Origin of the sequence: Streptomyces sp. NPDC006235 (genome assembly GCF_040613735.1) — a bacterium.
Classification (GTDB): domain Bacteria; phylum Actinomycetota; class Actinomycetes; order Streptomycetales; family Streptomycetaceae; genus Streptomyces.
The window spans coordinates 286,131-340,893 of the sequence record NZ_JBEXSR010000005.1 but is presented as its reverse complement, the minus strand read 5'-3'; the positions used below and the strand labels follow the sequence as shown (position 1 = coordinate 340,893).

The following is a 54,763-nucleotide window of genomic DNA, read 5'->3' as shown; positions in this document are numbered from 1 at the left end:
CTTCTCCCGGCTCGGCCTCGACACCGCGCTGACCGAGGTCGACATACGGATGCAGCTGCCCGCGACCGAGGAGAAGCTGACCCAGCAGGCCGAGTGGTACCGGGACGTGACCGAGGCCTGCCTGGCGGTGCGCCGCTGCGTCGGTGTCACCCTCTGGGACTACACGGACAAGTACTCGTGGATCCCGGCGTTCTTCCCGGGCGAGGGCGCGGCCCTGCCGTGGGACGAGCAACTGGCCCCGAAGCCGGCGTACTTCGCACTGCGTGAGGCGCTCGGGGGGAGGTAGGGGGTGGGTGGCGCCCCGTTGTGGGGGCGGGGCGCCATTTCCTGACTGTGCCGGGGAGCCGACTTGCTTGAGGGCGGGGCCACAGCGTGTGCTTCGGCGGCTGTGGGGGTGGCGGGCGGCGTGTGGGGGCAGGCGGTGTGTGGCGGGAGACGGTGTGCGGCAGGGCGTGGCCGCCTCGGGTGAGGCCTGGCGTGGAGGCGCGGTCGGCTCGGGTGAGGCCTGGCCGGGAAGCCGCGGTCGCCTCGGGTTACGGCTGGTGGGCCGCGGCTGCGCTCGTGCCGGGCAGTGGTTGAGGCAACGCGCCGCGTAGAGGGGGCCGGCGCCGTGGGGGGGGGCGTCGGGTCGGCAGAGCTGGCCGCGGCCGCACCCGAGGCGCGAGGGGCGGTTCAGCCACGCCCCGCCGTGCCTCGTCGGCCCGGCCGGGCTTCTTCGGCTGGGCCGGCGCGCCCTGTCCGGCCCGGCACCGCTTCTTCCCCGTGCCTGTCGCCCCTGCCGGCTCTGTCCCGCTTCTTCGGTGTGGCCCGCCGTATCTCGTCGGCCTCCGCCCGGTCGGGCGGGTTCGTCAGGTGCGGCCGGCCGTCAGGCCCGCGCTGCCGGAGGTGCCGTGCTCGACCGCACCACCAGGTCCGTTCCCAGTTCGACTCGCGGTGAGGCCGGGTGTTCGTCGCGGGTCAGGCGGAGCACCGTGCGGACGGCCAGTTTGCCCATGTCGGCCAGGGGCTGGCGAACCGTGGTCAGGGGCGGAGCCGACCAGCGGACTTCCGGAAGGTCGTCGAAACCGACCACGCTCATGTCCTGCGGCACCCGCAGCCCGCGTCGGCGCAGGGCCTCGATCGCGCCGAGTGCCATCTGGTCGCTGGCCGCGAACACGGCGGTCGGCGGCTCGGGCAGGGCGAGCAGGGCCTCGCAGGCGGTGAAGCCCGACTCGGGGCGGAAGTCGCCGGGGACGACGAGGGTCTCGTCCATCGCGATGCCCGCGCCTTCCAGGGCCGCGCGGTAGCCGTCCAGCCGGGCCCGGGAACACAGCAGCCGCGGTGGCCCCGCGATCAGGCCGATCCGGCGGTGGCCCAGGGAGAGCAGGTGCGCGGTGGCCGCCCTGCCGCCCGACCAGTTGGCGGCACCGATGGTGGGAGCCTCCAGGGCGGGCGAGCCCGCCGGGTCGACGACGACCAGCGGGACGCCGAGGATGCGCAGTTCCTCGTGGAGCGTCGGTTCCAGGGCCGAGGTGACGAGGATGACGCCGTCCGAGGCCCGGGCCCGGAGGTTGCGCATCCACTCGCGGGCATCGCCCGAACGCCCGTGGATGGCCGACACCACCGTGCCGACCCCGGCCGCGTGCGCGACTTCCTCGACCCCGCGGATGATCTCCACGGCCCAGGGGCTGTCGAGGTTGTTGAAGACCAGGTCGAGCAGGCCGGCCCGGGTGCCCGGGGCCGCGGGGCGCTTGCGGTAGCCGTGCCGGAGCAGCAGGTCCTCGACGCGGGCCCGGGTCTGCGGCGCCACGTCGGACCGGCCGTTGACGACGCGGGACACGGTCGGTACGGACACGCCGGCCTCTCGGGCGATCTCCGTGATCGTGACCCTTCCCCCGGCCCCGGCCTCATGTGCTGCCACTTGCCCCACCTCCGTCGACGGGCGACCCCGAAACTTCCAGGAGTCTTCCGGAGAACGGGCATCCGTGGGAAGGCGTACCGTCCCGTTCATGGCCGTGACGGGGAGTGACGGCACCCGGACACGCGTCGGGGCCGGTTCGCAGGGTCTCCTGCGGCCGGCCCCTCATGTCTGCGGGCGGGAGGTCACGCCGCCCGGCGGCCTCAGGCGGCCGTCATGACCTGGCTGGAGGCCAGCGGACGGTGCGGGGCGATGACCCGGCCGTCCGGCAGGAGCTCGCCGGTGTCCTCGAAGAGCAGCACGCCGTTGCACAGCAGGCTCCAACCCTGCTCCGGGTGGTGCGCCACGAGACGGGCGGATTCCCGGTCGGCGGAGTCGGCTGACGGGCACGGAGTCTGGTGCTGGCACATGGGTGGGTTCTCTCGCTGTGTCGTGGTGGATGGGATCGCTGAGTCGGCTGTCGTGTCTGTTCCGCGGCTAGAAGTATCGTTCATGGCCGCCCCCCGTTGTGATAAGTCGTCGGAACCCAGTGTTGCCCCACGGGCGTCGATCCGCAGGGATTTCGCGGCACCGCTTCTCACAGGTTCATGACGCATCACCCGCGCGGACGGTTCATCCCAACTGGACTGTCACTTCGGATGGTTCGTGGTGGCCGAATAGGGCTAGTCCGGTCGGACAGGTGATCCATTCCGGCTCGTACGAGCTATTGAGCGCTCGTACGAGCGAATAGGGGGGCGGAACGAAAAAGCGCGACCCCGTCGCCGGAATTCGACGACGGGGCGCGGAGAGCTTCGGAGCGCGGTGCTTCAGGCGGGTGAGCCGAGCAGCCGCGTGGGAGTCACCCGGTGGGTCAGGACCGGGAGCAGTTCGGCGACGCGGTGCGGGCGGTGCGCCGCGATGCCGGGGGGCGCGGGGGCCAGCGGGACCAGCAGGTCGGTGGCGGCGGGGTGGCCGGCGGCACCGTCGGCGGTGCAGTCCTCGTGCAGCCAGAGCGTCAGCATGTACAGGCCGGGCACGGACAGCAGGCGGGGCTGGTACGGCTGCGCCATCGTCTCGGCCTGGCGCAGGGCGCGCTCGGTGGAGGCGATGTACGGGCCCTCGAAGAAGCGCGAGAAGGCCCAGCCGTCGGGAGTGAGCATGGTCTCCGCCGCGGCCACCGCACGGTCGCCGCAGCGGATCAGGAAGCGCCACCCGGCCAGCCGGGTGGCCGACACCCCCTCGGCCGTGACGCGGTCGAGGACGTGGACGGGCAGGGGGAGCTCGGGAGTGGCGGGTCCCTGTGCGCGGAGCAGGGAGGGAGTTCGGGCCTCGCGGACCACGGTGGGAGAGGAGAGCGCAGTCAGGACGGAACGGAGTGCGGGCGCGGGAGCCGGGGGGACATGCAGCGGCATGGTGGGTCGCCTCTCAGTTCAAAGGCACGGTGGCACGAGGGCGGGGGCGGACGGCGCTGTCAGCTCACGGGGTTCAGACAGGCAGGGGCCGGGGTCTCAAGAACGAGAGGGGGGTGGGTCCGCCGAACATCGCCTCGACGGCATGACCCATCGACCGTGGGCGCCAACCTTCTGCCTTGTTCGCGGAGTTTATACGACACGGGTTGAGACTATGTTTCGTCTAGCCGTTTCCGGTGAGTAGAACAAGGGTACATTCGGTCGGCGATACGTGAGAATTATCCCGATTTCACGTGGGGCTGCGCGGCGATGACCTCGGCGAATGCTCCCGCGGCGGTCGGCCTATTCTCGTCGGCGTTTTTCACGAGTTCGCGCAACCCCGAAACCCGGGCCGCTGCGTCATGCCGAGTGAATGTGCCACCGGTCATCCATGACCAGCGTAGCGGCCGACGGGCCCGTCCGGGACGTTATCGATCGCTTTCGCTGGGCATCCTCCACCTGACCGGGACCCCGGCGGCCGGATCTTCGGCCCGCATCATCCGAGGAGGGACGCTTCGATGGGGGAGAAGGTCGTGGCAGGCGGGTTCGACCTGTCCGATCGCCAGCGCTACCGCGACAAGCTCCGTCGGTGCCTGACGGGCTTGGAGCGACTCCTGGCGGAGAAGCGGTTCGATCGCCCCAAGAACCTGATGGGGCTGGAGATCGAGTTGAATCTCGCGGGCACCGACGGCATGCCGAAAATGTTGAACGCGCAAGTCCTGGAACGCATCGCGAGCCGCGATTTCCAAACAGAACTCGCCATGTTCAACCTGGAAGTCAACATTCCCCCACACCGTCTGGGTGGCCGGGTATTCGATCGTCTCGCGGAGGAACTCCGTACGTCACTGGCATATGCCGACCGGAAAGCCGGGGAAGTCGACGCCGGAATCGTGATGATCGGTATTCTGCCGACCCTCGACCGGGACGACCTGGTGTCGTCGAACCTCTCCGACGTCGACCGCTACACCCTCCTCAACGACCAGATCGTGGCCGCCCGCGGCGAGGAGTTCACCCTCGACATCGCGGGCGTCGAGCACCTGCGCTGCACCTCCAAGTCCATCGCGCCGGAGGCCGCCTGCACCTCCGTGCAACTGCACCTCCAGGTCACCCCGGCCCGCTTCGCCGACGTGTGGAACGCGGCTCAGGCGGTCGCCGCCGCGCAGATCGCTGTCGGCGCCAACTCGCCGTTCCTCTTCGGCCGTGAGCTGTGGCGTGAGTCGCGGCCCCCGCTGTTCCAGCAGTCCACCGACACCCGCCCGCCCGAACTCCAGGCTCAGGGCGTCCGGCCGCGCACCTGGTTCGGGGAGCGCTGGATCACCTCGGCGTACGACCTGTTCGAGGAGAACCTGCGCTACTACCCGGCGCTGCTGCCGATCTGCGACGACGAGGACCCGCTGGAGGTGCTCGACCAGGGCGGCGCGCCGTCCCTCGCCGAGCTCGTCCTGCACAACGGCACCATCTACCGCTGGAACCGCCCGGTCTACGGCGTCGCCGACGGCGTCCCCCACCTGCGCGTGGAGAACCGCGTCCTGCCCGCCGGGCCCACCGTCATCGACGTCGTCGCCAACGCCGCGTTCTACTACGGCCTCATCCGGGCCCTCGCCGAGGAGGCCCGGCCGGTGTGGACCCGGCTGCCGTTCGAGGCCGCCGCCGCCAACTTCGACGCCGCGTGCAAGGACGGCATCGACGCCCGTTTCACCTGGCCCCGGCGCGGCCGCTACGGCGGCACCGGGCAGGTCGACGCGGTGAGCCTGGTCCGCGACGAACTGCTGCCGCTCGCCGAGGCCGGGCTGGACGCGTGGGGTGTGGAGCCGGCCGACCGCGATCTGTACCTGGGTGTGATCGAGGAGCGGTGCCGGCGCCGGATGAACGGGGCGAGCTGGCAGGCCGCGACCTTCCACAAGGCACTGGACGCGGGACACCCGAGGGACGCCGCGCTGGCCGCCACGACCCGGCGCTATCGCGAGCTGATGCACAAGGGCGACCCGGTGCACACCTGGCCGGTGGGGTCGCCGGAGCCGGTGCTGTTGGGCTGATGCGCCGCCGGGCCGATCTCCCGCTGCCCTCATACTGATCCGACAGGTCGGTGAAGTGGAGGCAGGTGTGCAGGCGGAGACGAGCCCGGGGGCCGACGATTCCATTCCCCAGCAGCGGCTCTCGCGGCGGATGCTCCGCAACGAGACGCTCCTCGTGCTGGCGCTCTCGCTGGGGGCGAGCGGAGTCTCCGCCCTGATCAGCTTCATCGGCTCCGTCACCAAGCCCGGCGGGCTGAAGGACCAGGCGGCCACGATGAACGCCTCGGCCGCGCCCGGCCGTCCCTGGCTCGACCTGGCCTGGCAGCTCGTCGGGATCACCACCGCGCTCGTGCCCGTCGTGCTCGTCGCGCACTTCCTGCTGCGTGAGGGCGCGGGCCTGCGCACCATCGGATTCGACCGCACCCGCCCCTGGCCCGACCTCGGCCGCGGGGCGGCGATCGCGGCGGTCATCGGCAGCACAGGGATAGCCTTCTACCTGGCCGCCCGCGGCCTCGGCTTCAACCTCACGGTGGTGCCCGAGGCGCTGCCGGACGTGTGGTGGAAGTACCCGGTGCTGATCCTCTCGGCGATCCAGAACGCGGTGCTGGAGGAAGTGATCGTCGTCGGCTACCTGCTGCGCCGCCTCGGCCAGCTGGGCTGGACACCGGTGGCCGCGCTGGTGGGCAGCTCGGTCCTGCGCGGCTCGTACCACCTCTACCAGGGCATCGGCGGCTTCATCGGCAACATGGTCATGGGCGTGGTGTTCGTCTACCTGTACCGGCGCTGGGGCCGGGTGGGCCCGCTGGTGGTGGCCCACTCGCTGCTCGACATCGGTGCCTTCGTGGGCTACGCCCTGCTGGCGGGCAAGGTCGGCTGGCTGCCGACGGCGTAAGAGACCGGGGGCCTTGCCTCAGGCCAGCAACTCGCCCTCGATGACGGTGACCGCCCTGCCGGACAGCAGGGTGCGATCGCCGCGCAGCTCCGTGCGGACGCGGCCGGAGCGGGGCGAGGCCTGGAGGCCGGTGAGGCGCGATCTGCCGAGGCGCTCGGACCAGAACGGGGCGAGCGCGGTGTGGGCGCTGCCGGTCACCGGGTCCTCGTCGATGCCGACGTTCGGGAAGAAGCAGCGCGAGAGGAAGTCGTAGCCCTGGTCGGGATCGTCCGCGCGCGCCGTGGCGATGACGCCGCGCTCGGACTGGGCGGCGATGGCCTTGAGGTCGGGGGCGAGGCCGCGCACCGTCTTCTCGTCGGCGACCTCGACCAGCAGGTCACCGATGTTCCGGCCGGTGTCGAAGACCGTGAGCGGCTCGGTGCCCAGGGACTCGGCGAGGCCGTCCGGCGGGTCGATCCGGGTGAGCGGAGCGGTCGGGAAGTCGAGCGTGATGGAACCGTCCTCGGCGGGCGTGGCGACGAGGACGCCGCTGCGGGTGACGAACCGTACCGGGCCCTCGTGGGTGCCGGTGGTGTGCAGGACGTGGGCGGTCGCCAGGGTCGCGTGGCCGCACATCGCGACCTCGGTGGCCGGGGTGAACCAGCGCAGCGCCCAGTCGGCCTCGCCGCCCGCGGGGAGGGGACGGGCGAAGGCCGTCTCGGCATGGTTGACCTCCAGGGCGACGTTCTGGAGCCAGGTGTCGTCCGGGAAGGCGTCCGCGTCGTTCAGGAGAACGACCCCGGCCGGGTTGCCGGAGAAGGGGCGATCGGTGAAGGCGTCGACGATTCGAATCCGCATGCCCCGACGCTAGAGGCTCGCCGCAGCAGCGGACCAAGGCCAATCGGCGAGCCCTGGACCGATTCACTCGCGAGCCTCTCCTCTCGCCGGGCGCTCCCCGAGGCCGATGCGGAGCAGTCGCCTGTCGGGGGTCAACGGCTCCGGCATGCCCACGGTGCCGGGACGGCGGCGGTCGGCGGGTTTCTGCCCGGCCCGCACGCCGAGCTCGCGGGCCCTTCCGGGAATGGCTCGGCGCCCGGCCCTGATGCGGTTGCTCAGCCCTCCCGGGGGCCGTCGAGCTGGAAGTGCCAGACGACCGCGATCGGGGAGTCGTCCAGGGCCGCGGTCGACGCTTCCGGGCACCAGTGCAGCAAGTCCCAGGACACATGGGCCGGGAGCGGGTCCGGGGCGGTGGTGGGGTCGAGGGAGTGGCGCGGGCGGCGGGGTTCCTCGCAGTGCCGGACCTGGAAGCCCAGGGGGAGGGCCGCGGCGAGGTAGGCGCTGAGCGGGCGGTGGTGCTCGGTGAGGAGGGACGGGCGGCCGTCCGGGCCGGGACGGCGGGCCAGGGTCGGCCGGAGATAGGACACCAGCAGGTGCGCGTCCGAGATCACGAGGTTCGCGTCGGGGCGCAGGACACGCGCGAACTCCGCCAGTACGGGGGCGAGATCGGGGACGTGGGTGAGGGCGAGCGCGCACACGACGGTGTCGACCGCGTTGTCGGGGAGCGGCAGCCGGTGCAGGTCGGCCTCGTGGAAGTCGACATCCGGCAGGCGCTTGCGGGCCTGGGCGAGCATGTCCGGTGAGGCGTCGACGCCGATCACATGGTGGCCGAGTTCCCGCAGGTAGGCGGTGTGACGGCCGGTGCCGCAGGCCGCGTCCAGGGCCGTGCCGACGGGCAGGCCGTCCAGGATGCGTCGGACCACGGGCTGCTCGATGTCGATCATCTGGTTGCCCGGGGCGTCGTAGTGCGGCGCCCAGGCCTGGTAGACGTCGGCGGTGCTGATCGTGCCCGCACTCGCCGTGACCTCCTCGGCATGGGTGAGGGCGGGCGTGTCCAACAGGGTGCGGATCTCGGCGATCCGGGCCCCGACGAACGCCTGGTCGGCGCTCCCCTCCCTGAAACCGCGCAGCAAAGCGGCACCCTCGATGCCCAGGAGATACCCCAGGGGGCTCAGATACGTCACCCCACGGACGGTACGGACACGTCCTCCGAGGGCTCCACAGGTTTTCCGCGACCCACCGAAGCGGCCTTGCCATGCGAACACTACCGATATATCGTTGAGGCATCGCGACAGATCAACGATGGAATGGAGAGTGTTGGCGATGCATACCCACGGATTCGAGCACGGACATGGCCACGGCGGACCCCGTCACGGCGGCCGGGGCGGTTTCGAGGCGCTGCGTGCCGCCTTCGGGCCCTTTGGGCCGGGCGGTCCCGGCTGGGGCGGGCCCGGTGGTCCGGGCTTCGGCCCCGGGCCCTGGGGCGGACGAGGGCGCGGCGGGCCGAGGGGACGGGCGCGGCGCGGTGACGTGCGGGCCTCGATCCTGGCCCTGCTCAAGGACCGGCCGATGCACGGCTACGAGATGATCCAGGAGATCGCCGAGCGCAGCGGCGGGGCGTGGAAGCCCAGCCCCGGCTCGGTGTATCCCACCCTTCAGCTGCTGGAGGACGAGGGCCTGATCACGAGTGAGTCAGAGGGCGGCAAGAAGCTGTTCTCGCTCACCGAGGCGGGTCGCACCGCGGCCGAAGTAGGACCCGAGGCGCCCTGGGAGGAGGCCTCCCGCGGGGTCGACTGGGAGGCTCTCGGGGAGATCCGCCAGGCCGGCTTCGGTCTCATGGAGGCCTTCGGGCAGGTCTGGAAGACCGGCAGCAAGGAGCAGCGGGAGAAGGCGCTCGGCGTCATCAACGAAGCCCGCAAGAAGCTGTATCTGATCCTCGCCGACGAGGACTGACGATCAGGCGCTGGGCGCAGGCGCCCCATGGAGTGATCCACGGGGCGCTTCTGCTTGCGCCGGACCGCCCGCCCGGGGTGTGTCAGGTCATCAGCCCGTCCAGCCTGCGCAGCGACTCGTTCAGGGCCGCCGTGGCCGAGTCCTTGAGCTTGCCCGCCATCAGCGACACCGTCGCGCCCGTGAACTCGCCGTCGATGCGGACCGTCGTCGCGTCGCCGTCGGGCGTGAGGGTGTAGCGCGTCGCCACGGTCACGCCCATCGGGCCCTTGCCCCGGATGGCGAGCACCCGGGCCGGGTCCAGTGCCTCGACGGTCCACTCCACCTCGGCCGGGAAGTTCATCAGCCGCATGTTCTCCCGGAACGTCGCGCCCACGTCGAGGGCGTCGGGGCCGCCCTGCGGGAAGCTCGTGTGGGTCGTGTTCCACTCGCCGTGCGAGGACCAGTCCGTGAGCCTCGCCCACACCTTCTCGGCCGGCGCCCCGATGCGTGCCTCCGCGCTGACTTCGGCCATGCGACCACCTCTTCACGTCGGGCTGGATGTCGCGGAACGTAGCCGCGACGGTCGCAATGTTCAATACTGACGAACCGTCAGGCATGCTGCGATCGCAGTGCGAAACAGCCTGATGTCCTCCGCAAGGAGGAGATTCCGGCCGGCGATGTCCACTTCCCGTGGGACGCGAGAATGCTCCCCTCCGGGGATGACCCGGTCGTCCGGGACTGATGGGGTGGAGGATGTGCAACCCCGTATCCCCCGCCAGTCGGCCCATGAGCACGGCATCCACCGCGCCGAGCGCGATGCCAGGCTCAGTGACGAGCTGGCATCGGTGGTCACCGGTGCCCGGCGCAGAGCGGTCAGGGATGCGGACCGCCAGATCGACACGGCCCATCTGCTCCACTCGCTGCTGGAGTCCGACCCGCAGGCGCGTGCCGTCTTCGGCGAGGGGCCGCAGATCGCGCGGCTGCTCGGTTACCTCGTCCAGCGCAGCATCGGCTACGGCCTGCGCTGGCAGAACGGCGTCGAGGACTCCGGCGCCGTCCCCGTCGTGACGGAGACCGCGGGCTTCTCGCCGCTGGCCGCGGCCTCGATGGAGTACGCCTGCGAACGCGCCGCGCGGCACGGCGGTCCGGCCCGCGGCGTCGATCTGCTCGCCGCGATCGTCGTCGACCCGCAGGCGCGCGCGGTCGAAGTGCTCCGACGGGCCGGGATCGACCCGCACGCGGTGCTCGCCCGGATCGACGGCCGGATCGACGCCGGAATCGACGCCCGAATCGACGGCCGGACCGACCGGCCCCAGGAGTGCGCGTCCGAGGGGCGCGTCCAGGGTGGCGAAGCAGCTTACTGACCGGGCCTCCGCTGAGCCGCTCGTCCCGTCCAGGCAGTGAGACAGGTGCCATAGGGGGTGACGGTCCTGTCAGGGCCTGCCATCATGTGCCGGTGCGTACGTCTGACAGCAGCCACAGCAACCCCGGCAGGCACGGCAAGGGCGTCGGGCTCGGTCTCGCGCTCCTGTCCGCGGTCGCCTTCGGCGGATCCGGTGTCGCCGCCAAGCCGCTGATCGAGGCGGGCCTGGATCCCCTGCACGTGGTGTGGCTGCGCGTGACCGGGGCGGCCCTGGTGATGCTGCCGCTCGCCGTGCGCCACCGGGCGTTGCTGCGCCGTCGCCCCGGACTGCTCGCCGGTTTCGGTCTGCTGGCCGTCGCCGGCGTCCAGGCCTTCTACTTCGCCTCGCTCTCCCGTATCCCCGTCGGAGTGGCGCTGCTCATCGAGTACCTGGCGCCCGCCCTCGTGCTGGGCTGGGTGCGGTTCGTGCAGCGGCGGCCCGTGACGCGCGCCGCGGCGGTCGGTGTCGTCCTCGCGGTCGGCGGGCTCGCGTGTGTCGTCGAGGTGTGGTCGGGGCTCCGCTTCGATGCCCTGGGGCTGCTGCTCGCCCTGGGCGCGGCCTGCTGCCAGGTCGGCTACTTCGTCCTCTCCGACCAGGGCAGCGACGCCGGGGACGAGGCGCCCGACCCGCTCGGCGTCATCGCCTACGGCCTGCTCGTCGGCGCGGCCGTACTGACCGTCATCGCCCGGCCCTGGAGCCTGGACTGGTCCGTGCTCACCGGTACCGCGCGCATGGACGGCTCGCCCGTCCCCGCGGTCGCCCTGCTGGCTTGGATCGTCCTCGTCGCCACGGTCGTCGCCTACGTGACCGGCGTGCTCGCCGTGCGCCGGCTCTCCCCGCAGGTCGCCGGTGTCGTGGCCTGTCTCGAAGCGGTCATCGCCACGGTCCTGGCCTGGATCCTCCTCGGCGAGCACCTGTCGGCGCCGCAGCTCGCCGGTGGCGTGATCGTGCTGGTGGGCGCGTTCATCGCGCAGTCCTCGACGCCCGCCAAGGGATCCGGACAGCCGGTGGCGAGCGGCGGCCCGGAAAGGAAGTTGTCCCGGCCCGGAACGACCGCATAGGGTGCCGATCATGCCTTCGAACGCACTCGTTCTTCCGCCTCCGGCCGCCTGAGGCGGGCCCTCCGGAAACCGCGCCCGGCATGTCACCGCCGGGCCGAACGGTGCTGCCCGCAGACGAAGTCCGCGGTCCCCGCTGATCCGACGTGATCCGCTGATCCGACGTGATCCGGGGCCCTTCCCGAACTTCCGCGCACCAGCCGCCGCCGATCGAGCGCGGCGTGCCGTGCGCGTCTGCGGAGAGAACACGTGTCGAACACTTCCTCCGGCCTGCCCGTCGGGCGAGGCCTGCTCTATCTGATCGTCGCCGGTGCCGCCTGGGGCACCGCGGGCGCCGCCGCCTCACTGGTCTACCGGGCCAGCGACATGGGGCCCGTCGCCCTCTCCTTCTGGCGCTGCGCCGCCGGCCTCGTGCCGCTGCTCGCCGTCCGCCTGGTCCGGCCGCGCGCCCGGGCCGACGCACGCGGTCCGCTCGGCCGCCGGGCGCTGCGGACCGGGGTCACGGGAATCGGGCTCGCGGTGTTCCAGACGGCCTACTTCGCGGCCGTCTCCGCGACCGGCCTCGCCGTCGCCACGGTCGTCACCCTCGGCGCCGGGCCCGTGCTGATCGCGCTCGGCGCCCGGCTGATGCTCGCCGAGCGCCTCGGCCGGGGCGGAACCGCCGCCGTCGCGGGTGCCCTCGCCGGACTCGCGGTCCTCGTCCTCGGCGGCGGGGACGCGACCGTGCGCCCGTGGGGCGTGCTGCTCGCGCTGGTGTCGGCGGCCGGGTACAGCCTGATGACGCTGCTCACCCGCCGGTGGGGCCGCGACGGCGAGGCCGACGCCTCCCGGACGACCGTCGGGGCGTTCGCCGTCACGAGCCTGTGCCTGTTGCCGTTCGCCCTGGCCGAGGGGCTGCTGCCGCACACCGAGGAACCCGGCAGGGTCCTGGTCCTGCTGGCGTACGTCGCCGCCGTCCCCACGGCCCTCGCCTACGGCCTCTACTTCGCGGGCGCGGCCGTCGTACGGTCGGCCACCGTCTCCGTGATCATGCTGCTGGAGCCGGTGAGCGCGGCGGTGCTCGCCGTCGTCCTGCTCGGCGAGCACCTCACGGTGGCGACGCTGTCCGGCACCGTGCTGATGCTGGGCTCGGTCGTGGGGCTCGCGGTGGGGGAGGCGCGGGGTGCCAGGTCCAGGGAGCCGGTGATGCCGGTGTGACATCACCGGGCACTCGGGCACCGGCCCGACATCACCGGACTCTCGGGCACCGGCCCGGCATCACCGTGCCGTCAGGTAGTCGGGCAGTTCCGTGCCGGGGGCCAGGTCGGGGTTGGCGACCGGGGCGTCGTAGCCCTTGCGCAGCGGGACGACGCCGGCCCAGTGGGGCAGGGCGAGGTCCTCGGGTTCGTCGTTCGCGCCGCCGGTGCGGAGCTTGGCCGAGACCTGGTCCAGATCCAGGCGGATCACCGCCGTGGCGGCCAGCTCCTTCTTGTTGGCCGGCCGCGAGTCGGCGGAGCGGCCCGGTACGACGTGGTCGACCAGGGCGTCGAGGGCCTGCCGCTTCTCCTCCGGGTCCGTCACGTCATGGGCGACGCCGTGCACCACCACGGAGCGGTAGTTGATCGAGTGGTGGAAGGCCGAGCGGGCCAGGACCAGTCCGTCGACGTGCGTGACGGTCAGGCAGACCCGGAGGCCCGGGTCGGCCCGGCCGGCCTCCCGCAGCGGGCGCGAGCCCGTCGAGCCGTGCACATAGAGCCGCTCACCGACCCGGGCGTACAGCGTGGGCAGCACGACCGGCGCGCCGTCGCGGACGAAGCCCAGATGGCAGACGTAGGCCTCGTCGAGTATCGAGTGCACCAGGTCCTTGTCGTACGAGGCCCGGTCCGGCGAGCGTGTGGGGACGGTGCGGTCGGTCGGGGTGTAGGCGGCGGGCCGCGACGGCGTCTGTTCGGTCCCCTGCATGGCGCTCTCCATTGCACTAGTGCATAATTGGCTTTGTGCTAGGAGAGTATCGGATCAGTGGGCGTCGCGCAGCGGACATTTCCGCGAGCATCGAGCGGGCGGTGGGGAGCGGTGAGCTGTCACCGGGTCAACTGCTGCCACCCATGCGGGAGTTGGCGGAGCAGCTGGGGGTGAACCCGAACACGGTCGCGGCCGCGTACCGCACCCTGCGCGAGCGCGGGGTCATCGAGACCGCGGGCCGGCGCGGCAGCCGGGTGCGGCCCGCGCCGGCCACGACCGGGCGGGACCACATCAGGGTGGACGTCCCCGAGGGCGTGCGCGACGTGGCGAGCGGCAATCCGGATCCGTCCCTGCTGCCGCCGCTCGCCGGGGCGTTCGCGGCGGCGGCCGCCGAGGGCGACCGCGCGCCCGTGCTGTACGGTGCCGATCCGCTGGAGCCGGAGCTGGCCCGGCTCGCCCGCGCCGGTCTCGACGCCGACGGGGTGCCGGACGGGCCGCTCGCCGTGCTCTCCGGGGCACTCGACGGGGTCGAACGGGTGCTCGCGGCCCACCTCAAGCCCGGAGACGCCGTCGCCGTGGAAGACCCCGGCTGGGGCCGCACCCTCGACCTCGTGCCGGCGCTCGGGCTCAGGACCGTCCCCGTCGGGGTCGACGACGAAGGTCCCCGAGCCGACGACGTACGGCGGGCGCTTCAGGCCGGTGCGCGGGCGCTGATCGTCACGGACCGGGCGCAGAACCCGACCGGAGCCGCGGTGAGCGCCTCGCGCGCGCGTGCCCTGCGGTCCGTGCTCCGGGAGCACCCGGAGACCCTCCTCATCGAGGACGACCACGGCCACGGCATCGTCGACGTGCCGCTGCATCCCCTGGCCGGTGCCACCCGCCACTGGGCGTTCGTCCGCTCGGCCGCCAAGGCCTACGGACCCGATCTGCGCCTCGCCCTGCTCACCGGGGACGCCGTCACCGTCGACCGGGTCCGCGGCCGGCAGCGGCTCGGGCCGGGCTGGGCGAGCCGGCTGATGCAGCGGGCGCTGGCGCGGCTGTGGGCCGACGGGGCGGTGGACACGCGCGGGGTGGCGGCGGCGTACGGGGGGCGGCGGGACGCGCTGATCGGCGCGCTCGGCCGGCGCGGTGTCGTGGCGCACGGGCGCAGCGGTATGAACGTGTGGGTGCCCGTGCCGGACGAGACGGGCGCCGTCTCCCGGCTGCTGCACGCCGGCTGGGCCGTCTCCCCCGGCGCCCGCTTCCGGCTGAGCGCACCGCCCGGCATCCGGGTCACCGTCTCGACGCTCACCGAGAACGAGATCGAGCCGTTGGCCGACGCGATCGCCTCGGCCCTGGGCCCGGCTCCGGCACGGAGTTACGTCTGAGGCATCCCGGTCGGGCGGGGGAGTCCCTCACACCCGAGGCTTCGGCCGTACCTGTGTCAGGGCCGCGCCGATCAGGACGATCACCGCTCCGACCGGTGTCGACCAGGCGAGCGACTCACCGAGGAGGGCGACGCCCGCGGCCGTGGCGATGACCGGGATGAAGTACGTGACCATCTGGGCGGTCGTCGGTCCGACCTCGGCGACCAGGCCGTACTGGAGGAGGACGGCGAGGCCCGTGCCCAGTGCGCCCAGGGCGGCGATCGCCAGCAGCGGGCCGACGGACAGGCTGCTGGGCAGGGTGGTGAACAGCGGGGTGACGACGGCCAGTTGGACCGTCGCGAGCAGCAACTGCGCGCCCGTCATCGACAGGTGCGAGTGGCCGGTGCCGGCCAGGGTGCGGCGGACGTAGATCCAGCCGATCGGGTAGCTGAGGGAGGCCAGCAGGGCCAGCGCCGTGCCGGTGGCGTCCAGGCCGTGGAAGCCCTGCCACGCGCCCAGCACCGTGAGTACTCCCAGGAAGCCGAGCCCGAGCCCGGCGACCCGCACCCGGGTCGGGCGGTCCTCCGAGAGGGCGACCAGGGACAGCGCCATGCCCCACAGCGGCGAGGTCGCGTTGCAGATGCCCGCGAGCGTGGACGGGATGGTCAGCTCGGCGTAGGCGAACAGCGAGAACGGCAGGGCGTTGAGCAGGAACGCGGCGACCGTCAGATGCCCCCACGTGCGCGCCCCGCGCGGCAGTCGCTCCCGGCGCACCGCCATCGCGGCGGCCAGCACCGCCGTACCGAACACCAGCCGGCCGAGCGTCACCTGGAACGGCGCATACCCCTCGGTGCCCACCTTGATGAGGAGGAAGCTGAAGCCCCAGATCAGGGACAGGGCGGCGAAGCGCAGACGCCAGTCGAGGCGGCGACGGGGGCGGTCGCCCGAAGGGGTGGCGACCCGGCTGGGGGTGGTGACGGTGCTCATGGAACACACGATGCCGGGCCGGAACCTCGTAGCACAATCGAGATTTCGCGCCCGGCATTGCGTAGCATTGCTTACATGTTGAACCTGGAGCGCCTCCGCACCCTCGACGCCCTCGCCCGGCACGGCTCGGTCAGCGGCGCGGCCGAGGGACTGCACATCACGACCTCCGCCGTCTCCCAGCAGATGTCCAAGCTGGAGCGGGAGGTCGGCCAGCGGCTCCTCGCCAAGAACGGCCGGGGCGTGCGGCTCACCGACGCGGGCCGGCTGCTCGCCGAACACGCCGCGCGCATCCTCTCCCAGGTCGAACTCGCCCAGTCCGACCTGGAAGCGCAGCGCGGACAGGTCGTCGGCGAGCTGAGACTCTCGGCGTTCCCGACGGCCGCCCGCGGCCTGTTCCCCCTCGCGTTGCCCGCGCTGCGCGAGCGGCATCCCGCGCTCCGGTTGCGCTCCTGCGAACTGGAACCGGAGGCCGCCCTCGCCGGGGTCGTGCGCGGCGACCTCGACCTCGCCGTGGTGCTCGACTGGTACAACAAGCCGATGGCGCTGCCCGACGGCCTGGTCAAGGCGTCGATCATGGACGACCCCGCCGATGTCGCCCTGCCCGCGAACCACCGGCTCGCCGGGCGGGACGAGGTGGATCTCGCCGAGTTCGCCGACGACGAGTGGATCACCTGGGGCGAGGGGGAGTTCTGCCACGAGTGGCTGATGTTCACGCTCCGCTCGAAGGGCATCGAGCCGCTCGTCGGCCACCGCGCCGCCGAGACCCACACCCAGCTCGCGCTGGTCGCCGCCGGCCTCGGCGTGTGCGTCGCCCCGCTGCTCGGCCGCCGTCCCGTGCCCGACGGGGTCGTGACCGTCCCCGTCAGACAGCGGGTCCGGCGGCATGTGTACGTGGTCTGGCGCGCGGACGCCGACCGCCGTCCGTCGATCCGGGCCGCGGTCAAGGCCCTCCAGGCGGCGGGGGAGAGCCTCGGCTGAGCCCGGGCCGCAGCGCTACTGCGCCGAAAGCTTGCGAAAGTCCCAGGAGACGATCTTCTGCGGCGTCAGACGTATCCAGGCGTGCCGGCCGTCGTGCGGCATCTCCTCCAGGCGGAAGTTCTTCCTGGCGAACAGCGTCTCCGGGACGTCGAGTTCGGCGCGCAGCTCGCCGGTGCGCGGGATCTCGCCCACGAACTCGACGGTGCCCGACAGCTCGACGCCGCGCAGCTCGTCGTACTCCTCGCCGGTGTCGACCACGATCGCCACTCGCGGATCGCGCCGCAGGTCGGTCCAGCGTTTGCTGCGCACGACCGAGTACAGCCACATCGAGGTGCCGTCCCAGGCGAACCACAGCGTGCTCACATGCGGGGCGCCGTCGGCCGACACCGTGGCGACCCGGCAGGTGCGCTGCGTGGTGAGGAAATCGTCCAGCTCGCCAGGCGTCATCATGATCTTCCGGCCCCGGCGCTGCTGAGTGACGGTCATGCTCCCCCCTCTTTCCTTCTTCTCTCACGTCGTGTCAGAGGAGATCCTCTGACATCACGTCAGAAAAGAATGGGTTCTCTTCCCTCCGTGCGCAATGGTGGCTACGCTCGCGCGCCCAGTCGCCGGCGCCCGGGAGGGACCGTGCCCGCGTACGCAGAGCTCAGCGAACTCCTCGATCCGCGGACCACCGCGCTGCTCACCGTCGAGTGCCAGGAGGGCGTCGTCGGAGCGGACAGCGCGCTGCCCGAACTCGCCGAGCAGGCACGCGAGGGCGGGGCGCTCGCCAACGTCGCCCGGCTGGTGGCCGCCGCCCACGCGGGCGGTGTCCAGGTCGTCCACGCCATCGCCGAGCGCCGCCCCGACGGCCGCGGGGCCAGCCGCAACGCCCCGTTGTTCCGGGCCGTCCAACGTCTGCCCGTCCAGCAGGTGTCCGGCACGCCGGCGGTGCGGGTCGCGGCCCCGATCGAGGTCGCCGAGGAGGACCTCGTCGTACGGCGCCTGCACGGGCTGTCGCCCCTCCAGGGCACCGATGCCGACCCGCTGCTGCGCAACCTCGGCTGCCGCACGCTGATCGTCACCGGGGTCTCGGCCAACGTGGCCGTTCCCAATGCCGTGTTCGACGCCGTGAACCGCGGCTACACCGCCGTCGTCCCGGCGGACGCCATCGCCGGAGTGCCGTCCGACTACACCCGCGCGGTGATCCGCCACACCCTCGCATGGGTTGCCACGGTCGCGACCACGGACGAGGTGCTGACGTGTCTGGAGCGCCCGCGGAGGCTCAAGCGAGGGTGATGGAGTCGCCGTTCACGCTGATCTGCTTGGCCGCCAGCGGTTCGACCGCAGGCCCCTTCTTCACGCTCCCGTCGAGCACGGAGAACCGACTGCCGTGGCAGGTGCAGGAGATGATGTCGTCCTTGAGGTCCACCATCGGACAGTCGCGGTGGGTGCAGACGGTCGAGAAAGCCTTGTAGTCGCCCGCCGTCGGCTGCGAGACCACGACCTTCTCGTCCTTGAAGATCTTGCCGCTGCCCTCGGGGATCTCGGAGGTCTTGGCGAGCGCCGCACCACCGGCTCCCTCGTTCGTCGCGCCGCCGCCGGCGCCCTGTTCGGTGGACGAATCGGACGCCTTGTCCTCCGATCCGCACGCCGTCAGCGCCACGGTGAGCCCTGCCGCGCCCGCCGCCGCCACGATCGTACGGCGGCTCGGTCCCGACTTCGGCTGAACTGATTCGCTGGTCATGCTGACGTTCCTTCCGGGGATTCGTGATCTGCCGAGAGGTACGGTCCCTGGGGACCGGCTGTTCAGACGGTGCCGAAATCCTGACCTGTGCGCGGAGCGGTGTGGGTAAAGCGGGGCTGTCAGTTCGCTGTCGGGTTCCGAGCCGCCCCAGCGAGGCCGGCGCCCGCAGGCCCGTGTGCGTCAGTAACCTGGGGCGATGCTCAAGGAAGTGATCGCGACCCGTTTCATCACGCCCCTGCGTGAGGGCGGTTCGCTGCCGGGACTCGTCGAGGCCGACGACTTCGGGACGTACGTCCTGAAGTTCACCGGCGCGGGACAGGGACGCAAGACGCTCGTCGCCGAGGTGGTCTGCGGGGAACTCGCCCGCCGGCTGGGGCTGCGCGTGCCGCGCCTGGTCACGGTCGAGCTCGACGCGGAGCTGGGGCTCGGCGAACCCGACCAGGAGGTGCAGAGTCTGCTCCGGTCCAGCGGCGGCACCAACCTCGGCATGGACTTCCTCTCCGGCGCGCTCGGCTTCGACCCGCTCGCCTTCCCGGTCGGTCCCGGGGAGGCCGGGCGGATCGTCTGGTTCGACGCGCTGGTCAACAACGTCGACCGGTCATGGCGCAACCCCAACCTGCTGATGTGGCGGGGCGAGCTGTGGCTCGTCGACCACGGGGCGACCATGATCTGGCACCACAACTGGCCCGGCGCGCAGGCCTCCGCGGCCCGCCCGTACGACGCCTCCGACCACACCCTCGCGCCCTTCGCGCCCGATGTCGCCGCCGCGGCGGCCGAGTTGGCGCCCCGGGTCACCGAGGAGCTGCTCGCCGACGTCACCGCGCAGATCCCGGACGCCTGGCTGACGGGCGAGCCCGGCTTCGACACGCCGGACGACCTGAGACGGGCCTACGCACGGCCGTTGCTCGCACGGGCCGCCGTCATCCACGACCGCATCCAGGGGATCAAGTGAGCGACCGCCACATCATCAAGGGCGGGCCGCGCGACCGCCAGATCTACGAGTACGCCGTCCTGCGCGTCGTCCCGCGCGTCGAGCGCGGCGAGTGCATCAACGCCGGGGTGCTCGTCTACTGCCGTGCCGAGTCGTACGTCGGCGCCCGCACCCATCTCGACGAGGCCCGCCTGCTGGCCCTCGACCCCCGCGCCGACGTGGCCGGGGTCCGAGCCGCCCTGAGGGCCGTGGAGGGAGTGTGCGCGGGCGGGACAGCGGCCGGGCAGGCGGCCTCCGACGACCCGGGCCGCCGCTTCCGCTGGCTCGTCGCCCCGCGCTCCACGATCGTCCAGCCCGGCCCCGTCCACACCGGCCTGACCACGGACCCGGCGGCGGAGACCGACCGTTTGCTGGACCTGCTGGTGAGATGACCTACGCGCCGCGGCCGTCAGCGCCGGCGGCGCTTCACCGCGTAGCCGGCGGCGACGGCGGCAGACGCCGCGAAGGCCAGGCCGACGGCGACGTCCCAGTCGCTCGGCCCCGAAGCCACCGCACCCCCGAGCCCGCCTCGCACGCCTCGCGTCGGGGCACCGGTGGGAGTGGCGGTGACGGGAGCGGAGGGGCTGACGGAGACACTGGGGGAGGTCGTCGGGGAGATGACGCCACGGCGGGCCAAGGCCTCACACGCGATGCCGTCGTCCGGGCCCTGGTCCTCGTCGAGCCTGTTGGGATCACTCGGATCCGCGTCGAAGACGGCCTGCGCGTCCTCCTGGAAGGAGAAGTCGCGGCAGTCCAGGTCCTGCCGGGCGTGAGCGGGGCCGGCCAACGGCGCGATCGCGGCGATCGCGAACAGCGTGCCTATGGCACCGGTACGACGGAGCATGGAGTACCTCCCTCTCGGACCCCGAGTGACTCGCGCTCCGACGCTAGGCGCGCAGCGACACCGCGGCGCGCGGCCGTAGGCCGATCGGGTGTTCCGCGGGGCGCCGCCGGGCAGGGTGGGTCCCGGTAATGGATCACACCGCGAGCGTGCCCGTTGACACCGGGTGCCAGGGCTTCTAGCGTCACACCCACGGAAGGTACTAAGCGGTCGCTCACCTGAGGAGAAGCAGCCATGTCCACCACTGAGCAGCGGGTCGCCGTCGTCACCGGTGCCGCGCGCGGGATCGGCGCCGCCACCGCCGTACGACTGGCCGCCGAGGGCCGCGCGGTCGCCGTGCTCGACCTCGACGAGGCGGCCTGCAAGGACACCGTCGAGAAGATCACCGCCGCCGGCGGCAAGGCCATCGCGGTCGGCTGCGACGTCTCGGACGAGGCGCAGGTCGAGGCGGCCGTCGCGCGGATCGCCGAGGAGCTCGGCGCGCCGACGATCCTGGTCAACAACGCGGGCGTGCTGCGCGACAACCTGCTGTTCAAGATGAGCGTCTCCGACTGGGACACCGTCATGAACGTGCACCTGCGCGGCGCCTTCCTGATGTCCAAGGCCTGCCAGAAGCACATGGTGGACGCGGGCTTCGGCCGGATCGTCAACCTGTCGTCGTCCTCGGCGCTGGGCAACCGCGGGCAGGTCAACTACTCGGCGGCCAAGGCGGGCCTCCAGGGCTTCACCAAGACCCTCGCCAAGGAGCTCGGCAAGTTCGGCGTCACCGCCAACTCCGTCGCCCCCGGCTTCATCGCCACCGAGATGACCAAGGCCACCGCCGACCGCGTCGGCATGGGCTTCGAGGACTTCAAGGCCGCCGCCGCCACCCAGATCCCGGTGGCGCGCGTCGGTGAGCCGGAGGACATCGCCAACGCCATCGCCTTCTTCACGGGCGAGGCGGCCGGGTTTGTCTCCGGCCAGGTCCTGTACGTGGCCGGCGGACCGCTCGACTAGGGATCACAGGAGCTCACGGACATGACTGAACTCTCCGGCAAGGTCGCGCTCGTCACGGGCGCCAGCCGCGGCATCGGTTACGGCGTCGCCGAGGCCTTCGTCGCGCGCGGCGACCGCGTGTGCATCACCGGCCGCACCGAGGACGCCCTCAAGGAGGCCGTCGAGAAGCTCGGCTCCGACCGCGTGGTCTACGCGGTGGGCAAGGCGCACGACGAGGCCCACCAGGCCGCCGCCGTCGAGCGCACGATGGAGGCCTTCGGCCGCGTCGACTACCTGGTCAACAACGCCGGCACAAACCCGGTGTTCGGCCCGATCGCCGACCTGGACCTGAATGTCGCCCGCAAGGTCTTCGAGACCAACGTCGTCTCGGCGCTGGGCTTCGCCCAGAGGACCTGGCACGCCTGGCAGAAGGACAACGGCGGCGCGATCGTCAACATCGCCTCCGTCGCCGGTCTCTCGCCCTCGCCGTTCATCGGCGCGTACGGCGTCAGCAAGGCGGCGATGATCAACCTGACCGTGCAGCTCGCGCACGAGTTCGCGCCCAAGGTCCGGGTCAACGCGATCGCCCCGGCCGTCGTGAAGACCAAGTTCGCCACGGCCCTGTACGAGGGCCGGGAGGAGGAGGCCGCGGCCGCCTACCCGCTCGGCCGGCTCGGCGTGCCCTCCGACATCGGCGGCGCGGCGGCGTTCCTCACCTCCGAGCAGTCCGACTGGGTCACCGGCCAGACGCTCGTCGTGGACGGCGGCATCTTCCTCAACGCCGGCACGGGCTGACTCACGCAGGCGCGTACGCGGCTCGGCACGGGCGTCCCTTTCGCGCAGGGGGCGCCCGTACGGGCGTAAAGGCACGGCAAACGGCGATGACAACGTAGTCAAAGGTTTATCGATCAAGGAGTCATGTCCCGGGGGCGGGTCAGCGGGCGCGGCACTGCGGTATGGTCTGCCGACCCTTGGTATGGCAGATCGAGGAGCGTGCGCGTGTTCAACCGGAACCGATGCCTGCGGCGGGTGGCGGCCATCGCGTCCATATCGTCCCTGGTCGCCGGATGCGGCGTGCTGTCGTCCGACACTCCGGAGGACGAAGGGCCGATCGTCGTGGGCACCACCAGTGCCCCCAGCACGCTCGACCCTGCCGCCTCGTGGGACAGCTCCTGGGAGCTGTTCCGCAACATCTACCAGACGCTCCTGAGCTATCCGACCGGCGCGAGCGAGCCCCAGCCGGACGCCGCCGAGAGCTGCGGCTTCAGCGACTCCTCGAACCAGGTGTACCGCTGCGAGCTGCGCGAAGGCCTGAAGTTCTCCAACGGCGACGCGCTCGACGCCCGGGCCGTGAAGTACTCGTTCGACCGGATCCGCAAGATCAACGTCAACGGCGGCCCCGCCGGTCTGCTCGGCAGCCTGGAGCGGGTCCAGGCGCCGAACGAGCGCGAGGTGATCTTCCACCTCAACAAGCCCGACGCGACCTTCCCGTTCGTGCTGGCCACCCCCGCCATGTCGATCGTCTCCCCGGAGGCCTACCCGGAGGACTCCCTGCGCAAGGGCAGCGACGTCGTCGGCTCCGGGCCGTACGCCCTCGACTCCTACGACGAGGGCAAGGAGGCCGTCCTCGTCCGCAACGACGCCTACAAGGGCTACGCGGAGCGCCGGAACGACGCGGTGACCATCCGCTACTTCCAGGACTCCGGCGCCATGGTCAAGGCCCTGCGGGACGAGCAGATCGACGTGACCTACCGCGGTCTGGCCGCCGGCGACGTCGTCGATCTCCAGAGCAAGACCTCCAACGAGAAGGAGATCCAGCTCGTCGAGGGCACCGGTACCGACATCAACTACCTGGTGTTCAACCCGAAGGACTCCTGGGCCAACCGCAAGGCCGTGCGCCAGGCCATCGCGCAGGTCGTCGACCGGGCGGCGATCGCCCACAAGGTCTACAAGGACACCGTGGACCCGCTGTACTCCATGGTCCCCAAGGGCCTCACCGGTCACACGACGGGCTTCTTCGACGACTACGGCGACCCGGACGTCGCCAAGGCCCGCAAGATCCTCACCGGCGCGGGCATCAACCGGCGGGTCCCGCTCACCTTCTGGTACACGAGCGACCGCTACGGCTCCGAGACCGCCGCCGAGTTCAAGGAACTGGAGCGCCAGCTCGAGGACTCCGGCCTGTTCGAGATCACCCTCAAGAGCCGCCCCTGGAAGACGTACGTCGAGGGCTACCAGAAGGGCGAGTACCCGGTGTTCGGGCGTGGCTGGTTCCCCGACTTCCCGGACGCCGAGAACTTCATCGCGCCGTTCGTCGGCGAGCAGAACGCCCTCGGCACGCCCTACCCGGCGCCCGAGATCACCGGCGACCTGCTGCCCCGGTCGCGCCGCGAGAGCGACCGCGCGAACGTGGAGAAGGAGTTCGAGGAGGCCCAGCGGATCCTCGTGGACGACGCGCGGCTGCTGCCGCTGTGGCAGGGCCGGCAGTACGTGGCGGCCAGCCGGGACGTCTCGGGCGCGGAGCGGGCCATGGACCCGTCGACGATCATGATGATGTGGGAGCTGTACCGCAAGACGGCCTGGTAGGCGGGGCAAGACCGCCTGACGGGCGGGTCGGGCAGCGGGCTTTCCCGGTGCGTTGTCAGTGGTCGCCGGTAGGTTCTGTGGCCTGGAAGTGACCGCACATCGTGAGGACGTTGACGTGACCGACATCGCCATGCTGCCCGAGTCCTGGCGCGGGGTTCTGGGTGACGAGCTGCAGCAGCCCTACTTCAAGGAGCTGACGGAGTTCGTCGAGGAGGAGCGGGCGAAGGGCCCCGTCTATCCGCCGCGCGAGGAGGTCTTCGCCGCGCTGGACGCCACGCCCTACGAGCGGGTCAAGGTCCTGGTCCTCGGTCAGGACCCATACCACGGCGAGGGGCAGGGGCACGGGCTGTGCTTCTCGGTCCGGCCCGGTGTGCGGATCCCGCCGTCCCTGCGGAACATCTACAAGGAGATGCACGAGGAGCTGGGCACGCCGATCCCGGACAACGGCTACCTGATGCCGTGGGCCGAGCAGGGCGTCCTGCTGCTCAACGCGGTGCTCACGGTCCGCGGCGGCGAGGCCAACTCGCACAAGGGCCGGGGCTGGGAGAGGTTCACCGACGCGGTCATCCGCGCGGTCGCCGGCCGGCCCGACCCGGCGGTGTTCGTGCTGTGGGGGAACTACGCGCAGAAGAAACTCCCGCTGATCGACGAGTCGCGCCATGTGGTGGTCAAGGGCGCGCATCCGTCCCCGTTGTCGGCGAAGAAGTTCTTCGGCTCGCGTCCGTTCACGCAGATCAACGCGGCGGTGGCGGCGCAGGGGCATGAGCCGATCGACTGGACGATTCCGAACCTGGGCTGACGGCTGACGCCCCGGCGGCGTACGGAGCGGCCTCAGCCGGATCCTCCCGGCCTGCGGTTAGCGTCGGGAGGAACAGCGGGCGAGCGGTGCGGAGGGCGTGGTCGTGGAGCGACAGGGACAGGCGGCGCCCGATGCCGTGCCGACGCGGATCGGACAGGTCGTCATGCTGCACCACGCCGGGGACCGGGAGGAGGCCCGGCAGCGGTTCCTGGACCTGTGGGCGGAGATCGGGGAGCAAGGCGACCCGCTGCACCGCTGCACCCTCGCCCACTACCTGGCCGACACGCAGGACGATCCCGCCGACGAACTGGCCTGGGACCTGCGCGCGTTGACGGCGGCGGAGGAGATCACCTACGCCGGGGCCCCCTCGGGGGAGGGGGCACTCGCGGTCCGCGCCTTTTACCCCTCCCTACACCTCAACCTGGCCGCCGACTACGACAGACTCGGCCACCGCGACGCCGCCCGCGCACACCTGCGCCGGGCCCGGGGAGCGGCCAGGGCCCTCACCGACGACCCCTACGGCGAGGGCGTCCGAGCGGCCATCAGCCGACTGGAGTCCCGGCTGGGCGAGGACGGCGGGGGGATGTGGTCCCCGCCGAGGCAGCGGCCGTAGCGCCCGGAGTGGGCCTTCCGGGCATCGGGCGTGGCGCCGGGAGCGGGTGCTGAGTCTCTCGGGGCAAAGGTTGTGGCGCCGACCGGGGGCCGGCCGTTTCGGGGCAGTGGCTGTGGCGCCGGCAGGGGGCCGTGGCCCTTCCGGGCAGTGGTTGTGGCACCGGGAGGGGGACTGTGGGCGTTTCGGGGCAGTGGCCGCGGCGCCGGGAGGGGGAGCCGTGGCCTTTCCGGGCAGTGGTTGTGGCGCCGGGAGGGGACCGTGGCCTTTTCCCGACGTGATCGACCGGCAGAGGTGGGCCTCGGCCTCGACGCCCGGCGCGGTCAGTGCCTTGTCCGCTGTGCCCGCCGTGGCGCCAGGGGAGGGACCGGGAGCGTCCCGGGCAACGACCGTGGCGTCATCTGCGGTTCGGGGGTCGCTCGGGGCACGGCCCGGCGCCGGTGGCGAGTCCGGGGCTGTTCCGGGTGGTGGCCGTGGCGCCCGGAGCCCGGCGAGGCGGGTTGGCCCCCGAGGCGGGCCGTAGGGCGGGAACGGAGCAGGGCCCGCGTGGCGGGCGCCGGGTGCGGGGACCGCGTGGTCGGCAGGCACGGCCGGGGCGGCGGGTTGCGGCTGCCCCGGGCCGCCCCAAAGGGCCCGCCCCGGGCGTGGTTAACGACCGTACGTGTCGCGGCAGATGGTCGCCTCCGGGCTGTCCGCCCGCCAGCCTCCATAGCGTCTGCCCAGTGCGCACACGTCCGTGTTGTCCGGGACGCTCTCCCGGACGTCCCGGCGTACCGACTCCGGGACCTCGGGCAGGCCGGTGTGCGGGTGCCGTGGGCCGCGCGGGGCCGGGTCGGGGCGTTCCGGGCGGGCGGGGCGCGGGCGGACGTCGCGGGGACCGGGCGGCTGCCGCCGCTGCTGCGGCGCGGCGGCCGGGGGCGTGGTCGGACGCGACGGGGACGCGGCCGGCTCCGGACGGCGGGACTCCTCGATGAGCTGCAGGGCCTCGCGGGCCGGTGCCTGCACGATCTGGGTCTCCGTCCGCCCCTCCGGCTGCGGCGCCGACGGCCGGGACGGGGCTGCCGGCGGCCCGGGAACGGGGGCATGCGGGACCGTCGTACAGCCGGTGAGGGCCGAGACAGCCACGGTCACCAGGAGCGTCGCTGTGGTCGTCGTTCGATGCACCCGCGTCACTCTGGTGCGTCCGGCCCGCGGCAGGGCAGCGGACGGGCGGAGGATGCCCCGCACGGGTGATCTCGCTCCCCGTACGGAGGCGGTCGGCCCGTCCGGGGTGACGTCGTCGGCCGGTCCTGGCCGGTGTCAGTCGCCGGTCGAGCCGTCGATGCGCTCGCGGATCAGGTCGGCATGGCCGTTGTGCCGCGCGTACTCCTCGATCATGTGGGTGTAGAGCCACCGCAGGTTGAACCGCTCGCCGCTGCGGCGGTGCTTGCCCTCGGAGATGTCGTCCAGGCCGAAGCGGGCGGCGTTGCGGCGGGCGGTCTCGATCTCGGCCTGCCAGGCGGCGTGGGCCTCCGCGTAGGTGTCCGCCTCGGTCAGGTGGAACTCGCCGTCCAGGTCCTCGTCGCTGAAGTAGAGGGGAGCCACGTCCTCGTTCGTCAGCACCCGGCGGAACCAGCTCCGTTCCACGTCCGTCATGTGCCGCACCAGCCCCAGCAGCGACAGGTCGGAGGGCTCCACGGCGGGGGACCTGAGCTGCTCGTCGGTCAGGCCCTCGCACTTCCACGCGAGGGTCTGCCGGTGGAACTCCAGCCAGCCCTCCAGCATGGTGCGTTCGTCGGCGGTCGTGGCAGGCATACGGCGTTCGGTCGTCATGCCCGCATCCTTTCCCAACGCCCCCTGCCGCACCACGGCTTTTTCAGGCCCCCAGCATCCCGTCCAGCAGCTCCCGCAGCCCGGCCCGCACCTCCTCCAGGCTCGGCACCTCGGCACCGAACGACCCCGCCACGCAACTGAACATCAGCCCGTCCGCCCACGAGATCAGGGACAGCGTGTGCCGGGCCGGGTCCGTCGAGCCCATCCCGGTGACGAGGGCGGCCAGCTGCTCACGGAAGCGGACGCCCGTCGCGTCGAAGTACGCCCGCAGCTCCGGGCGGCGCGTGGCCTCCAGGGCCAGTTCGTAGCGGGCGAGGGTGAGTTCGCGGTTGCGGGTCAGGGCGCGGTGGGTGGCCAGGGCCAGCGCGTCCGCCAGGGCCCCGGCCCCGGCCCGGGGGTCCGGCATCTCGTGCAGTGCCAGTACCCGCGCCTCGCGGTCGGCCAGGCGCCGCACCGCCAGTTCCAGCAGGGCCTGCCGAGTGCGCGCGAGGTTCGACGTGGAGCCCTGGGGGAGCCCGGCCGCCTCGTCGACCGCCCGGTGCGTGAGGCCCCGCATCCCGCGCTCGGCGAGCAGGGCGAGGGCGGTGTCGGCGACGAGGTCGGAGCGGGAGGGGCCGGCGGTGCGTACGGACATGGAGCTCACGCTACCCGCCTCACTACACCCGTAGTAAGCTCGACGGTGAACTACAGATGTAGTCACCAGGCCGGGCAGACCCGGCCGCCGGTTGGAGGAGGAGCCATGACACAGGCGAGGCGGGCTGTCGTGATCGGCGGCGGCATCGGAGGCCTGACCGCGGCGGCCGCACTGCACCGGCGCGACTGGCAGGTCACCGTGCTGGAACGCGCCCGTTCACTGGAGCCGGTCGGCGCCGCCATCTCTCTCGCTCCCAACTCCCTGCGCGCGCTGGACGTCATCGGCCTCGGCGACGAGATCCGTGACCTCGCCGCCTGGGCAGGGGACGGCGGGCTGCGCACACCGTCCGGCCGGTGGCTCTCGCGCTCCTCCGCCGACGCCGCCGCCGAGCGCTTCGGCGGCCCGCTCGTGCTGCTGCACCGCGCCACCCTGGTCGAGCGCCTGACCGCACTGCTCCCACCGGACGCGGTCCGCACGGACGCCGCCGCGACCCTCGTCGCCAGCGGCGACACCGACCGGCCCGCCCGCGTCACCACCGCAGGCGGCGAGCTGGAGGCCGACCTGGTGGTGGGCGCCGACGGCGTCCGGTCGGCCGTACGCGGCGCGCTCTTCCCCGGCCACCCGGGGCCCGTCTACTCCGGATTCACCACCTGGCGGGTCGTGATCCCCGTGCCCGGCGTCGAGTTCGCCTCGCACGAGACCTGGGGCAGGGGCCGCATCTGGGGCACGCACCCGCTCAAGGACGGCCGCGTCTACGCCTACGCCGCCGCCGTGACACCCGCCGGAGGACGCGCGCCCGACGACGAGAAGGCCGAGCTGCTGCGCCGCTTCGGCGACTGGCACGACCCGATCCCCGCCGTGCTCGCCGCCGCCCGCCCCGAGGACGTCCTGCGGCACGACGTCCACCACATCGCCGAGCCCCTGCAGGCCTACCACCACGGCAGGGTGGCCCTGGTCGGCGACGCGGCGCACGCCATGCCCCCGACCCTCGGCCAGGGCGGCAACCAGGCCATCGAGGACGCGATCGTCCTCGCGCACCACTGCGGCGACCTCCCCGACTACACCGCCGCCCGGCTGCCCCGTACGACCGCCGTCGCACGCCAGGCCGTGCGGGTCGCCCGCCTCAACCTCATGACCGGCCGCCTCGGGACGGTCGTACGCGACACGGCCCTGGCCGCGCTGTCGAAGGCCGGGCCTGCCCTGTTCCTGCGAAGCTTCGACGGCATCGCCGACTGGCGGCCGCCTGGGGGCACCGCCCGCTCGAGCGAAGCCGAGAGTGGGGGACGCCGTATGCTCCCAGCAGACCCCGGCAGGCAACCGCTAGAGGAGAACACCCCGTGAAGGTCGGCTGCATCGGACTCGGTGACATCGCGCAGAAGGCCTACCTTCCGGTCCTCGCCTTCCAGCCCGGGTTGGAGCTGCACCTGCAGACCCGCACGCCCGCCACGCTCGACCGGGTCGCCGACGGCCTCCACGTCCCGCGCGAGCGGCGGCACACCACCCTCGACTCCCTCCTCGCGGCCGGCCTCGACGCCGCCTTCGTGCACGCCCCCACGATCGTGCACCCGGAGATCGTGACCCGGCTGCTGGAGGCGGGCGTGCCGACGTACGTCGACAAGCCGCTCGCCTACGAACTCGACGCGTCCGCGCGGCTGGTGGCGCTCGCCGAGGAGCGGGACACGAGCCTCGCCGTGGGCTTCAACCGGCGTCACGCCCCCGGCTACACGCAGTGCGCCGACCATCCGCGCGAGCTGATCCTGATGCAGAAGAACCGCATCGGGCTCCCGGAGGAGCCGCGCACGATGATCCTGGACGACTTCATCCACGTCGTCGACACCCTGCGGTTCCTGGTGCCCGGCGAGGTCGACGACCTCACCGTGCGCGCCCGCGTCCAGGACGGCCTGCTGCACCACGTCGTGCTCCAGCTCGCCGGGGACGGCTTCACCGCGCTCGGCGTGATGAACCGGCTCAGCGGTTCGGCCGAGGAGATCCTCGAGGTGTCCGGGCAGGACACCAAGCGTCAGGTGATCAACCTCGCCGAGGTCGTCGACCACAAGGGGCAGCCGACCGTGCGGCGGCGCGGCGACTGGGTGCCGGTGGCCCGGCAGCGCGGCATCGAGCAGGCGGTGCTGGCGTTCCTGGACGCCGTGCGGGCGGGCAAGGTGCTCAGCGCCCGGGACGCGCTGGAGACTCACGAACTGTGCGAGCGGGTGGTACGGGCGGTTCAGGAGCGGGCCGCCTGAGCCGCAGCGTCCGTACGCCCTCGCCGGCGGCCCACGCGGCCAGGATCAGCATGGCCGCGTGCACGGTCCAGTCACCGAAGCGCACATAGGGCGTGGTGCCATGGGCGAGGGGCACGTCGTAGACCTGCGTGGCGGACGCGTCCGTCCCCAGCCACGAGCCCACGCGCTGCCCGCTCGGGCCGTAGACGGCGGAGACACCCGTCAGCGTCGCGTGCACCATCGGGCGGCCGGTCTCGGCGGCCCGCAGCGCGGCGAGCGAGGCGTGCTGCTCGGGCGCCCAGCTCTGCTGGAACGTCGACGTCGACGACTGGCCGATCAGCACGTCGACGCCCTCCCGCGTGAGGTGGCGGGTCATGTCGGGAAAGGCCGTCTCGAAGCACACCATCGGGCCGACGCGCAGGCTGTCCCCCACGTTCATCACGACCGGCTGGGAGCCGCGCATGCGGTCCTCGCCCGCCGCCTTGCCGACGGAGGTGGCCCAGCCGAGCAGGGAGCGGGCCGGGACGTACTCGCCGAAGGGGACGAGCCGCATCTTGTCGTAGCGCTCGCCGGTGAGGCCGTCGGGCCCGACCAGGACGGAGCTCTTGTAGATGCCGGGCTTGTCGGAGCGCCGGGCGTCCACGTTGACCAGGATGCCGGCGTCGGTCGCGCGGGACAGGTCCGCGAGCCGCCGGGCGAGGTCGGGCCGGTCCCCGAGGTCGAAGCCGACGCTGCTCTCGCCCCACACGATCAGGTCGACGTCCTGTCCGGCGAGCCGGCGGGTGAGCTGTTCCTCGCGGGCGAGCCGGTGGCTCGGACCGTCGATGACGCCGGGCTGGACGACGGCGATCCTGACCTGGCCGTCGACGTCGGGGCGGGGCGAGAGGGACCAGGCGGCGGAGGTGGCGGCGGCCGTGGCGACGAGCCCGGCCACGGCGGGCAGGCGGGCCTGACGGACGGCGACGAGGACGGCGACCGCGACGTTGACGGCCACGAGCAGGAAGCTGAGCAGCCACACCCCGCCGACCGAGGCCAGCCGCAGCGCCGGCTCGACCTGCCACTGACTGGAGCCGAGCATGCCCCAGGGGCCGCCGAGGCCCTGCCAGGAGCGGACCAGCTCGACGGCCAGCCAGCCGGACGGCAGGACGACGAGCGCGGCCGCGATCCGCCGCCGCGAGGGCACGCCGGCCAGCAGCCGGTGCACGAGCCACCCCCACAGGGCCCACAGGGCTCCGAGCAGCGCGGCGAGGACGAACGTGAACACGTGCAGGAAGGGCAGCAGCCAGTGGTGCATGGCCAGCATGAAGCCGAACCCGCCGCACCAGCCGTCGTACGCCGCGCGTTTGCCGGTCGGCGCGGTGCGCATCAGCAGGATCCAGGGGACCAGGGCGACGTAGGCGCACCACCACAAGGAGGGGGCGGGATAGGCGAGTACGGGAAGGGCGCCCGCGATCACGGCGGCGACCGAGCGCCGCCACGGGGAGGCGAGCCAGTGGCCGAGCGTCTTCATAGGCGCCTCCTACCCGCGGGTGCCTCCAGTGTGCGCCCTGCGGACGATCTAGAACAGAGGACGCCGGGTCAGTTGACCACAGGTGCCGTCCGCCGCTCGGGAAGGCGCCGCCACTTCTCCTGGACGACCACCTCCGTCAGCCGCCAGCCGTCGGTCGTGCGCCGCAGCGCGAAGGCGTACCGGCCGCCGCACACGAAGTCGGGCGCGGGACCTTCGGTGGCCATGGGGTTGATGTAGTCGGCCTGGACCTGGGCCGTGTCGCCGGTGTCCTGCTCCCAGACGCCGAAGCGCACCCGCCGGTTGACGATCAGGTGCTGTCGCATCGGGAAGAGCCGCATGCTCTCGGCGAGCCACGCGGCGACCGCCGTGGCTTCGCCTTCGATGCCGCCGGCCGAGCGGTAGTCCGCCCGTCCCTGGGGGACGAACAGCCCCCGGTACCCCTCCCAGTCGCCGTCGTCGACCGCCACCGCGTAGTCGGTGATCAGTCCGTCGACGGCCAGCCGGTCCCTCACGGTGGCGAGCTCCACGCGCTGCGTCATCGGCTCAGTGTTGGGCATGGGAGGGGCGGAGCCAAGGGACGCGCGGGATATTCGGTGGCCCGGGAGGGCCGCCGGGGCCCAGCCTGTCCTTCGTGAACGATCAGAACGAGCCGAACGATCAGAACGAACCGAGATTCCGGATACGCGCCCGCCACACCGAGTCCACGATCACCGTCTACCAGGCCTACCGCCCGGAGATCGGCCGCACCGCCGCCCGCCACGGGCGGTTTCCATCGTCGTGGAAGCGCGACCGCATGACGTGGATCAAGCCGTCGTTCCTGTGGATGATGTACCGCTGCGGCTGGGGCACCAAGGAGGGCCAGGAGACCGTCCTGGCGGTCGAGATCAGCAGTGAGGGCTTCCACTGGGCGCTGCGCAACGCCTGCCTGTCCCATCACGTCCCCGCCCTGCACGGCGACCGGGCGGACTGGAAGCGGCATGAGCTGGTGCGGGCGGGTCGACTCGATTCGGCCGCCGGGCTGTTGCCTGAGGAGCGGCCGTACGCCGTCGAGGACGAGGTGCTCGCGCGTCTGCGCGCCTAGGGAGTGTGGGAGGCGGGGAAGGTCAGGCCGCCTTGACGACGGCGCCGCGGATCGCGGCCGCCCACTCGACGACCAGCAGCTCGTACTCCGCGCGCTCCTCGGGCGACAGGGTGCCGCCCGTGCGCCGCCACAGCGCACGGATCTCCTCGTTGACCTCGGCGGCGGACCGCGCGGAACCAGGGGTCACGAAATCGGGGGACATGCCGACAAGCGTAGGGGCAGCCACTGACAGCCCGCTACCGGACGGCTACCCCCGCGCTATGCGGTTGGTCACGAGATGCGGGTCACAGGCCGCCGGGTCAGCCCGCCGACTCGGCCGCGTGCGGGCTCAGCGCACCCATCGACACCAGGACGATGATGAGGACGCCGAGCGCGATCCGGTACCAGACGAACGGCATGAAGCTCTTGGTCGAGATGAACTTCATGAACCACGCGATCACCGCGTAGCCGACCCCGAAGGCGATGACCGTCGCGAAGATCGTCGGGCCCCACGAGACATGGCCGCCCTCCGTGGCGTCCTTGAGCTCGAACAGGCCGGAGGCGAGCACCGCGGGGATCGCGAGCAGGAAGGAGTAGCGGGCCGCGGCCTCGCGCTTGTACCCCATGAACAGGCCGCCGCTGATGGTGGCGCCGGAGCGGGAGACGCCCGGGATGAGCGCCATGGCCTGGCAGACGCCGTAGATCAGGCCGTCCCGCACGCCCAGGTCCTCCAGCGCCTTGCGCTGCTTGGGTGCGCGGTGCTTGCCGCCGCTCTCGTCCCGTGCCGCGAGCCGGTCGGCGACGCCCAGGACGATGCCCATGCCGATCAGCATCGTCGCGGTGATCCGCAGGTCCCGGAACGGTCCCTCGATCTGGTCCTTCAGCGTCACGCCGAGCACACCGATCGGGATCGAGCCGACGATGACCAGCCAGCCCATGCGCGCGTCGGGGTCGCTGCGCAGCTCCTTGTTCGTGAGCGAGCGCGTCCACGCCGAGATGATCCGCCCGATGTCCTTGCGGAAGTAGATCAGCACGGCGGCCTCGGTGCCGATCTGGGTGATCGCCGTGAAGGCCGCGCCCGGGTCCTCCCAGCCCGAGAAGGCCGCCGTCAGCCGCAGGTGCGCGCTGGAGGAGACGGGGAGGAACTCGGTCAGCCCCTGGACGAGTCCGAGGATGAGTGATTCGAACCAAGACATGAGGTAGCGGAGTCCAAGTGCCGATCGTGGAACGGACGACGGGCGCACCGGGCCGCCGGGTGTGATGACCGGGGGATCAGATGTGCCGAGGGGGAAGCGTAGCGCCCCCGGATGTCCGCTCCGACACAGGGGTTTGGCCGGTGCTCCGCGGCCGGGGCGGGATCAGGCCACCGTCGGTCCGGTCACCGTCCAGCCGGGCGCCTGGGGGTGGGCCCTGAGATCCTCGTGACGCACCTCGTCGCCGCAGGCCCGACAGGTGACGACCGGGGTGAGCGCCCGGCCGCAGGAGTGCTCGACGACCATCGGACGGTCGTCGTCCGTCCGCAGATGACGGTCGCCCCAGGCCATGAGCGTCATCAGCACGGGCTCCAGTTCCAGCCCGGCCCGGGTGGGCCGGTACTCGAAGCGCTGCGGGCGCTCGCTGTAGAGCTGCTTGACCAGGATCCCGGCGTCGACGAGCCGGCGCAGCCGCGTGGCGAGGATGTCGCGCGGTGCGCCGATGTTGCGCACCAGCTGGTCGAAACGGCCGTTGCCCAGGCACACCTCCCGCAGTACGAGCAGCGAGTACTTCTCGCCGACCAGGGCCAGGGTGTCGGCAATGGAGCAGGGGCGCGGGTCTTTGCTGGCGGCCATGGGGCTCAGTCTAGGAGAGGGTTGGAATTTCCAACCCATCGGGCTACGGTGAGTTTGAATTTCCTACTCGCTGGTAGTCGTGGAGGCCGCACCATGCGTGACGCAGTCATCGTCGAAGCCGTACGCACCCCGATCGGCAAGGGCAAGCCCAATGGCGCCCTGGCGCACGTCCACCCGGTGGAGCTCCTCGCCCACACCCTGCGCACCCTCGTCGAACGCTCCGGCGTCGACCCGGCGCTGATCGACGACGTCATCGGCGGCACCGTCGACCAGGTCGGCGAGCAGGCCATGAACACCACCCGCTACGCCGCCCTGTCCGCGGGCTTCCCGGAGTCGGTGCCCGCGACCACCGTGGACCGCCAGTGCGGCTCCTCCCAGCAGGCCGTGCACTTCGCGGCCCAGGGTGTCCTCGCGGGCGCGTACGACCTCGTCGTGGCCTGCGGGGTCGAGTCGATGAGCCGGGTGCCGATGTGGTCGAACGTGCCCGCGGGCAAGGACCCCTTCGGCCCCGGGATCGCCGAGCGCTACCCCGAGGGACTTGTCCCGCAGGGCATCAGCGCCGAACTCATCGCCGCCAAGTGGTCGATCGGCCGCGAGCGGATGGACGAGTTCGCCGTCTCGTCGCACCACAAGGCCGCGGCGGCCTGGGACGGCGGGCTCTTCGACGCCGAGGTCGCGCCCCTGGAGGGCGTCACGCGCGACGAGTGCGTACGGCCCGGCAGCACCACCGAGATCCTCGCCGGTCTCAAGCCCGCTTACCACGACCCCGGCTTCGCCGAGCGCTTCCCGCAGATCGAGTGGAACGTCACGGCGGGCAACGCGAGCCCGATCAATGACGGTGCCTCCGCGGTGCTCATCACCTCCAGCGAGACGGCGGCCCGTCTCGGCCTGCGCCCGCTCGCCCGGCTGCACAGCTTCGCCGTCACCGGCTCCGACCCGCTGCTGATGCTCACCGGTGTCGTCCCGGCGACCGAGAAGGTGCTGCGCAGGGCGTCGCTGCGCCTCGACGACATCGACCTGTTCGAAGTCAACGAGGCGTTCGCGGCCGTCGTTTTGGCCTGGCAGCAGGAGACCGGCGCCGACCTCGCCCGGGTCAACGTGCACGGCGGCGCCATCGCGCTCGGCCATCCGCTCGGCGCGAGCGGCACCCGCCTGACGACGACGCTGGTGCACGCGATGCGCGAACGGGGCGCCCGGTACGCGCTCCAGACCATGTGCGAGGCGGGCGGGCTCGCCAACGCCATGGTGCTGGAACGGGTGTGAGCCGGGCGGGCGTCACGGGTGTGAGCCCGGCGGGTGTAACAGGAGTGAGCCCGCCGGGGGTAACGGTTCGTCAGAGCTGGCGCAGGCGGTGCCGCTTGCGCCAGGCAACCACCACGCCCGCCAGCGCGGGCAGGGCGATGCAGGCCAGGGCGATCAGGAAGGCGGGGGACGTCGGGGTGGAGGCACGGGCGCCGGCGACGACGTAGGCGGCGGTGTTCGGGATCGAGCCGAGGCCCGTCGCCAGCAGGAACGGCAGCAGGCCCATGCGGGAGACCGAGGCGCAGTAGTTCGAGGCCCAGAACGGCACACCGGGGAAGAGCCGCACCACCAGCATCGAGCGGAAGCCGTGCCGGCTGAGCTGACCGTCCGCGGCCTTCAGCCAGCGCCCCCGCAGCAGCGGCCGCAGGGCGTCCTGGCCCAGCGCCCGCCCCAGGCAGAAGGCGATCCCGGCGCCGAGCACCGTGCCCGCCAGCGCCACGCCGGTGCCCAGCTGCGAACCGAACAGCGCTCCCGCCGCGAGGTTCAGCAGCGGCCTCGGTACGAACGCCACCGTGCACACGCCGTACGCCACCGCGAACACCAGCGCCGCCATGGCGCCGCCGAGCTGCGGCGGCCAGCCCTGCGTCAGCAGCCGCTGAGGCTCGAACAGCAGCACCCCGCACGCGCCCGCGGCGAGCAGCGCGACGAGCAGGGACAGCCTCGACCACGGGGAGAGCAGAACTCTGGTGCAGCGAGCGGTGAAACCGGTGGACGGAACGGGCGAGGCGGTCGTTGCCGAGGGGACGACGACGGCGAGCTCCGCGGTGCTGGCCCGGGGAGAGGCCGTGGCGGTGCCCCCAGAGCGGGTGGTGGCATCGAGCATCCGGTGACACTAACCGACAAATGTGTGTGATCGCCGTATGGTTCGTCTCACGAGCGTCACAGGCGGCCTCCCACATCGCCGCCCGGGACCCACGGGGCGGGGGCCGAAAACCATTCGACGTGCGGTAAAGCGTCGGCAATGATCTGACGCATGTTCCGGCACGCCTTCACCCTCGCAGCATCCGTGGTCACGGATGCCCCGAAGGCTGCCGTCGTGGTTGTCACGGCCGTCGTGGACGGCGCCCGAAGCTGACCCTCTCCGGCTCGTCCGGCGGACCCCGCAAGGGGAGGGTCGGTCAGGTTCCCGGGGTCCCGCTTTCTTCTTCGCTGATCAGACGCTTCGAGGTACAGCCATGTCCAAGACGGCTTACATCCGTACGAAACCGCACCTCAACATCGGCACGATGGGTCATGTCGACCACGGCAAGACCACCCTCACGGCCGCCATCACCAAGGTCCTCGCCGAGCGCGGCACCGGCACGTTCGTGCCGTTCGACCGGATCGACCGGGCGCCCGAGGAGGCGGCGCGCGGCATCACCATCAACATCGCGCACGTCGAGTACGAGACCGACACCCGGCACTACGCGCACGTCGACATGCCGGGCCACGCCGACTACGTCAAGAACATGGTCACCGGCGCCGCGCAGCTCGACGGGGCGATCCTCGTCGTCTCCGCGCTCGACGGGATCATGCCGCAGACCGCCGAACACGTGCTGCTCGCCCGGCAGGTGGGCGTCGACCACATCGTGGTCGCCCTCAACAAGGCCGACGCGGGGGACGAGGAACTGACCGACCTGGTCGAGCTGGAGGTACGCGACCTGCTCACGGCGCACGGCTACGGCGGTGACTCCGTGCCCGTCGTACGCGTCTCGGGACTGAAGGCGCTGGAGGGGGACCCGCGCTGGACGGCCTCGATCGAGGCGCTGCTCGACGCGGTGGACACGTATGTGCCGATGCCGGAGCGGTATCTGGACGCGCCGTTCCTGCTGTCCGTGGAGAACGTGCTGACCATCACAGGGCGGGGGACCGTGGTGACCGGCGCGGTGGAGCGGGGCACGGTGCGGGTCGGGGACAAGGTCGAGGTGCTCGGGGCCGCCGTCGAGACGGTGGTCACGGGGCTGGAGACCTTCGGCAAGCCGATGCAGGAGGCGCAGGCCGGGGACAACGTGGCGCTGCTGCTGCGGGGGGTTCCCCGGGATGCCGTCCGGCGGGGGCACGTGGTGGCCGCGCCGGGGAGTGTGAAGCCGCGGCGGCGTTTCTCGGCGCAGGTGTATGTCCTGTCGGCCCGGGAGGGTGGGCGGACGACGCCCGTCTCCTCCGGGTACCGGCCGCAGTTCTACATCCGGACCGCGGATGTGGTGGGGGTGGTCGACCTCGGTGAGGTGGCGGTGGCCCGACCCGGTGACACGGTTGCCATGACCGTGGAGCTGGGGCGGGAGGTGCCGTTGGAGCCGGGGCTCGGGTTCGCCATTCGTGAGGGTGGGCGGACTGTGGGGGCCGGCACCGTGACCGTGGTGGGTTGAGGTGGTGGGGGGCTGCGGGACCGTTGGGGCTGGTCGCGCCCGCGCGGCGGAGCCGCACGTCGGCACGGCCCCGCGCCCCTTCTCGGCGTCGTCCCCCGGCACAATTGAGGGGTGAAGGACGCCATTCCCGTGACCCGCACCATCGATCACGGCACAGCCAAGCTCATGCCCGACATCGACCGGGAACGGGCCTGGCTGCTGACCGTCGACGGGGCGCCGCAGTCGTATGTCGATCTGGACGCGCCGACGCATCTGGAGTTCGAGTACGCGCGGCGGCTCGGGTATGTGCTGGACGTGGTCGCGGAGCCGGGGCAGGTGCTGGACGTGCTGCATCTCGGTGGGGGCGCGCTCACGCTGCCCCGGTACGTGGCCGCCACCCGGCCCAGGTCCCGGCAGGACGTCGTCGAGGTCGACCGGGGGCTGCTGGAGCTGGTCGCCGAGCATCTGCCGTTGCCGGAGGGGGCCCGGGTCGCGTTGCACGCGTCGGATGCGAGGAAGTGGCTGGAGAACGCCGCCACGGACTCGGCCGATGTGATCGTCGCGGACGTGTTCGGCGGCTCGCGGGTTCCGGCACATCTCACGTCTGTCGCTTATGTGCGGGAGGCCGCGCGGGTCCTGCGGGGGAGTGGGGCCTACCTCGCCAATCTCCCCGATGCGGCGCCGTTCGACTTCCTGCGGTCGCAACTCGCCACCCTGGCCACCGTCTTCGAGGAGTTGGTGCTCATCGCCGAGCCGGGGGTGCTGCGGGGGCGGCGGTTCGGGAACGCGGTGCTCGTGGCCGGGCGCGAGCCGGTCGACATCGCCGCCCTGGCCCGGCTCACGGCCGCCGACGCCTTCCCGGCCCGCGTCGAACACGGCGCCGCCCTGCGGGACTTCATCGGGGACGCCAAGGCGGTGCGGGACGAGGACGCCGTGCCGTCACCCGAGCCCCCCGACGGGGCGTTCGGCATCGGCTGACGTGTGCCCGGTGCCGCCCTGGGCCACCGGCGTGGTCTTGCGCCGCAGGTTGCGTACGTCCGGTACGCACAGCGCGGCCGCCGTGACCAGGACGACCAGGCCCGCGCAGCCCCACAGCGCGGCCGTACGCCCGAACGCCTCCTCGGCGGGGCCGGCCGCGGCCGTGGCGAGCGGCACCAGCGCGACCGAGCCGAACCAGTCGTACGCCGAGACGCGGGAGAGCTTGTCCTCGGGGATCTCCTGGTGCAGGGCCGTCATCCAGGACACGCCGAACACCTCGATCGTGGCGCCGGCGACGAACATCACCACGTAGAGGACGCCGATCGGTACGGGGACGGCGAGCGCGGCCGAGGGCAGGGCCAGGGGAAAGACGCAGAGCGTGCCGACGAGGAGCATGCGGCGGGGTTTCCAGCGGGTCATCAGCACGGCCCCGGCGACGGTGCCCGCCCCGAACGCGCCCAGGGCGAGACCCCAGGGGCCCGCGCCGCCGAGGTGGTCGCGGGCGACGAGCGGGCCGTACACCGCGTCGGCGGCGGAGACGACCGCGTTGGCGATCGAGAACTGGAGGACGACGGCCCACAGCCACGCCCGGCCGGAGAACTCCCGCCAGCCCTCCCGCAGATCGGCGAGCAGACCGCCGCCCCGTGCGCGCGGCGGGATGTGGCCGACGTCGAGGAAGGCCCGCAGTGCCCCGGCGACGGCGAAGGCCGCGGCGTCGGCCGCCAGCACCCAGCCGGGCCCGATCACGGCGACCATGGCACCGCCGACCGCGGCACCGCCCAGGGCCGCGCCCTGCATCGCCATCCGGAACACGGCGAACGCGCGGCCCGCCTGCTCCCCGGAGACCGAGGACATCAGCATGCCCTCGGCGGCCGGGCCGAAGAAGGCCTGGCCGGTGCCGCCGAGGGCGGCGAGCAGCATCATCTGCCACAGCCGGGGGTCCCCGGTCAGCACGAGGGCGGCGAAAGCGGCCTGGGAGAGGCAGTTCAGGGCGTTGGCCGCCACCATGACGCGGTGCCGGGGCAGCCGGTCCGCGACAGCCCCGCCGATCAGCAGGAACAGCACGAGGGGGAGCGTCCGGGCCGCCGCGACCAGGCCGACGTCACCGCCGTCGCCGCCCGTTTCGAGGACGGCGAACGCCGCGGCGACCAGGGCGCCCTGGCTGCCCAGGTTGGTGACGACCGCTGCGGCGGTGAGCAGGGAGTAGTTGCGTCCCGCCCAGTCGGGGCGGCGGGGGCTCCTGGCGGAGACGGTCGGGGTGGCGGGGGATGTCACCGGCCGACTATCGCCACCGGGAGCCCGTCCTGCCAAACCGTTTTGCGCGGTGTCCCGGGGGCGTGGCTATCCGGGCCCGCTCCTGCCGGGGCGGGCCCGTTCGGCATCCGCGTCAGCCTCCGGTCGGCTCGCCGTGCAGCCGGACCGTGCTGAGGATCTTCAGGATGGTCTCCTTGGGCACCTCGCCCTTGACGCCCTTGGCCCCGTAGAAATTCCACGCGACGAAGTCGCCCGCCGAGTTCTTGAAACCGAACGTCACCGCCTTGCCGTCGCTCGCGCACTTGCCCTTGTCGGGCGTGTTCTCCGACCAGGCCCAGGCGACGCTGCCCTTCACACCGGCGGCGGTGGTGTAGGGCTTGGCCTTCTTCTCGGTCTTGACGCTCTTCTTGTCCGGCTGCGTGTAGCCGCCGTACACCCACCAGGCCACCTGGTTGAGCGCGACCTCATCGGTGTTCTTGGCGCCGTCCGCGCCCTTGGTGCCGGCCCCGGCCAGGGACGAGCTCTCGGTCGTGCCGTCCTTGTTGTCGTCGCTCGTGCACCACTCGGACTTGTAGAAGGCCGGTGCCGACATGACGATGAGCGGCTTGGCGTCGTCGGACTTCTCGTCCTCGAAGCCGACGGACGACGTCGGGGAGGCGATCTCCCAGTCCGCCGGGACGTCGAAGGCCGTGCCCCACTTGGGGTTGATGACGACCTTCCAGCCCTTGACCGTGGCCTTCTCCTCCTCGCCGCCGCGGGGGTTGTCGCCCGTGGCGGGTGCGCTCGGCTCCGCGGACGGTTTCGCCGGAGCCGTGTTCTTCTTGTCTCCGCTCTTGCCGCCGTCCGCGGTGTCGTCCTTGTCGCCGCCCAGCACCAGGAAGCCGGTGACACCGGCCGCCACGACGACCGCCGCGGCCGCGATGATCGCGACCAGCTTCGTCCGGTTGCCGCCGCCACCGCCCTGCGGGGGCTGCGGCGCGCCGGCCGGGCCCGGGGCACCCCACTGCGGTTGCTGTCCATAGGGGTTGGGCTGCTGCTGATAGCCCGGCTGCTGGTACGGATTCGGCTGCTGGTAACCCGGCTGCTGATACGGGTTGTTCGCTTGCGGGTTCTGCTCGCCCCCGGGCGGCTGCTGTCCTGGCCACATGGGCAGCCACCCTAGCCGCGCTCCGGACACGGTTCGGTCACTGCCCGTGGACGGAGACGTAGCAACCCGGGAACGAGGGTCGGGCCGGACCGATGGGGCGGTCGTCACACGGGCCTGGTCACCCGTGTCTACTCGTGAGTAACATGCGGCCATGAGCGCAGACCAGATGTCCATCGGCGAGATGCTCGCCGCCACGGTGCCCATGGCCCGGACCCTGAACCTCGAGTTCCTCGAGACGACGCCGGAGCGGGCGGTGGTGTCCCTGCCCGACCAGATCGAGTACCACAACCACGTGGGCGGGCCGCACGCCGGGGCGATGTTCACGCTCGGCGAGTCCGCGAGCGGGGCCATCGTGCTGGCCGCGTTCGGGGACCAGCTCTCGCGCGCCGTGCCGCTCGCCGTCAGCGCCGAGATCTCCTACAAGAAGCTGGCCATGGGCGCGGTCACCGCGACCGCGACCCTGGGCCGTCCGGCTGCCGAGGTCGTCGCGGAACTGGACGCCGGTGAGCGTCCCGAGTTTCCGGTCGCCATCGCCATCCAGCGGGCCGATGGCGCGGTGACCGGCGAGATGACGGTCGTGTGGACGCTGCGTCCCAACGGCTGATCCGGCTGTCGTGCGAGCGGGGTCCCGGCCGAGTGCCGGGGCTCTCGCATGTCCGGTCGCGAACTCCGGCCTGTCGCCACGGTGTTTTCGAAAGCCGGTACGGATACCGCCGGTAACATATCTGAATTCCCCTCGTTTTGAACTTGCGTCATCCGCACTCCTTGTTACCTGTCAGTCGCATGTGCGAAAGTGAGCCGCCTCACAGCCGCGTCCACAGCTGACGCGGCACAGGTATGCACCAATCACGCACCTGCTTTCCGACGGACGCGCAATTCGCATGCCGTCCTGCGGCTGGAAGGAAATGGTTCAGTGCAATCCCCCTACCCCCCACGCCCGCCGTACCCGCCGCGCCCCGGAGCGGGTCCCGCGGATTCCGATCGCAATCTGCTCGCCCGGGTCGGTGATCCCGCTGAAGGCCCGCGCGCCGCCGCGCTGTTGCTCGCCCGGCACTGGCGGGCGGTGTACGAGTACGCCGTGATCTGCCTGGCCTCGTCCGAGGATTCCGCGTCGATGGCGGCCGCCGCCGCGTTCCGCAGGGAACTCGCCCGGCCGGGCGGCGGCGCCCTCCGGCCGCGGCTGCTCGCGGCCGTGCGGGACACGGTCCGGGATTGGGTCGCCGACGACGGCATTTCCGCCGTACTGCCGGAACTCCGCAAACCCGTCGGTGCCCGGGGGTTGCGTGCCGCGCGGTCCGAGACGGCTGAAAGGCGGCGGCTCGCCGAGCGCGCATTCCGGGCCCTTCCGGGGGCTTCCCAATGCCTGCTCTGGCATACGGAGGCCGAGGCGGAGCCCATATCCGTACCGGCCGGTCTGCTGGGAGTGGACGTCCGCACCGCGTCGGCCGCGCTGGAACAGGCGCGTGAGCAATTCCGGGCCGGATGCGTCCGGGCCCACCGGGAACTCGCGCCGACGCAGGAATGCCGTTTTTACAACCGTTTGCTGGACGTTCCGATGCGCCGTGGCGGGTCCCTGCTGCCAGATGTGCAACGGCATCTGATGACTTGCCGCTACTGCCGGCACGCCGCCGAACAACTCAGCCATTTCGAGGGCGGGTTGGAGGACCTGCTCGGCGAGACCGTGCTCGGCTGGGGCGCCCGCCGCTACCTCGCGACACGGCCGGGCCGGGACGGGGGCCGGGGCGCCCTGCCCGCCGGCCCGGCCGGTGGCCGTCACCGGGCGCACGCCCTCCCGGCGGGCGGCCGGCCCGGGCCGTCGAGGAGACACACGAAGGCGCTGGCCGCCGCGGTCGGGGTGACGTCCCTCGTGCTGCTCGCGACGCTGCTCGCCGCCAGAGGCTGGACGGAGGAGGGCGGCACCGTCGCTCCCCAGGCCACCTGGGGAGCGGTCAGCGGCCACTCCGTCGACCCGGAAGGCTCGGGAACCTCCTCGGCCGGCCTCCCGTCGGCCGCGTCCGCCGGACGCCCCGTCGAAGTGGGCCGCGGGCGGCTGCGCAACCTCGACGCCGGCCTGTGCCTCGGCGTCCCGGGCGGCCGGGCCCGGGCCGACGCCCGCGCCGTGCTGACCTCCTGCTCCGCCGCCGGGCCGCTGACGTGGTCGTACCAGGACGACGGCACGCTGCGCAGCGCCGCCGACCCCAGGCTCTGCCTCGGCTCCGACCCCGCGCAGCGCTCGGTCGTCCTGGCCGGCTGCCTCGTGCACGCGGGAGTCGTGCGCTACGACCTGACCGTGCGCGGCGAACTTCTGCCGCGCGGCGGCAAGGGACTGGCCCTCGCCCACGGCGCCGGCCGGAACGTCGTCGTCACCGGGCGCGACGGATCCGAGGCCCAACGCTGGGCACTGGAGACTCCCGGCGGTGACGCGGCGAAGAAGCTGGGGAAGACGGAGGAGTCGGTGAAGACGGAGGAGTCGGGGGAGCCGGGGGAGCGGCAAGGCCGGCAAGAGAGCCGCCGGGGGAAGGAACCGTACGACCACGCCCCGCGCGGGCATCGGCCGGAGCCCCCAGGGAGCAAGCAGGAACGGTACGAGACACGGTTCGCCCAGACGGACTGCTGCGACGCGGCCGCACCGGGACGGGCCTCCCGCCCGCCCGGTACCGACGTACTGGACCCGGCACCCCACACCGCCACCCTCGGTTCCGCGACAGCCGCCGTGGCGACGGCCGTGACGAAGGCCCTCCACTCCACCGCGCTCCCCTAGCGCGGGCCTCCGGGCACGGCCCCGGCGTCACCCACCGGGTCGTCCGTCGTGTCACCCGGTCGGGTGGGTCGGACCCGGCTCCCGGGGAGTGGTTCGGGTGGTCCGTCGGTGGTGTCCGGCGAGGTGACCGCCCGTGCTGCCGCATAGTGCGTTGCATGAACGGCTCCGTCCCCAGCCCCCGATACCCCGGCGGTCCGCCCTGCGTCTGCTCGGTGGAGCGATCGTCGTCGCCGCGGCGGCCACCGGTGGTCTCGCCGTGCCGTCCCGGGCCCACGCGCGGGACGGACACGGCCCGGACGCCGGAACACGACAGGGCGCCGGCGCCCGCGTCGAAGGGCTGCTCGCGCGGCTCACCCTCGACGAGAAGGTCTCCCTGCTGCACGGCGCCACCGACCCGAGCCCGCTCGGCCAGGCCGGCTACGTCCCCGGCGTGGCGCGGCTCGGCATCCCGCCGCTGCGGCTCGCCGACGGCCCGGCCGGGGTCCGTGTCACCCGGCACGCCACCGCCCTGCCCGCCCCCGTCCTGCTGGCCTCCGCCTTCGACCCCGACCTGGCCCGCCGCTACGGGCAGGTCATCGGACGGGAAGGCCGCGCCCTCGGCCAGGACGTACTGCTGTCCCCGATGGTCAACCTGATCCGCACCCCCGTACGCCGGCCGCAACTTCGAGACCTTCAGCGAGGACCCGCTGCTCTCCGCCCATCTGGTCGCCGCCGAGATCGAGGGCATCCAGGGCGAGGGACTCATCGCGACGGTCAAGCACTTCGCGCTGAACAACCAGGAGCGCGACCGCACCTCGGTCGACGTCCGGGCCGATGAGCGGACCCTGCACGAGACCGAACTGCGCGGCTTCGAAGCGGCCGTCGGCGCCGGCACCGGCGCGGTGATGGGCGCGTACAACTAGGTCAACGGCACCTTCGCCTGCGAGAACGAGGCGCTGCTCACCGGCGTCCTACGTGGGCGGTGGGGCTTCACCGGCTGGGTGATGAGCGACTGGTCCGCCGCGCACAGCACGCGCGAGGCCCTCACGGCGGGCCTCGACATGGAGATGCCCGACGGCACCCACTTCGGCACAGCACTCACCTCGGCGGTGCGGGAGGGCCGCGTGCCCGAGCGGTACGTCGACCGGGCAGTGCGGCGCGCGACCCTGAAGCCGGCCGGCGGAACCCACCGGTTGACGATCACCGCCCGGGGCGGGGACACCGGCCAGGTGTTCCGCCTGCGCCGTATCACCACCGCGACCCGGGCCCAGGACGTCGCGGAGGCCGTACGCGTCGCCCGCGCCGCCCGGGACGTCGTCCTCTTCGCCTACGAGGACGCCATCGAGGGCCAGGACCGTACGACGCTCGCCCTGCCCGGCAACCAGGAACGGCTGATCGAGGCCGTGACGGCCGCCGACCCCCGCACCACCGTCGTCCTCAACACCTCGTCCGCGACGTCGATGCCGTGGCTGGAGCGCACCGGCGCGGGCTCCAGATGTACTGCCCGGGCCAGGAGGGCGCCGCCACCGCCGCCGTCCTGTTCGGTGACCGCGACCCCGGCGGCCGCCTCACCCAGAGCTTCCCGACCGCGACGATCACCACCCCGTCGCCGGGGACCCCCGCCGCTACCCGGGCGTGGGCGGCACCGAGGAGTACACGGAGGGCATCCACGTCGGTCACCGCTGGTACGACGCCGAGGGCGTACGGCCGCTGTTCCCCTTCGGCCACGGACTGTCCTACACGTCCTTCGCCTACGCGGACCCGGACGCGGGCTGGACGCCCGACGGCCTCGACCTCGCCTTCACGGTCCGCAACACCGGCCCGCGCGACGGCGTGGACGTCCCGCAGGTGTACGCGGGTCCCTCCCCGGATCTCCCGCTCGACCAGCCGGTCCGCGTGCTGGCCGGTTTCCGGCGGCTCACTCTGCGGGCGGGGGAGCAGCGCCGGGTCACCGTGCGCGCCGAGCCGCGGACCCTGTCCTCCTGGGACCCGAAGGTCCACGACTGGGTCCTCGGCACCGGCCGGCGCGACCTGTGGATCGGGGCGTCGTCACGGGACCTGCGGTTGAGGACGAACGTACGCGTCGGTAGCTGAGGAGCGCACGGGTGGGCGGCTGACGCGGCGCGCACCGCACAGCCGGCGGCACATGGCCGGGAGGCGCCTGGCATCGAACCGGAACAGACTGGTACTCCTCCTGAGGCCGTCGCAGAACCCAGGGAGTTCACTCATGCCCGAGGCCCCGCGCCAGGACAGCAACACGCAACCGACCGACGAGGAACTGCGCACGCTGGACGCCCACTGGCGGGCCGCCAACTACCTGGCGGCCGGTCAGATCTATCTGCTGGCCAACCCGCTGCTGACCGAGCCGCTGCGGCCCGAGCACATCAAGCCGCGGCTGCTGGGCCACTGGGGCACCTCGCCCGGGCTCAACCTCGTCCACACGCACCTCAACCGGGTGATCAGGAACCGCGCGCTGGACGCGTTGTGCATCTGGGGCCCGGGCCACGGCGGTCCGTCGGTGCTGGCCAACTCCTGGCTGGAGGGCAGCTACAGCGAGACGTACCCGGACGTGACGCGGGACGCGCGGGGCATGGGGCTGCTGATGCGGCAGTTCTCGTTCCCCGGCGGCGTGCCCAGCCACGTCGCCCCGGAGGTGCCCGGCTCGATCCACGAGGGCGGCGAACTCGGCTACTCCCTCGCCCACGCCTACGGCGCCGCCCTCGACCACCCCGGCCTGCTGGTCGCCTGCGTGATCGGCGACGGCGAGGCGGAGACCGGCCCGCTGGCCGGGTCCTGGCACGCCAACAAGTTCCTCGACCCCGTCCACGACGGCGCCGTCCTGCCGATCCTGCACCTCAACGGCTACAAGATCGCCAATCCGACGGTGCTGTCCCGCCTGCCCCAGGACGAGCTCGACGCGCTCCTGCGCGGCTACGGCCACGAGCCGATCCACGTCACCGGCGACGACCCGATGGCCGTGCACCGCGCGATGGCCCAGGCGATGGACACCGCGCTGGACCGCATCGCCGAGGCCCAGCACGCCGCCCGCGAGGAGGGCGTGACCGAGCGCCCGCACTGGCCGGTGATCGTGCTGCGCACCCCGAAGGGCTGGACCGGCCCGGCCGAGGTCGACGGCGAGCCGGTGGAGGGGACCTGGCGTTCCCACCAGGTGCCGCTGGCCGGTGTCCGCGACAACCCGGACCACCTGCGGCAACTGGAGGCCTGGCTGCGCTCCTACCGGCCCGAGGAGCTGTTCGACGCCGAGGGCCGGCCGGTCGCGGACGTCCTGGCCTGCGTCCCCGAGGGCGGCAGGCGGCTCGGTGCCACCCCGTACGCCAACGGCGGGCTGCTCGTCCGCGACCTGCCGATCCCGTCCCTGGACGACTTCGCCGTCCCCGTCGACGAGCCGGGCACGACCCTGCACGAGCCCACGCGCGTCCTCGGCGACCTCCTGGCCCAGGTCATGCGGGACACCGCCGACCGCCGTGACTTCCGCCTGGTCGGCCCGGACGAGACCGCCTCCAACCGGCTCCAGGCTGTCTTCGACGCCAGCGGCAAGACCTGGCAGGCCGGGACCCTCGACGTCGACGAGGATCTCGACCGGCACGGCCGGGTGATGGAGGTCCTCTCCGAACACCTCTGCCAGGGCTGGCTGGAGGGCTATCTGCTCACCGGCCGGCACGGGCTGTTCTCCTGCTACGAGGCGTTCGTGCACATCGTCGACTCGATGGTCAACCAGCACATCAAGTGGCTGCGCACCTCCCGGCGACTGCCGTGGCGCGCCCCCATCGCCTCCCTCAACTACCTGCTGACCTCGCACGTGTGGCGGCAGGACCACAACGGCTTCTCCCACCAGGACCCCGGCTTCGTCGACCACGTGCTCAACAAGAGCCCCGAGGTCGTGCGGGTCTACCTGCCGCCGGACGCCAACACCCTGCTGTCCGTCGCGGACCACGTCCTGCGCAGCCGCGACTACGTCAACGTCGTCGTGGCCGGCAAGCAGCCCTGCTTCGACTGGCTGTCGATGGACGAGGCCCGGGTCCACTGCGCCCGCGGCGCCGGCATCTGGGAGTGGGCCGGCACCGAGGACGGCTCCCGCGAACCCGACGTGGTGCTGGCCTGCGCCGGTGACGTCCCCACCCAGGAGACCCTGGCCGCCGCGCACCTGCTGCGCCGGCACCTGCCCGAGCTGTCGGTCCGCGTGGTGAACGTCGTCGACCTCGCCCGGCTGCTGCCCCGGGAGGAACACCCGCACGGCATGAACGACTTCGAGTACGACGGCCTCTTCACCACCGACCAGCCCGTGATCTTCGCCTACCACGGCTACCCGTGGCTGATCCACCGCCTGGCCTACCGCCGCGCCGGCCACCAGCACCTGCACGTGCGCGGCTACAAGGAGGCCGGCACCACCACCACGCCCTTCGACATGGTCGTCCGCAACGACCTCGACCGCTACCGCCTCGTCATGGACGTCATCGACCGCGTCCCGGGTCTCGCGGTGCGCGCCACGGCCGTCCGCCAGCGCATGGCCGACGCCCGCACCCGCCACCACGCCTGGATCCGTGAGCACGGCACCGACCTGCCCGAGGTCGCCGAGTGGAACTGGAACGCCTGAGCCGCGGGGGACGTCTTGTCACCCGGTAGGCTTCCCGTGCTCGCAGGGAAGCACAGGGAAAGGATCAGGCGTTGCACGTCCAGGAGTGGCTCGAAACCGTACCCGCGGTGGCCGTCTACGCACTGGTGGGGCTGGTCATCGGCCTGGAGAGCCTGGGCATCCCGCTGCCGGGCGAGATCATCCTGGTCTCCTCCGCGCTGCTCGCCTCCCAGCACGGCCACATCGACCCCGTCGTCCTCGGCGCCAGCGCCACAGCCGGCGCGATCATCGGCGACTCGATCGGCTACGCCATCGGCCGCAAGGGCGGCCGCCCCCTGCTGGCCTGGCTGGGCAAGAAGTTCCCCAAGCACTTCAGCGAGGGCCACATCGCCACCGCCGAGCGCTCCTTCGAGAAGTGGGGCATGTGGGCCGTCTTCTTCGGCCGCTTCGTCGCCCTCCTCCGCATCTTCGCGGGCCCCCTCGCGGGTGTGCTCCGCATGCCGTACTGGAAGTTCGCCATCGCCAACGTCCTCGGCGGCATCCTCTGGGCCGGCGGCACGACCGCGGTCATCTACTACGTCGGCATCGTCGCCGAGTCCTGGCTGAAGCGCTTCTCCTGGCTGGGCCTGGTGGCGGCGGTCCTGGTCGGCCTCACGTCGATGCTGGTGCTGAAGCGCAGGGCGAAGAAGGCCGGCCAGACGTTGGAAGCGACGGAGGCGTAACGCCCCTAGGCGCGCGGGGAACGGCGCGACCAGCCGCAACGCACCCGCACGCGCAACACCACCTACACATGCACCTCACGATGCGCCTTAGCCAACTCGGCGTACATCGTGCCGTTGAGGGTGACCCCCTGCCGCTCCTCCTCCGACAACTCCCGCCGGACCTTCGCAGGCACACCCGCCACCAGCGACCCGGGCGGCACCACCATGCCCTGCGGCACCAGCGCCTGCGCGGCGACGAGCGACCCGGCCCCGATCACCGCCCCGTTCAGCACCGTCGCCCCCATCCCGATCAGGCAGTCGTCCTCGACGGTGGCCCCGTGCACCACGGCGTTGTGGCCGATGGACACCCGCTCACCCACCGTCACAGGGAACCCCGGGTCGGCATGCAGGGTGCAGTTGTCCTGGACGTTGCTGCTCGCGCCGACGGAGATCGTCTCGACGTCACCGCGCAGGACGGCCCCGTACCAGACACTCGCCCCCGCTCCCAGCGTCACGCCCCCGATCACCGAAGCCGTCGGCGCCACGAACGCCTCCGGATCGACGTGCGGTTCCCTGCCGCCGATCCCCGTGATCATCGCCCGCTGCCCCATGCCCGCCTCCAGAAAACGTCGTAGACAACGCGCAAACCGTACGACACCCGGTGGGGCGAAGATCACAGGCCTCCGACGCCGCGGGGTGAGCTACCGCTGAGTACCGTGACTTTGTGCCGAAGCGCAAGAACACGTTCTCATCCTGGCGGCGGGGCATCGCGCAGCGCGCCGTCCACGCGGGCTGGGCCTGGCTGCAGCGCACAGGTTCCGTGACCGCCGAACATCCCGGGCGCTACCGGTTCGGCGCGATGGGAACAGGTACCAGACTCGCCTTCCCGCTCGGCACGGTCTTCGGCGAACCCTGGATCCACATGGGCGCCCACTGCATCATCGGCGAGCAGGTCACCCTCACCGCGGGCCTGATGCCCGACCTCGACCTCGGCCCGGACCCGATCCTGCGCATCGGCGACGGCGTCGTCCTGGGCCGTGGCAGCCACGTCATCGCGGACACGACGGTCACCATCGGCAGCGACTGCTACTTCGGCCCGTACGTCTACGTCACGTCCACGAACCACTCCTACGACGATCCGCACGAGCCCATCGGCAAGCAGTGGCCGCGGATGGAGCCGGTGGAGATCGGGCCCGGTTGCTGGATCGGCACGGGCGCGGTGATCCTGCCGGGTGCCCGGATCGGGCGGAATGTGGTGGTGGCCGCGGGCGCGGTCGTCCGGGGCCAGGTGCCCGATCACTCCGTGGTGGCGGGCGCTCCGGCGCGTGTCGTACGGCGCTGGACACCGGCCGACGGCTGGCAGCCGCCGCTGCGCACGCCGCCGCCGGTGCCGATACCGGAGGGCGTCACCCCCGAGCAGTTGTGCGCCCTGTCGGGCCTGGACGAGGAGACGGCCGCCCGGCTCGCCGAGTTGGACGGGGAGGCGACGGCCGAACTGGCCGAGCCGAAGCCGGGTTCCTGATCCGCCCGGGCCGGCTCAGCCCGTCGCCAGCAGAACCGTCCCCACCAGCGCAAGCCCCGCACCCGCGGCCTGCACCGCCCGCAGCCGTTCGCGCAGCACACCGCGCGCGGCCACGGCGGTCACCACCGGGTAGAGCGAGGCGAGCACGGCGGCGACGGTGACCGGGCCGTGCTGCGCGGCGATCGAGTAGGTGCCGTTCGCCGCGACGTCCGCGAGGCCGACGAAGGCCAGCGCCGGCAGGGAGCGCCACGGGAAGCCGTCCGCCGGAAGAGCGGGCGCCCCGCGCCGCACCGACACGTACAGCGCCAGGCCGCCGGCGGCGACGTTCGTCACCCGCTGCACGAACAGCGCCAGGAACAGCCCGGTCAGCGTGGTCGACGCCTCGGCGATCAGGGCCATCACCGCGCCGAAGCCGAAGGCCGCGAGGAGGGTCAGGGCGATGGCCTGCCGTTGGACGGGCGCGCCGCGGAACTGCGGGCCGCCGGCCAGGCAGACACCGGCGACGGCGACCAGGATGCCGACGAACTGGAGAACGCCGGGGCGCTCGCCCAGCACCAGGCCCACGCCGACCGGCACGGCCACCCCGAGCGAGCCCAGCGGCGAGACCACACCCATCGGGCCCAGCGCGAGCGCCTTGTAGAAGGCGAGCATCGCCACCGGGCCGACCAGACCGGCGGCCACGGCGAACCACAGGTGCGGCCCCGCCGCGCTCCAGCCGCCCGTCACCACCACGACCGCGCCCAGCACGACCACCGCGATCGACTGCGAGACCACGACCACCGTCAGCGCGGGCGTGCGCCGGGTCAGCAGTCCGCCGCCGAAATCGGCCAGTCCCCACAGCAGGCTGGTGGCCAGGGCGAAGAGCGCTGTCATGGGACGGATGCCTCGCAGTACAGTTCGGTGAACGATCAGGTCAACCACACCGTAGTGCAGTCGGCTGCACTATCTCATACAGAATATTGGACGGAATGTGTCGGACCTCGACCTGCTGACCCAGTCCCTGGCGCGCAGCGTCAAGCACTGGCGCGCGGTGCGCGGCTTCACGCTGGACGTGCTCGCCGCCCGGGCGGGCGTCAGCCGCGGCATGCTCATCCAGATCGAGCAGGCCCGCACCAACCCCAGCCTCGGCACCGTCGTCAAGATCGGCGACGCGCTCGGCGTCAGCATCACCACCCTCCTCGACTACGAGCAGGGCCCCAAGGTCCGCATCGTCCCCGCCGAACAGGCCGTACGGCTGTGGCACACCGAGGCCGGCAGCTACAACCGGCTGCTCGCGGGAACCGAGGCGCCCGGACCGCTGGAGATGTGGGACTGGCGGCTCATGCCCGGCGAGAGCAGCGCGTCCGACCCGCACCCCGCCGGCACGATGGAACTGCTCCACGTCACGGCCGGGGAGCTGACGCTCACCGTCGACGGCGTGGCGCACCGCGTCCCCGCCGGGGCGAGCGTGTCCTTCGAGGCCAACCTGCCGCACACGTACGGCAACACCGGCGACGTGCCGATGGAGATGATGATGGCCGTCTCGGTTCCGCCCGTGACCTGAGACACCCGGTCCGAGGGCGGCCCGGTGTTGTTAGCGTGCCGCTATGCACGCACCCATCGGACACTTCGACGACGCCCGTCCGGCCCCCGCCTGCCTCGACGAGCTCACCGGCCCGGTCGCCGACGTCGTACGCCACTGGCACGGCAGCGTCCCCGCCGACCAGATCCTCTACGTCGACACCGAGCCGAAGTGGGCCGACACGGCCACCTTCGTGGAGCACTACGGCCGCGACCTGCTGGAGCGGTCCGCGAACTGCGTGGTGGTCGCGGGCAAGCGCGGCGGCGAGTCCACGCTCGCCGCGTGCGTGGTGCTGTCCACCACCCGGGTCGACGTCAATGGCGTCGTACGCCGCCAACTCGGCGCCCGCAAGGCCTCCTTCGCCACGATGGACACGGCGACCGGGGAGACCGGCATGGAGTACGGCGGCATCACCCCGCTCGGACTGCCCGGCGGCTGGCCCGTGCTGGTGGACGCGGCCGTCGTCGACCTGCCGTACGTGCTGGTCGGCAGCGGCCGGCGGCGCGGCAAGCTGCTGGTGCCGGGCAAAGCGTTCGCGGAACTGCCGGGCGCGGTGGTGCTGGAGGGACTCGGCGTCGCCTGAGGGGCAGCCCTACGCCGCCGCGTGGTGGGCCAGCGGCAGATGCGGGTCGGCCTCGCCCGGGGCCGGTTCCGGGTCGGCGTGGACCAGGGCCGCGGTGAGGCGGGGCACCGCGTGCAGCAGGGCGTGCTCGGCGTCGACGGCGATGCGGTGGGCCTGGCGCACGGTCACGTCGCCGTCCACCACGACCGCGACCTCGGCGCGCAGCCGGTGACCGATCCAGCGCAGCCGCAGCTCGCCGACCCCGCGCACCCCGGCGACCTCGGCCAGCGCCCGCTCGGCCCGGTCCACCAGGGCCGGGTCGACCGCGTCCATCACCCGTCGGAACACCTCCCGCGCGGCGTCCCGCAGCACCAGCGCGATCGCCGCCGTGATCGCCAGCCCGACGATCGGGTCGGCCAGGTGCCAGCCCAGGGCCGAACCGCCGGCGCCCAGCAGCACGGCCAGTGAGGTGAAGCCGTCGGTACGGGCGTGCAGTCCGTCGGCGACCAGCGCGGCCGAGCCGATCGCACGGCCGACGCGGATGCGGTACCGGGCCACCCACTCGTTGCCCGCGAAACCGACGAGGGCCGCCACGGCGACCGCCGGAACGTGCTGGACCGGGCGCGGGTCGAGCAGGCGGTCGAACGCCGTCCAGCCCGCGAAGGCCGCCGACGCGGCGATCGTCAGCACGATCACCAGGCCCGCCAGATCCTCGGCCCGCCCGTAGCCGTAGGTGAAGCGCCGGGTGGCCGCGCGCCGGCCGAGCACGAAGGCGATCCCGAGCGGTACGGCGGTCAGCGCGTCCGCCGCGTTGTGGACCGTGTCCCCGAGCAGCGCCACCGAGCCGGAGACGGCCACCACCACGGCCTGGGCCAGGGCCGTCACGCCGAGCACCGCGAGCGAGACCCAGAGCGCCCGCATCCCGCGGGCCGACGACTCCAGGGCGGAGTCGACCTTGTCGGCCGTCTCGTGGGAGTGCGGGGTGAGGAGGTGGGAGAGGCGGTGGCGGAGGCCGGTGCGGGAGTGGTGGTGTGGGTGTTCGTGCCGGTCGCTCACGTGGGTCTCCTTCCGCTGCGCGCGAGTGGACGTCCACCCGCCCATGGCGTCATTATGTGCGTATGAGCGCACGCATGCACCTGTCATCTGCGCACGATGCGCATCCGCGCAGCCCCGGCGAGGAACAGTTCGCGCTCGCCGCCGAACTCCTCGCCCTGCTCGGAGACCGCACCCGGCTCACCCTGCTGCACGCGCTGGCCGGGGGAGAGGCCGACGTCACGACCCTCACCGAGCGGTGCGGGGCGGCCCGGCCGGCCGTCAGCCAGCACCTGGCGCGACTGCGTCTGGCGGGCCTGGTGAACACGCGGAAGGAGGGCCGTCGGGTGATCTACTCGCTCCGCGACGGCCATCTGCGCCGACTCGTGGACGAGGCGCTGAACGTGGCCGACCACCGGCTCACCGACCGGCCCCTCCACGACTGAATCAGTACCGCGCGGCCGTCCCCAGGTACTGCTCGGCGAAGGCCGCGGCGGCCGCCGGCGAGGTGAACAGGCGGCGCAGCCGGGCCAGCGTGGTGCCCGCGCGGAAGGGGTCGCCCGCCGCCGTGCCGTGGTACACCTCGGACAGCCACTGCGAGAACTCCTGGTAGTCCCACACCCGCCGCAGGCACGCCTGCGCGTAGCCGCCGAGACCGCTGTCGTCCCCTCCGGTCAGGTGGGCCACCAGGGCGTCGCCGAGCAGGAAGGCGTCGTGCAGGGCGAGGTTCATGCCCTTGGCGGCGATGGGGGCGACCAGGTGCGCCGCGTCACCGGCGAG

The 54,763-nt window shown here is 72.4% G+C and carries 59 protein-coding genes and 1 pseudogene (2 of these 60 only partly in view); 34 read left to right on the top strand and 26 right to left on the bottom strand.

The features are described from left to right. Positions 1-286 carry the 3' portion of an endo-1,4-beta-xylanase gene (locus tag ABZ192_RS09205; RefSeq protein ID WP_356923888.1) on the top strand. 779 nt of this gene lie to the left of the window's left edge, so 286 of the gene's 1,065 nt are visible here — the last part of the coding sequence; its start codon lies off the left edge, out of view; its stop codon occupies positions 284-286. Between the two features lie 579 nt (positions 287-865). Here the strand turns inward: ABZ192_RS09205 and ABZ192_RS09200 are convergent. The 3 genes from ABZ192_RS09200 to ABZ192_RS09190 form a co-directional block, all read right to left on the bottom strand. Next, positions 866-1,900: a LacI family DNA-binding transcriptional regulator gene (locus ABZ192_RS09200; protein WP_356923887.1), complete on the bottom strand. Its 1,035-nt coding sequence runs from the start codon at positions 1,898-1,900 to the stop codon at positions 866-868. A 200-nt stretch (positions 1,901-2,100) separates the two neighbouring features. After that, positions 2,101-2,307: a DUF5999 family protein gene (locus ABZ192_RS09195; protein ID WP_356923886.1), complete on the bottom strand. Its 207-nt coding sequence runs from the start codon at positions 2,305-2,307 to the stop codon at positions 2,101-2,103. 396 nt (positions 2,308-2,703) lie between these two features. Further along, positions 2,704-3,288, bottom strand: coding sequence for a hypothetical protein (locus tag ABZ192_RS09190; RefSeq protein ID WP_356923885.1), 585 nt, complete (start codon positions 3,286-3,288; stop codon positions 2,704-2,706). A 554-nt stretch (positions 3,289-3,842) separates the two neighbouring features. Between ABZ192_RS09190 and ABZ192_RS09185 the strand changes: the two genes are divergently transcribed. Both ABZ192_RS09185 and ABZ192_RS09180 read left to right on the top strand, forming a co-directional pair. Continuing rightward, the gene (locus ABZ192_RS09185; protein WP_356923884.1) at positions 3,843-5,360 is read left to right on the top strand and encodes a glutamate-cysteine ligase family protein; all 1,518 of its coding nucleotides are present in this window, start codon (positions 3,843-3,845) and stop codon (positions 5,358-5,360) included. 67 nt (positions 5,361-5,427) lie between these two features. Continuing rightward, complete coding sequence (locus ABZ192_RS09180) at positions 5,428-6,231, top strand: type II CAAX endopeptidase family protein (RefSeq protein ID WP_356923883.1); 804 nt, start codon at positions 5,428-5,430, stop codon at positions 6,229-6,231. A gap of 18 nt (positions 6,232-6,249) precedes the next feature. On the opposite strand, the gene ABZ192_RS09175 is transcribed toward ABZ192_RS09180, so the two are convergent. Next, on the bottom strand, positions 6,250-7,068 hold the full coding sequence (locus ABZ192_RS09175; protein ID WP_356923882.1) for a PhzF family phenazine biosynthesis protein: 819 nt from the start codon (positions 7,066-7,068) through the stop codon (positions 6,250-6,252). Between the two features lie 254 nt (positions 7,069-7,322). Beyond that, positions 7,323-8,231, bottom strand: coding sequence for a methyltransferase domain-containing protein (locus tag ABZ192_RS09170; protein WP_356923881.1), 909 nt, complete (start codon positions 8,229-8,231; stop codon positions 7,323-7,325). A gap of 139 nt (positions 8,232-8,370) precedes the next feature. On the opposite strand from ABZ192_RS09170, the gene ABZ192_RS09165 reads away from it, so the two are divergent. Next, positions 8,371-9,000 carry a PadR family transcriptional regulator gene (locus ABZ192_RS09165; protein WP_356923880.1) on the top strand — a complete coding sequence of 210 codons (630 nt, stop codon included), beginning with the start codon at positions 8,371-8,373 and terminating at the stop codon, positions 8,998-9,000. Between the two features lie 82 nt (positions 9,001-9,082). Here the strand turns inward: ABZ192_RS09165 and ABZ192_RS09160 are convergent, their stop codons facing one another. Further along, positions 9,083-9,511: an SRPBCC family protein gene (locus tag ABZ192_RS09160; protein ID WP_356923879.1), complete on the bottom strand. Its 429-nt coding sequence runs from the start codon at positions 9,509-9,511 to the stop codon at positions 9,083-9,085. Between the two features lie 223 nt (positions 9,512-9,734). Here ABZ192_RS09160 and ABZ192_RS09155 point away from each other — a divergent pair, with 223 nt between their 5' ends. The 3 genes from ABZ192_RS09155 (at position 9,735) to ABZ192_RS09145 (ending at position 12,637) form a co-directional block, all read left to right on the top strand. Further along, the gene (locus tag ABZ192_RS09155; RefSeq protein WP_356923878.1) at positions 9,735-10,343 is read left to right on the top strand and encodes a Clp protease N-terminal domain-containing protein; all 609 of its coding nucleotides are present in this window, start codon (positions 9,735-9,737) and stop codon (positions 10,341-10,343) included. Positions 10,344-10,429: 86 nt separating this feature from the next. Beyond that, positions 10,430-11,443 carry an EamA family transporter gene (locus tag ABZ192_RS09150; protein ID WP_356923877.1) on the top strand — a complete coding sequence of 338 codons (1,014 nt, stop codon included), beginning with the start codon at positions 10,430-10,432 and terminating at the stop codon, positions 11,441-11,443. 246 nt (positions 11,444-11,689) lie between these two features. Continuing rightward, complete coding sequence (locus tag ABZ192_RS09145) at positions 11,690-12,637, top strand: EamA family transporter (RefSeq protein WP_356923876.1); 948 nt, start codon at positions 11,690-11,692, stop codon at positions 12,635-12,637. Between the two features lie 60 nt (positions 12,638-12,697). On the opposite strand, the gene ABZ192_RS09140 is transcribed toward ABZ192_RS09145, so the two are convergent. After that, entirely contained in the window at positions 12,698-13,381 is a 684-nt protein-coding gene (locus ABZ192_RS09140) for a pyridoxamine 5'-phosphate oxidase family protein (protein ID WP_356923875.1), read from the bottom strand. A gap of 35 nt (positions 13,382-13,416) precedes the next feature. Between ABZ192_RS09140 and ABZ192_RS09135 the strand changes: the two genes are divergently transcribed. Beyond that, positions 13,417-14,748, top strand: a complete 1,332-nt coding sequence (locus tag ABZ192_RS09135) for an aminotransferase class I/II-fold pyridoxal phosphate-dependent enzyme (protein ID WP_356923874.1) — start codon at positions 13,417-13,419, stop codon at positions 14,746-14,748. A gap of 27 nt (positions 14,749-14,775) precedes the next feature. Here ABZ192_RS09135 and ABZ192_RS09130 read toward each other — a convergent pair whose 3' ends face one another. Beyond that, the gene (locus ABZ192_RS09130) at positions 14,776-15,714 is read right to left on the bottom strand and encodes a DMT family transporter (protein ID WP_356923873.1); all 939 of its coding nucleotides are present in this window, start codon (positions 15,712-15,714) and stop codon (positions 14,776-14,778) included. Positions 15,715-15,789: 75 nt separating this feature from the next. Here ABZ192_RS09130 and ABZ192_RS09125 point away from each other — a divergent pair, with 75 nt between their 5' ends. After that, positions 15,790-16,692: a LysR family transcriptional regulator gene (locus ABZ192_RS09125; protein ID WP_356923872.1), complete on the top strand. Its 903-nt coding sequence runs from the start codon at positions 15,790-15,792 to the stop codon at positions 16,690-16,692. Between the two features lie 15 nt (positions 16,693-16,707). Here the strand turns inward: ABZ192_RS09125 and ABZ192_RS09120 are convergent, their stop codons facing one another. Continuing rightward, positions 16,708-17,178 (bottom strand): pyridoxamine 5'-phosphate oxidase family protein, encoded by a 471-nt coding sequence (locus ABZ192_RS09120; RefSeq protein ID WP_243381392.1) that lies wholly within the window; start codon positions 17,176-17,178, stop codon positions 16,708-16,710. A gap of 141 nt (positions 17,179-17,319) precedes the next feature. On the opposite strand from ABZ192_RS09120, the gene ABZ192_RS09115 reads away from it, so the two are divergent. Continuing rightward, positions 17,320-17,970 (top strand): cysteine hydrolase, encoded by a 651-nt coding sequence (locus ABZ192_RS09115; RefSeq protein WP_356923871.1) that lies wholly within the window; start codon positions 17,320-17,322, stop codon positions 17,968-17,970. Here ABZ192_RS09115 and ABZ192_RS09110 read toward each other — a convergent pair. Continuing rightward, on the bottom strand, positions 17,957-18,418 hold the full coding sequence (locus ABZ192_RS09110; RefSeq protein ID WP_356923870.1) for a Rieske 2Fe-2S domain-containing protein: 462 nt from the start codon (positions 18,416-18,418) through the stop codon (positions 17,957-17,959). The two genes, ABZ192_RS09115 and ABZ192_RS09110, sit on opposite strands and share 14 nt — an antisense overlap. Before the next feature lie 196 nt (positions 18,419-18,614). Between ABZ192_RS09110 and ABZ192_RS09105 the strand changes: the two genes are divergently transcribed. Together ABZ192_RS09105 and ABZ192_RS09100 are read left to right on the top strand one after the other, a co-directional pair. Beyond that, on the top strand, positions 18,615-19,370 hold the full coding sequence (locus ABZ192_RS09105) for a HipA family kinase (protein WP_356923869.1): 756 nt from the start codon (positions 18,615-18,617) through the stop codon (positions 19,368-19,370). Then, a complete protein-coding gene (locus tag ABZ192_RS09100) occupies positions 19,367-19,780 on the top strand; it encodes a DUF3037 domain-containing protein (RefSeq protein WP_356923868.1) in 414 nt (137 codons plus the stop codon). The genes ABZ192_RS09105 and ABZ192_RS09100 overlap by 4 nt, the downstream gene beginning before the upstream one ends. A 17-nt stretch (positions 19,781-19,797) precedes the next feature. On the opposite strand, the gene ABZ192_RS09095 is transcribed toward ABZ192_RS09100, so the two are convergent. Next, positions 19,798-20,232 carry an excalibur calcium-binding protein gene (locus ABZ192_RS09095; RefSeq protein ID WP_356923867.1) on the bottom strand — a complete coding sequence of 145 codons (435 nt, stop codon included), beginning with the start codon at positions 20,230-20,232 and terminating at the stop codon, positions 19,798-19,800. Between the two features lie 231 nt (positions 20,233-20,463). Here ABZ192_RS09095 and fabG point away from each other — a divergent pair, with 231 nt between their 5' ends. From fabG to ABZ192_RS09070, 5 genes are all read left to right on the top strand, one after another. Then, a complete protein-coding gene (gene fabG, locus ABZ192_RS09090) occupies positions 20,464-21,225 on the top strand; it encodes a 3-oxoacyl-ACP reductase FabG (RefSeq protein ID WP_020270157.1) in 762 nt (253 codons plus the stop codon). Positions 21,226-21,246: 21 nt separating this feature from the next. Then, positions 21,247-21,999: an SDR family oxidoreductase gene (locus ABZ192_RS09085; protein ID WP_356923866.1), complete on the top strand. Its 753-nt coding sequence runs from the start codon at positions 21,247-21,249 to the stop codon at positions 21,997-21,999. 204 nt (positions 22,000-22,203) lie between these two features. After that, the gene (locus ABZ192_RS09080) at positions 22,204-23,790 is read left to right on the top strand and encodes an ABC transporter substrate-binding protein (RefSeq protein ID WP_356923865.1); all 1,587 of its coding nucleotides are present in this window, start codon (positions 22,204-22,206) and stop codon (positions 23,788-23,790) included. Positions 23,791-23,905: 115 nt separating this feature from the next. Continuing rightward, positions 23,906-24,589 carry a uracil-DNA glycosylase gene (gene ung / locus ABZ192_RS09075; protein ID WP_356923864.1) on the top strand — a complete coding sequence of 228 codons (684 nt, stop codon included), beginning with the start codon at positions 23,906-23,908 and terminating at the stop codon, positions 24,587-24,589. A gap of 97 nt (positions 24,590-24,686) precedes the next feature. After that, entirely contained in the window at positions 24,687-25,202 is a 516-nt protein-coding gene (locus tag ABZ192_RS09070) for a hypothetical protein (RefSeq protein ID WP_356923863.1), read from the top strand. A gap of 645 nt (positions 25,203-25,847) precedes the next feature. Here the strand turns inward: ABZ192_RS09070 and ABZ192_RS09065 are convergent. The 3 genes from ABZ192_RS09065 to ABZ192_RS09055 all read right to left on the bottom strand — a co-directional run bounded on the left by ABZ192_RS09065 (position 25,848) and on the right by ABZ192_RS09055 (position 27,645). Next, positions 25,848-26,363, bottom strand: coding sequence for a hypothetical protein (locus ABZ192_RS09065; RefSeq protein WP_356923862.1), 516 nt, complete (start codon positions 26,361-26,363; stop codon positions 25,848-25,850). 135 nt (positions 26,364-26,498) lie between these two features. After that, entirely contained in the window at positions 26,499-27,011 is a 513-nt protein-coding gene (locus ABZ192_RS09060; RefSeq protein ID WP_356923861.1) for a DinB family protein, read from the bottom strand. 43 nt (positions 27,012-27,054) lie between these two features. Continuing rightward, positions 27,055-27,645, bottom strand: coding sequence for a TetR/AcrR family transcriptional regulator (locus tag ABZ192_RS09055; RefSeq protein WP_356923860.1), 591 nt, complete (start codon positions 27,643-27,645; stop codon positions 27,055-27,057). A gap of 105 nt (positions 27,646-27,750) precedes the next feature. Between ABZ192_RS09055 and ABZ192_RS09050 the strand changes: the two genes are divergently transcribed. Beyond that, positions 27,751-28,986 (top strand): FAD-dependent monooxygenase, encoded by a 1,236-nt coding sequence (locus ABZ192_RS09050; protein WP_356923859.1) that lies wholly within the window; start codon positions 27,751-27,753, stop codon positions 28,984-28,986. Beyond that, complete coding sequence (locus tag ABZ192_RS09045) at positions 28,983-29,888, top strand: Gfo/Idh/MocA family oxidoreductase (protein ID WP_356923858.1); 906 nt, start codon at positions 28,983-28,985, stop codon at positions 29,886-29,888. The genes ABZ192_RS09050 and ABZ192_RS09045 overlap by 4 nt, the downstream gene beginning before the upstream one ends. Here the strand turns inward: ABZ192_RS09045 and lnt are convergent. Beyond that, entirely contained in the window at positions 29,812-31,377 is a 1,566-nt protein-coding gene (gene lnt, locus ABZ192_RS09040) for an apolipoprotein N-acyltransferase (RefSeq protein ID WP_356923857.1), read from the bottom strand. The two genes, ABZ192_RS09045 and lnt, sit on opposite strands and share 77 nt — an antisense overlap. Before the next feature lie 68 nt (positions 31,378-31,445). Further along, on the bottom strand, positions 31,446-31,916 hold the full coding sequence (locus ABZ192_RS09035; RefSeq protein WP_356923856.1) for a nuclear transport factor 2 family protein: 471 nt from the start codon (positions 31,914-31,916) through the stop codon (positions 31,446-31,448). Positions 31,917-32,008: 92 nt separating this feature from the next. On the opposite strand from ABZ192_RS09035, the gene ABZ192_RS09030 reads away from it, so the two are divergent. Continuing rightward, a complete protein-coding gene (locus tag ABZ192_RS09030; RefSeq protein WP_356923855.1) occupies positions 32,009-32,458 on the top strand; it encodes a DUF4291 family protein in 450 nt (149 codons plus the stop codon). 22 nt (positions 32,459-32,480) lie between these two features. Here the strand turns inward: ABZ192_RS09030 and ABZ192_RS09025 are convergent, their stop codons facing one another. The 3 genes from ABZ192_RS09025 to ABZ192_RS09015 form a co-directional block, all read right to left on the bottom strand. Next, positions 32,481-32,660 (bottom strand): hypothetical protein, encoded by a 180-nt coding sequence (locus ABZ192_RS09025; protein ID WP_356923854.1) that lies wholly within the window; start codon positions 32,658-32,660, stop codon positions 32,481-32,483. Positions 32,661-32,757: 97 nt separating this feature from the next. Next, the gene (locus ABZ192_RS09020; protein WP_356923853.1) at positions 32,758-33,633 is read right to left on the bottom strand and encodes an undecaprenyl-diphosphate phosphatase; all 876 of its coding nucleotides are present in this window, start codon (positions 33,631-33,633) and stop codon (positions 32,758-32,760) included. Positions 33,634-33,795: 162 nt separating this feature from the next. Beyond that, positions 33,796-34,266 carry a helix-turn-helix domain-containing protein gene (locus ABZ192_RS09015; RefSeq protein ID WP_356923852.1) on the bottom strand — a complete coding sequence of 157 codons (471 nt, stop codon included), beginning with the start codon at positions 34,264-34,266 and terminating at the stop codon, positions 33,796-33,798. 93 nt (positions 34,267-34,359) lie between these two features. Between ABZ192_RS09015 and ABZ192_RS09010 the strand changes: the two genes are divergently transcribed. Further along, positions 34,360-35,529 carry a thiolase family protein gene (locus ABZ192_RS09010; protein ID WP_356923851.1) on the top strand — a complete coding sequence of 390 codons (1,170 nt, stop codon included), beginning with the start codon at positions 34,360-34,362 and terminating at the stop codon, positions 35,527-35,529. A 70-nt stretch (positions 35,530-35,599) separates the two neighbouring features. On the opposite strand, the gene ABZ192_RS09005 is transcribed toward ABZ192_RS09010, so the two are convergent. Next, positions 35,600-36,391, bottom strand: coding sequence for a TVP38/TMEM64 family protein (locus ABZ192_RS09005; protein WP_356923850.1), 792 nt, complete (start codon positions 36,389-36,391; stop codon positions 35,600-35,602). A 352-nt stretch (positions 36,392-36,743) separates the two neighbouring features. Between ABZ192_RS09005 and tuf the strand changes: the two genes are divergently transcribed. After that, a complete protein-coding gene (tuf, locus tag ABZ192_RS09000; RefSeq protein ID WP_356923849.1) occupies positions 36,744-37,913 on the top strand; it encodes an elongation factor Tu in 1,170 nt (389 codons plus the stop codon). 111 nt (positions 37,914-38,024) lie between these two features. Continuing rightward, the gene (locus ABZ192_RS08995; protein ID WP_356923848.1) at positions 38,025-38,870 is read left to right on the top strand and encodes a fused MFS/spermidine synthase; all 846 of its coding nucleotides are present in this window, start codon (positions 38,025-38,027) and stop codon (positions 38,868-38,870) included. Here ABZ192_RS08995 and ABZ192_RS08990 read toward each other — a convergent pair. Together ABZ192_RS08990 and ABZ192_RS08985 are read right to left on the bottom strand one after the other, a co-directional pair. Continuing rightward, positions 38,832-40,145 (bottom strand): MFS transporter, encoded by a 1,314-nt coding sequence (locus ABZ192_RS08990; protein WP_356923847.1) that lies wholly within the window; start codon positions 40,143-40,145, stop codon positions 38,832-38,834. The two genes, ABZ192_RS08995 and ABZ192_RS08990, sit on opposite strands and share 39 nt — an antisense overlap. A 112-nt stretch (positions 40,146-40,257) precedes the next feature. Further along, positions 40,258-41,271, bottom strand: a complete 1,014-nt coding sequence (locus ABZ192_RS08985) for a hypothetical protein (RefSeq protein ID WP_356923846.1) — start codon at positions 41,269-41,271, stop codon at positions 40,258-40,260. Positions 41,272-41,422: 151 nt separating this feature from the next. On the opposite strand from ABZ192_RS08985, the gene ABZ192_RS08980 reads away from it, so the two are divergent. From ABZ192_RS08980 to ABZ192_RS08950, 7 genes and pseudogenes are all read left to right on the top strand, one after another. Beyond that, positions 41,423-41,875 (top strand): DUF4442 domain-containing protein, encoded by a 453-nt coding sequence (locus tag ABZ192_RS08980; RefSeq protein ID WP_356923845.1) that lies wholly within the window; start codon positions 41,423-41,425, stop codon positions 41,873-41,875. Between the two features lie 309 nt (positions 41,876-42,184). After that, positions 42,185-44,032 carry an RICIN domain-containing protein gene (locus tag ABZ192_RS08975; protein WP_356923844.1) on the top strand — a complete coding sequence of 616 codons (1,848 nt, stop codon included), beginning with the start codon at positions 42,185-42,187 and terminating at the stop codon, positions 44,030-44,032. 133 nt (positions 44,033-44,165) lie between these two features. Beyond that, positions 44,166-44,849: a glycoside hydrolase family 3 N-terminal domain-containing protein gene (locus ABZ192_RS08970; protein WP_356923843.1), complete on the top strand. Its 684-nt coding sequence runs from the start codon at positions 44,166-44,168 to the stop codon at positions 44,847-44,849. Next, a pseudogene (locus ABZ192_RS08965) lies at positions 44,734-45,429 on the top strand (glycoside hydrolase family 3 N-terminal domain-containing protein); the annotation flags it as partial. The gene ABZ192_RS08970 and the pseudogene ABZ192_RS08965, both read left to right, overlap by 116 nt. A gap of 217 nt (positions 45,430-45,646) precedes the next feature. Beyond that, positions 45,647-46,105 carry a fibronectin type III-like domain-contianing protein gene (locus ABZ192_RS08960; RefSeq protein WP_356923842.1) on the top strand — a complete coding sequence of 153 codons (459 nt, stop codon included), beginning with the start codon at positions 45,647-45,649 and terminating at the stop codon, positions 46,103-46,105. A gap of 133 nt (positions 46,106-46,238) precedes the next feature. Next, complete coding sequence (locus ABZ192_RS08955) at positions 46,239-48,626, top strand: phosphoketolase family protein (protein WP_356923841.1); 2,388 nt, start codon at positions 46,239-46,241, stop codon at positions 48,624-48,626. Between the two features lie 71 nt (positions 48,627-48,697). Next, positions 48,698-49,327 (top strand): DedA family protein, encoded by a 630-nt coding sequence (locus ABZ192_RS08950; RefSeq protein ID WP_356923840.1) that lies wholly within the window; start codon positions 48,698-48,700, stop codon positions 49,325-49,327. A 62-nt stretch (positions 49,328-49,389) separates the two neighbouring features. Here ABZ192_RS08950 and ABZ192_RS08945 read toward each other — a convergent pair whose 3' ends face one another. After that, positions 49,390-49,917, bottom strand: a complete 528-nt coding sequence (locus ABZ192_RS08945) for a gamma carbonic anhydrase family protein (RefSeq protein ID WP_356923839.1) — start codon at positions 49,915-49,917, stop codon at positions 49,390-49,392. A 113-nt stretch (positions 49,918-50,030) separates the two neighbouring features. On the opposite strand from ABZ192_RS08945, the gene ABZ192_RS08940 reads away from it, so the two are divergent. Further along, positions 50,031-50,828, top strand: a complete 798-nt coding sequence (locus ABZ192_RS08940; protein WP_356923838.1) for an acyltransferase — start codon at positions 50,031-50,033, stop codon at positions 50,826-50,828. A 15-nt stretch (positions 50,829-50,843) separates the two neighbouring features. Here the strand turns inward: ABZ192_RS08940 and ABZ192_RS08935 are convergent, their stop codons facing one another. Further along, entirely contained in the window at positions 50,844-51,701 is an 858-nt protein-coding gene (locus tag ABZ192_RS08935) for a DMT family transporter (protein ID WP_356923837.1), read from the bottom strand. A 97-nt stretch (positions 51,702-51,798) separates the two neighbouring features. On the opposite strand from ABZ192_RS08935, the gene ABZ192_RS08930 reads away from it, so the two are divergent. Next, the gene (locus ABZ192_RS08930) at positions 51,799-52,371 is read left to right on the top strand and encodes an XRE family transcriptional regulator (RefSeq protein ID WP_356923836.1); all 573 of its coding nucleotides are present in this window, start codon (positions 51,799-51,801) and stop codon (positions 52,369-52,371) included. 43 nt (positions 52,372-52,414) lie between these two features. Beyond that, on the top strand, positions 52,415-52,972 hold the full coding sequence (locus ABZ192_RS08925) for a YbaK/EbsC family protein (protein WP_356923834.1): 558 nt from the start codon (positions 52,415-52,417) through the stop codon (positions 52,970-52,972). A 9-nt stretch (positions 52,973-52,981) separates the two neighbouring features. On the opposite strand, the gene ABZ192_RS08920 is transcribed toward ABZ192_RS08925, so the two are convergent. After that, entirely contained in the window at positions 52,982-54,052 is a 1,071-nt protein-coding gene (locus ABZ192_RS08920) for a cation diffusion facilitator family transporter (RefSeq protein WP_356923833.1), read from the bottom strand. Positions 54,053-54,069: 17 nt separating this feature from the next. Between ABZ192_RS08920 and ABZ192_RS08915 the strand changes: the two genes are divergently transcribed. After that, entirely contained in the window at positions 54,070-54,429 is a 360-nt protein-coding gene (locus ABZ192_RS08915) for a metalloregulator ArsR/SmtB family transcription factor (protein ID WP_354739674.1), read from the top strand. Position 54,430: 1 nt separating this feature from the next. On the opposite strand, the gene ABZ192_RS08910 is transcribed toward ABZ192_RS08915, so the two are convergent. After that, on the bottom strand, positions 54,431-54,763 hold the 3' end of the coding sequence (locus ABZ192_RS08910) for a 4-hydroxybenzoate 3-monooxygenase (RefSeq protein ID WP_356923832.1). The gene runs 891 nt beyond the window's last position; 333 of the gene's 1,224 nt are visible here — the last part of the coding sequence; its start codon lies off the right edge, out of view; it ends in the stop codon at positions 54,431-54,433.

Excerpts from the sequence above, each read along its gene's own strand:
- ABZ192_RS08955 (WP_356923841.1), top strand. The coding sequence starts at position 46,239 with ATGCCCGAGGCCCCGCGCCAGGACAGCAACACGCAACCGACCGACGAG.
- ABZ192_RS09140 (WP_356923875.1), bottom strand. The coding sequence starts at position 13,381 with ATGCAGGGGACCGAACAGACGCCGTCGCGGCCCGCCGCCTACACCCCG.
- ABZ192_RS09160 (WP_356923879.1), bottom strand. The coding sequence starts at position 9,511 with ATGGCCGAAGTCAGCGCGGAGGCACGCATCGGGGCGCCGGCCGAGAAG.
- ABZ192_RS08915 (WP_354739674.1), top strand. The coding sequence starts at position 54,070 with ATGAGCGCACGCATGCACCTGTCATCTGCGCACGATGCGCATCCGCGC.
- ABZ192_RS09055 (WP_356923860.1), bottom strand. The coding sequence starts at position 27,645 with ATGTCCGTACGCACCGCCGGCCCCTCCCGCTCCGACCTCGTCGCCGAC.
- ABZ192_RS09025 (WP_356923854.1), bottom strand. The coding sequence starts at position 32,660 with ATGTCCCCCGATTTCGTGACCCCTGGTTCCGCGCGGTCCGCCGCCGAG.
- ABZ192_RS09175 (WP_356923882.1), bottom strand. The coding sequence starts at position 7,068 with ATGCGGATTCGAATCGTCGACGCCTTCACCGATCGCCCCTTCTCCGGC.
- ABZ192_RS09015 (WP_356923852.1), bottom strand. The coding sequence starts at position 34,266 with ATGGCCGCCAGCAAAGACCCGCGCCCCTGCTCCATTGCCGACACCCTG.
- ABZ192_RS09125 (WP_356923872.1), top strand. The coding sequence starts at position 15,790 with ATGTTGAACCTGGAGCGCCTCCGCACCCTCGACGCCCTCGCCCGGCAC.
- ABZ192_RS09105 (WP_356923869.1), top strand. The coding sequence starts at position 18,615 with ATGCTCAAGGAAGTGATCGCGACCCGTTTCATCACGCCCCTGCGTGAG.
- ABZ192_RS08925 (WP_356923834.1), top strand. The coding sequence starts at position 52,415 with ATGCACGCACCCATCGGACACTTCGACGACGCCCGTCCGGCCCCCGCC.
- tuf (WP_356923849.1), top strand. The coding sequence starts at position 36,744 with ATGTCCAAGACGGCTTACATCCGTACGAAACCGCACCTCAACATCGGC.
- ABZ192_RS09020 (WP_356923853.1), bottom strand. The coding sequence starts at position 33,633 with ATGTCTTGGTTCGAATCACTCATCCTCGGACTCGTCCAGGGGCTGACC.
- ABZ192_RS08945 (WP_356923839.1), bottom strand. The coding sequence starts at position 49,917 with ATGGGGCAGCGGGCGATGATCACGGGGATCGGCGGCAGGGAACCGCAC.
- ABZ192_RS09005 (WP_356923850.1), bottom strand. The coding sequence starts at position 36,391 with ATGCTCGATGCCACCACCCGCTCTGGGGGCACCGCCACGGCCTCTCCC.
- ABZ192_RS09190 (WP_356923885.1), bottom strand. The coding sequence starts at position 3,288 with ATGCCGCTGCATGTCCCCCCGGCTCCCGCGCCCGCACTCCGTTCCGTC.
- ABZ192_RS09195 (WP_356923886.1), bottom strand. The coding sequence starts at position 2,307 with ATGTGCCAGCACCAGACTCCGTGCCCGTCAGCCGACTCCGCCGACCGG.
- ABZ192_RS08920 (WP_356923833.1), bottom strand. The coding sequence starts at position 54,052 with ATGGGCGGGTGGACGTCCACTCGCGCGCAGCGGAAGGAGACCCACGTG.
- ABZ192_RS08980 (WP_356923845.1), top strand. The coding sequence starts at position 41,423 with ATGAGCGCAGACCAGATGTCCATCGGCGAGATGCTCGCCGCCACGGTG.
- ABZ192_RS09185 (WP_356923884.1), top strand. The coding sequence starts at position 3,843 with ATGGGGGAGAAGGTCGTGGCAGGCGGGTTCGACCTGTCCGATCGCCAG.
- ABZ192_RS08935 (WP_356923837.1), bottom strand. The coding sequence starts at position 51,701 with ATGACAGCGCTCTTCGCCCTGGCCACCAGCCTGCTGTGGGGACTGGCC.
- lnt (WP_356923857.1), bottom strand. The coding sequence starts at position 31,377 with ATGAAGACGCTCGGCCACTGGCTCGCCTCCCCGTGGCGGCGCTCGGTC.
- ABZ192_RS09165 (WP_356923880.1), top strand. The coding sequence starts at position 8,371 with ATGCATACCCACGGATTCGAGCACGGACATGGCCACGGCGGACCCCGT.
- ABZ192_RS09120 (WP_243381392.1), bottom strand. The coding sequence starts at position 17,178 with ATGACCGTCACTCAGCAGCGCCGGGGCCGGAAGATCATGATGACGCCT.
- ABZ192_RS09050 (WP_356923859.1), top strand. The coding sequence starts at position 27,751 with ATGACACAGGCGAGGCGGGCTGTCGTGATCGGCGGCGGCATCGGAGGC.
- ABZ192_RS09010 (WP_356923851.1), top strand. The coding sequence starts at position 34,360 with ATGCGTGACGCAGTCATCGTCGAAGCCGTACGCACCCCGATCGGCAAG.
- ABZ192_RS09095 (WP_356923867.1), bottom strand. The coding sequence starts at position 20,232 with ATGCTCCGTCGTACCGGTGCCATAGGCACGCTGTTCGCGATCGCCGCG.
- ABZ192_RS09130 (WP_356923873.1), bottom strand. The coding sequence starts at position 15,714 with ATGAGCACCGTCACCACCCCCAGCCGGGTCGCCACCCCTTCGGGCGAC.
- ABZ192_RS08985 (WP_356923846.1), bottom strand. The coding sequence starts at position 41,271 with ATGTGGCCAGGACAGCAGCCGCCCGGGGGCGAGCAGAACCCGCAAGCG.
- ABZ192_RS09060 (WP_356923861.1), bottom strand. The coding sequence starts at position 27,011 with ATGACGACCGAACGCCGTATGCCTGCCACGACCGCCGACGAACGCACC.
- ABZ192_RS09035 (WP_356923856.1), bottom strand. The coding sequence starts at position 31,916 with ATGACGCAGCGCGTGGAGCTCGCCACCGTGAGGGACCGGCTGGCCGTC.
- ABZ192_RS09110 (WP_356923870.1), bottom strand. The coding sequence starts at position 18,418 with ATGACCAGCGAATCAGTTCAGCCGAAGTCGGGACCGAGCCGCCGTACG.
- ABZ192_RS09085 (WP_356923866.1), top strand. The coding sequence starts at position 21,247 with ATGACTGAACTCTCCGGCAAGGTCGCGCTCGTCACGGGCGCCAGCCGC.
- fabG (WP_020270157.1), top strand. The coding sequence starts at position 20,464 with ATGTCCACCACTGAGCAGCGGGTCGCCGTCGTCACCGGTGCCGCGCGC.